Origin of the sequence: Rhizobium alarense (assembly GCF_021555155.1) — a bacterium.
Taxonomy (GTDB): Bacteria; Pseudomonadota; Alphaproteobacteria; order Rhizobiales; family Rhizobiaceae; genus Rhizobium_D; species Rhizobium_D alarense.
This window is the reverse complement of the sequence record NZ_JAKGBU010000002.1, coordinates 1-51,964: the sequence shown is the minus strand read 5'-3', so window position 1 is coordinate 51,964 and position 51,964 is coordinate 1. Positions and strand designations below refer to the sequence as shown.

The following is a 51,964-nucleotide window of genomic DNA, read 5'->3' as shown; positions in this document are numbered from 1 at the left end:
CTGCCTGAGCCGCGCAATGCGGGGAAAGCGCATGGCGATGCCGGACTTGTGGCGCGTCGAGCGGTTGATGCCCTCGAAGGCGACCTCCAGTACGAAACCGAAGCCGGGCTCCGCCCGGACCGCCCGCACCGGGCCGAAGCGGTCGACCGTGTTGTTGCGCACGAAGCGGTCGAGCACCTCGAGTTCGGCATCGGTGAAGCCGAAATAGGCCTTGCCGACCGGCACCAGCATCTCCTCGCCCGGCGCCCCGGCCCAGACGCCGAAGGTGAAGTCGGAATAGTAGCTCGACCGCTTGCCGTGGCCGCGTTGCGCATACATCATCACGGTATCGACCGTGTAGGGGTCACGTTTCCACTTGAACCACGGGCCCTTGAGGCGACCGGCCTGGTAGGGGCTGTCGAGGCGCTTGATCATCACGCCCTCGATCACCGGATCGGGCGGTGCCGCGCGCAGCCGGTCGAGTTCGTCCCAGGAGCCGAAGGGCACGAGCGGCGAGAGGTCGAAGCGGTCGTGCGGCGCCCGCTCGACAAGGGCGGCGAGCCGTTCGCGGCGGAGGGAAAACCCTTCCGGACGCACATCCGTGTCGCGGTCGAACAGCACGTCGTAGGCACGCACGAAGACGGGATAGTCCTGAAGCATCTTCGCGGTCACCGTCTTGCGGTTGAGGCGCTGCTGGAGGTCCGAAAAGGTGCGCGTCGCGCTGTTCGACCGCGCCGTGCCGCCGACGAGCAGCTCGCCGTCGACGACGCCCTCGAAGCTCATCGCCCCGACGATGTCCGGGAAGGCGGCGGAGATGTCGTCGCCGGAGCGGGAATACATCCGCCGCGTCGCCCCCGCGGCGGAAAGCTGCACGCGGATGCCGTCCCATTTCCACTCGGCGGCAAAGTTCTCCGGGTCGAGCGCCTCGAGGTCGCCCTCGCCGACCGGATTGGCGAGCATGACAGAGTGGAAGATCGCCGGGGTCGCGAGCACCGGCCGCTCGGCGCTGCCCTCCAGCCAGGCGAAGAGCGGTTCGTAGGGCGGCGCGAGGCCGTGCCACAGCGTCTCGATCTCGGTTACCGCCATGCCGGAGAATTCGGCGAGCGCCTGCTTCGCAAGGCGTGCCGAAACGCCGATGCGCAGGCCGCCCGTCACGAGCTTGAGGAAGGCGAAGCGCGACGAGGGGTCGAGCCGGTCCAAGAGCTCGCGGACCGCCGCGCGCACCTCCAACCGGCCGAGCCCGTTCATGCGCTCGACCACGGTGCCGAGGCGCGGCTGGGCGCCGTCCGGCGTCTCGTCCTTCCGCTCCCGGTCCCAGACGAGCGCGATCGTCTCGGCGAGATCGCCGACATAGTCGTAGGAATAGCGGAAGAGCACCTCGTCCAGACGCTCCAGAACGAGTTCGCGCAGCATGGCGGGCTTGACGCTCTTCAGGTCGAGCGTGCCGGCAATGGCGGCAAGCCCGTAGCCGCGGTCGGGATCGGGCGTGTCGCGGAAATAGTCGGCGAGCAGCTTCAGCTTGCCGTTGCGGGACGGCGTCAGCACGAGGCGGTCGAGAAGGGTGGCGAAGGCCTTCATGGCAGGTCAGTCCCCCTCGTCCTCGTAGCCGACGAGGTGGAGCGGGCGGGCGGCGATACCGGCAAGCTCGCACCAGCGCACCAGCGCCTCCTCGCGGCCGTGCGTCACCCAGACCTCCTGCGGCGCCAGCTCGCGGATCGTCTCGGTCAGCTCCGGCCAGTCGCAATGATCGGAAATGACGAGCGGCAGCTCGACGCCGCCCTGCCTGGCGCACTGGCGCACCATCATCCAGCCGGAGGCAAAGGCGACGAGCGGCTCGCTGAACCGCCGCGCCCAGCGCTCGCCGAAGGCCGACGGCGGACCGACGATCACGGCACCGCGGAAATCCGTAGCATCGCCCTTTTCCAGCGTCGCGGGCCGGAGTTCGCCGAGATCGATGCCGCGGCTGACGTAGTAGTCGCAGAGCCTTGCGAGCGAGCCGTGGATATGGACCGGTTCCCGGTAGCCGCAGTCCCGCAGCAGCCGGATGACGCGCTGCGCCTTGCCGAGCGAATAGGCGCCGAGCATGTGGCTGCGCTCCGGGAACTGGCGGAGCGAGGTCAAGAGCTTCATCATCTCGGCCTTCGGGGCGGGATGGTGGAAGACGGGCAGGCCGAAGGTCGCCTCGGTGATGAAGACGTCGCAGGCGACCGGCTCGTAGGGCGCGCAGGTCGGGTCGGCGCCGCGCTTGTAGTCGCCCGAGACGCAGAAGCGCGTGCCACCCGTCTCGATCGCGATCTGCGCCGAGCCGAGCACGTGCCCGGCCGGGTGGAAGGAGACCTTCGCGCCGCCGATGTCGATCGTCTCGCCGAGGGCGGCGGCCTGCGACGTGCCGCAGAAATCCGGGCCATAGCGGATCGCCATGATGTCGAGCGTCTCGCGCGTCGCCAGCACCCGGCCGTGGCCGGCACGGGCATGGTCGGAATGGCCATGGGTGACGAGCGCGCGGGCGACGGGGCGCACGGGATCGACATAAAAATCACCCGCCGGGCAATAGAGGCCGGCAGGCGCCGGATGGAGGAGCTGGTCTGGCTTCATGAGGAGGAAGATAGCGGCTTTCGCCGGCCCTGCCAGAGGCGGTTGTCGCGACGGCCGCCTTGCCTCAGGAGGCGATCGCCCTGAGCCCGGCGCGCAGGGCATCCATGTCGACCGCGGCAAACTCGGCATCGAGATCGGCATGCACGGCCGTCCAGACCGGCAGCGCATCGGCAAGCAGTGCCCCTCCCGCCTCCGTCAGCCGCAGCAGGCGGCCGCGGCGGTCGCGCGGGTCCGGTTCGACAAGGACCAGGCCGCGCCGTTCGAGCGGCTTCAGCGCCGCCGTCAGCGTCGTGCGGTCCATGGCCAGCAACGCCGCCACCGGTCCCATCGGCGGCGGCTCCGGGCGGTTCAGCGACATGAGCAGCGAGAACTGGCCGTTGGTGAGCCGGAAGGGCCGGAAGGCCTCGTCGAAGCGGCGGGAAAGCGCGCGTGCCGCGCGCTGCGCATGCAGGCACAGGCAGCAGTCCCGTACGGTGAGCGTCGTCTCGAAAGGAATCAGCGGCTGTTTTGACATCGTTAATTAGTGTTGATACCAACGTAATAAAGTCAAGACGGCGGAACGTCCCGGTGCCTCGGCGCGTTGGGCGCAAATCACGACAAGCGCGGGAGGATCGCATGAAGATGGAGGAACCACGGACCGAGCACCATTGGCTGGAGCGCCTGGTCGGCGACTGGGCGGAATCGCCGGCAGCCGTCGAGGCGGCGCCGGAGGCCAGCGTCTGGGCGGAGACGGTGCGCTCGATGGGCGGCTTCTGGGTCGTGCTCGAAGGCAAGGGCCAGATGCCCGGCGGCGCCCCCGGCGAAACCCTCATGACGATCGGCTTCGACTCCGCCAAGGGCAAATATGTCGGCACCTGGCAGGGCTCGATGATGAACCGCCTCTGGGTCTACGAGGGCTTCCTCGACCCGACCGGCAACGTGCTGACGCTCGAATGCGACGGGCCGGATTTCGACGTCGAGGGAAAGACCGCCCGCTACCGCGATGTCATCACCTTCGTCGACGAGAACCACCGCACCTTCACCGGCCTCGTCGAGACGGAAGACGGAAGCTGGAACAAGTTCATGGAGACGCATTTCTGGCGGCGGTGAGCCGCCGCCGCTTCAGCGAACGAGGCCGGCGAGCCTGCGCGCCAATAGCCAGGAGAGCGGCGCGGCAAGAGCCAGGCCCGCTGCGAAGGCAGCCGCCAGATGCCACGGCTCCATCAGGCGCAGCGCCAGCACGGTCGTGACCGCGGCGCCCGAAAGCGCTGTCGCAACGAGAATGTAAAGAACGGCTGCGAGGCGAAACATCGTCGGTCTCCCTGATCGGCTTCTCAGGGACGATAACGCACAGCCGCCGGCCTGCATTGATCCTGCGCAATGCGCCCGGATATCCGGACGGCTCAGATGTTCGGAATCCGGAGCAGGGCCTCCACCGCCCGCGCTTCGATCGGCCGGCTCAGATAGTAGCCCTGGATCTCGTCGCATCCGGCCTCGCGCAGGAAATCGACCTGCTCGCGGGTTTCGACGCCCTCGGCGATCACCTTGAGCTGGAGCGTATGGGCGAGCGACACGATGGCGCGGGCGATCGCCGCGTCGTCCTGGTCGGCAGGCAGGTCCTGCACGAAGGACTGGTCGATCTTGAGCCGCCCGACGGGAAAGCGCTTCAGCGAACTGAGGCTCGAATAGCCGGTGCCGAAGTCGTCGATCGCCAGATGCACGCCGAGCGCCTCCAGCCGGTGCATCGTCTCCACCGCCTGCTGCACGTCCTGCATGATCAGGCTCTCGGTCAGTTCGAGTTCCAGGTAGCGTGCCTCGAGACCGCTGTCCTTCAGCGCCCTGGCGACCCGCTCCACCCAGTCCTTCTGCTGGAACTGGCGCGCCGAGACATTGACGCTGACGACGATGGGCGGCAGGCCGGCGTCCTGCCAGGCCTTGTTCTGCCGGCAGGCGGCGTTCAGCGTCCAGTCGCCGATCGGGCCGATGAGGCCGGTTTCCTCGGCCAGCGGGATGAAGCTGCCCGGCGAGACCATGCCGCGCTCCGGGTGGCGCCAGCGGATCAGCGTCTCGACGGCGAAGATGCGGCCGGTCGCAAGGTCCATCTGCGGCTGGAAGTGCAGCAGGAACTGCTTGCGCAGGATCGCCTCGCGCAGTTCCTCCTGCTGCAGCAGCTTCTCCTTCGCATGCGTCGCCATCTCGGCGGAGAAGAACTGCAGCGCGTCGCGCCCCTTCTCCTTGGCATGATACATGGCGGCGTCCGCATTGGCGAGCAGCTCCGTGGCGTTGCGCCCGTGCTCGGGATAGGTGGCGACGCCCATGCTGCAGGTCACCTGGATCGACCGACCGGCCAGCATGACGGGCTCGGCGATCGCCTGCCGGAGCGTTTCGAGTCGCGCCTCGACCGTCTCGCCGCGCCGCAGCCTGCCGCCGAGCAGCACCACGAACTCGTCACCGCCGAGACGAATGATCGTGTCGCTCGCGCGCACGCATCGCAGCATGCGCTCGGTGACGGCCTTCAGGAGCTCGTCGCCGGCATTGTGACCGAGGCTGTCGTTGACCAGCTTGAAATTGTCGAGGTCGAGGAAGGCGAGCGTCACGCCGCCGGCGCCGTCGTCGGCATTCTCGATGGCGCTTGCGACGCGCTCGGCGAGCATGCCGCGATTCGGCAGGCCGGTCAGCGTGTCGTGATGCGCCATGAACTGGATGCGGTCCTCGGCCTCCTTGCGCTCGATGGCGATACCGGCAATGTGCGTCGCCATGCCGACGAGCTTCTGGCATTCCGGGCTCGGCTTGCCGGGCGTGCACGAATAGAGCGCGAAGGAGCCGAGCACCTTGCCCTGGTAGGAGTGGATCGGCGCGGACCAGCAGGACCGGAAACCGTAGGGTTTCACGAGCTCGGTGAAGCTTTCCCAGAGAGGGTCGGTCAGGATGTCGGTGACGATGACCGGCTCGCCCCGCCACATCGCGGTGCCGCAGGAGCCGACTTTGGGGCCGATTTCAATACCGTCGATCGCCTTGCAATAGAGCGGGTCGAGATTCGGCGCCGCGCCGTGGCGGATGGTCCGGCCGTCGCCACCGAGCATCAGGATGGAGCCGATTACGCCGTGCACCTGTCCTTCGATCAGCAGGATCAGCGAGGAGAAAACGTCGACGAGCGGTGCGCCGAGCGCGATCATCTTCAGGAGATGCGCCTGGCCGACATGCAGGCTTTCCGCCTTCTTGCGCTCCGTGATGTCGCGCGCGATGCCGACGAGACCGACCACTTCGCCGGTATGGTCGCGGATCGGCAGCTTGGAGCTCAGCATCCATTTCGGGGTGCCGCGGGCATCGCGGATGAACTCCTCCATGTCGAGCATCGGATTGCCGTTGCGCATGATCTCCTGCTCGGTCTCGAAGAAGCCGCGCGCCACATGCTCGGGATGAATGTCGAAATCGGAGAGGCCCTCGAGGCTCTCGTACCCGTTCGGAAGGCTGTCGATGGAAATGGCGCGGTTCGCGACGACGAAACAGCCGTTGCGGTCCTTGAAATAGAGGTAGTCCGGCACCTCGTCGATCATCGCCTCCAGCCAGACGTTCCGGTTCGTCTGGTCGAAGGCGACGGGGAACAGGCGATGCGCCTCCTTCATCAGCCGTTCGCCGGCCGAAATCAGCCGCAGCGCCGGATCGAGGTCGTCGTCATTTGCCAGGGGGAGCCGATTTATGGACATGGACCTTCGCGCGCACCTTCCTCTCCGGACCGGCGAGCGACGCGATCCGGACTTCCCAAACACCACGACACTACACTCTAAGTAGTTATGCAAAGTTGAAGGAAACACGCGAAATGCGGTGGATCGAACTGATACACCGGCCGCCGCAAGCAACGAGAGCGGGTATTCGCCCGGCGGGAGGCCGGAATATCATCCGGGCAAGGCCCCAAAGCCCGGACAGACCTTCGCGTGCATGCGGATATGCTCAAGGAAGCTCCTCACGAGCGCCCGATCTGTGCCGATTTGGCACGGAAAATGTTGGCACGGTTCCTGCTGGTAAAGCGGCAAGGAGCTTCGCATGGTTAGCAGGCGGTTATTTCTGGCGTGTATCGGCTCGGGCGCGGCGGCGGCGGCACCCGTGCGGGCGGCCGAGCCGTCCTTCCTGACGGTCGACCTTCGCGGTGCGATCGACGCCGGCGAACACGGCGTGCGGCCGGGCGCCGGCAACCGCAAGAGCCGCGCCTTCCAGAAGCTGGTGCGCGAGGCAGCCGCGAAGAACCTGCCGGTCTTCCTGCCGCCCGGCGACTATGTCGTCTCCAACATCACCCTGCCCGACAATGCGCGCATCACCGGCGTGCCGGGCGCGACGCGCATCGTCTATGGCGGCGAGGGCCATCTCTTCGCCATCGACGCTGCGGCCCGCGTCGAATTCCGCGACATCGTCATCGACGGCCAGAAGCGCTGGCTGGCGGACGGCGTCGAGGGGCTGATCCATGCCACCGGCGTCACGACGCTCATGCTCGACAATTGCGAGATCCTCGGCGCGGCGAAATCGGCACTGCATCTGGAACGCTGCGGCGGGCGGATCGAACGCTGCCGCCTCTCCGGCGCCGGCGACTACGGGCTCTATGCGGTGGAAAGCCGCGACCTTGCCGTCACCGGCAACCAGGTCTTCGACTGCGCCAACGGCGGCATCCTGATCCATCGCTGGACCAAGGGACCGGATGGCACGGTCGTGTCGGGCAACCGCGTCGCCCGCATCGGCGCCGTCAACGGCGGCACCGGCGAATATGGCAACGGCATCAACATCTTCCGCGCCGACGGCGTGATGGTGACGAACAACCACGTCTCCGACTGCGCCTTCTCGGCGATCCGCTCCAATGCCGGCTCCAACGTGCAGATCACCGGCAATACCTGCCTCAATTCCGGCGAGACGGCGATCTATTCCGAGTTCGGCTTCGAAGGCGCGATCGTCAATTCGAACCTGATCGACGGGGCGGCAAACGGCATCCTGATCGTCAATTTCAACGAGGGCGGCAGGCTGGCGAGCGTCACCGGCAACGTCGTGCGGAACCTTCGTCTCGCCGGGCCGTATATCCACGACGGGGCCGGCTTCGGCTTCGGGATCGCCGTGGAAGCGGACACGGTCGTCTCCGGCAACACGATCGAGAATGCGCCGAAATGGGGTATGGTGCTCGGCTGGGGTCCCTACATGCGGGGTCTCGTCGTCTCCGGCAACCTGGTGCGACAGGCGCCGGTCGGTTGCGCGGTCACCGTCGTCGAGGAGGCGGGCTCCGCCCTCATTTCCGGCAACGTCTTCGAAGAGACGCCGGAAGGCGCCGTCGCGGGCTTCCGCTGGAGCGAACGGGTGACGGGCGAGCTTGCGGCCGGCGCGCCGGAATTCGCACATCTGACGATCGAGCGCAACCGCGCGGGCTGAAGGTCCGGGCACAGGAATGCACCTCCTCTTCTTGCCCGAACGGGGAGGTGCGACGTGGATGAGGGGGGACGTGCAACGCGTCACCCCTCATTCGCACGGGCGCGCACCAGATGGCCTGACACGCGACGCGTCAGGACATGTTCGCCTCGAAGCGTTCGAATGCGCGGAAAAGCAGCTTCTGGCTGCTGAGCCCGAGACGTCCAAGGGCCGGCCTCAGCTGCTTGCGGGCCGTTTCCAGCGCGATCCCCTCCCCGCCGGCGAACGTCCGCAGGCTGCGCCCGTCGAGCACCGCCTGAACGACGGCGCGCCGCGACAGCGGCTTCACGCCTCAGTGGTCTTCGTGTGCGCCCTCGCCGGCTTTCGCATCGTCGTGGCGGGCGGACGGCTTGCCGGATTCGATGTTGAATTCCACGTCGACCGTACCGGCCTTTTCGAAGGTCAGCGTCGCGGCGATCTTTTCGCCTTCCTTCAGCGGCTGCTTCAGGCCCATGAACATGATGTGCAGGCCGCCGGGCTTCAGATCCACCGTGCCGCCGGCCGGGATCTCGACGCCGCCGGCAAGCCGGCGCATCGTCATGACGTCGTTCTCGATCGTCATCTCGTGAAGCTGCACGTCATCGGAGACGGCAGGAGCCGTGACCGAAACGAGGCGGTCGGCGGCGTCGCCATGGTTGACGATGGTCAGGAAGCCGCCGCCGACGGGCTGGCCGGGCAGCGTCGCCTTCGAGGCGGGATGATCGATTTCCAGGTCGCCGATCTTGAATTCGTGGGAAAGGGCCGTGCCGGCAAAAAGCAGGGCGGCGGCAACGGCGGTCAGAATGCGTCTCATGAGATCTATCCTTTGGTTTGGCTGTCGGGAGCCCGCGGCGACCGGCGCCACGGGCGGGATTGTCAGGCGATAAGGCGGCGGAGCGGCGGCACGAAGCGCACGACCGTCAGGTCGAAGGCAATCATCGCGAGGATGGCAAGGCCCGTCAGCGGGAAGACGAGGCCGAAGACGACCGCGATCAGCCAGAGGCCGACATAGATGCGCTTTTCCCGCGGCGCCGGCGGCACGCCGATCCGGCCTTCCGGCCGGCGCTTCCACCACATGACGACGCCGGTGACGCTCATCGCGATGATCGCCAGGCAAGTGGCAAGCATCAGGAGTTGGTTGAAGAGCCCCCATTCGCGGCCCATGTGCACGTTGATGCCCCATTCGATCGCCTTGCCGGAGAAGGGATAGTCGGCAAAGGCGATGTCGACGAGGCGCGCGCCGGTATACTGGTCGATATGGAGGATGCGCTCGAATTCGAGGTCGCCGGGATAGATCGCCGCCGTATAGACCCCGGTTTCGCCGGAAGGCGGCGACAGCTCGTAACCCGGCAGCATGCCGGCGGCATTGGCGATCTCGATCGCCCGGTCGAGGCCGATCGGCGGCAGTCGGCGCTCGCCCTCCGCCGGTCCGGACGATTCCGGCACGGGCGCGTTCTCCATCAGCCAGCTCGCCTTCGGCTGGACGTCGGTGGTGACGAGCGCCGACTTCGGCACGTCGTCCCATAGCTGCGCCGGATAGCCCATGCCGTTTGCCGTCAGATAGCCGTTGACGCTCGAGCCCCAGAAGCCCGACCAGAGCAGGCCGGTGAGCGCCAGGAACAGGATGAGCACGCCGGAGACGATGCCCGTGACCGCATGCAGATCGCGCCAGAAGACCCGCCGCGCCGGGGTGCCGCGCACGCTCAGGACGCCGCCGGTCCGGCTGCGCGGCCACCAGAGATAGATGCCGGTGACGACGAGCACGACGGCAAAGCCCGCAACGATCTCGATGATGCGCTCGACGGACTTGCCGAAATAGTCGAGGCTGTGAAGATCCTCGACGACCTGGTTGAATTCCTCCGCGGCCCGAACCGTGTCGAGCACGGTGCCGCGATAGGGATCGACGAAGACGAGCCGGTCGCCACCGTCTGCCGACAGCGTGACGCGCGCCGACCGGTCGGGGCCTGGCGGCGCGCGGTAGGAGGCGAAGGAGGCGCCCGGCACGGCGGCGATCGCCTTTTCGACGATCTCGGAGGGCGCAAGCGTGTCGCCGGCCACCGTCACGTGGTTGCGGTAGCGGAAGAGGCTCGCGTCGATCTCCTCATGGAAGAGATAGAGCGCGCCGGTGACGGCGAGCGAGATCATGAAGGGCGCGACGAGGAGCCCGGCGAAGAAGTGCCACCGCCAGATCGCGCGGTAGAGGCTGATGGAGGCGGCGGACGGCGCGGCGGCGGACGCCGGCGCTTCGGACAGAGCGGACATGGAAAGCTTTCCCTGGACAGGACAAGACGGCCGCGACGCCGGTCGGCGCGCGAAGCGGATGTCAGGCCAGGAAAACGGGAGGCGCGCGCGGCGGCGCGCCGGGCTGGTAGCGGCTGTCGCCGCGGACCGCCTCGACCAGCGGACGATCGGCGACGATGCGATAGGCGAGCACCCTGCCGGTGAAATCCGCCGGCTGGGGCAGAAGCAGCGCGCCTGCGATGCGGCAGGCCTCGCAGCCGTGATTGGCGGCATGCTTCTTGCCGCCGCCGACCGCGTCGCCGACGCAGAGATCGGCGATCGTGCCGTCGGGCAGCACATAGGCGGCGAGTTCGAGCGGCGTGGCCGGCGCGGCGGCGACCGGCCTGTGGGCAAGCCCGACGAAAACGAGGGCGACCGCGCACAGCATGCGCAGGCAGATCGCCCAGGTCGTCGCCGTCAGCTTCATGGCCATCCCCGTCCGCAGGGTGCGGACCGTTTCGGCAATAGCGCCGGACGCGGCCTTCCGTCAATGCGGCAAGGCGCCGCCGGCATCACGAGAATTCATCGACGGATCAGGCGGCGACGCTACATCTTGCCGCACAGGCCGCCTATGGTGCCGGCAAACAGGAGAACCGAGCATCATGCTGACGATCTACGGCGTCTACCGTTCCCGCGCCTCGCGCACCTACTGGATGGCCGGCGAACTGGGCCTGCCCTTCGTTTCCGTGCCGGTGATCCAGGGCCGGCGGCTCGACGACCCGCTTGCACCGGACGCGCCGCTCAACACGCGCTCGCCGGATTTCCTGTCGGTCAATCCCAACGGGCTCATCCCGTGCATCGACGACGGCGGCTTCGTCATGAGCGAATCGCTGGCGATCAACCTCTATCTCGCCCGCAAGCACGGCGGACCGCTTGCGGCGCGGACGCTGACGGAAGAGGCCGAGATGCTGCAATGGACGCTCTGGGCGGCGGGCGAGGTGGAGCCGCATGCGGTCAAGATCATCCTGACCCACGACGACAAGGCGGCAGAGAGCGAACAGGGCCGGCTCGTCATCCGCGCGGCGGCCAAGGCGCTGAAGAAATGTTTTGCGCTGCTCGACGACCGGCTGGCCGCGACCGGCCATGTCGTCGCCAACCGCTTCACCGTCGCCGACCTGAACCTCGCCGAGGTGTTCCGCTACACGATGAGCCAGACCGCGCTTTTCGACGGCGCGCCGAATGTCAGGGCGTGGCTCGAGCGCTGCCAGGCGCGGCCCGCCTTCAAGGCGATGATGGAGACCCGGCTGACGGAGACGGAGTAGACGGGGTTCCCGGTCCGGCATCCGGGGCGACATCCGCGTCGAGCGCCAGTTCCGCGCGCATCCAGCGCTTGAAGACCGCGACCTTGCGCGGCTCGCGGACGACGGGCGGCGTCACGAAATAATAGTTCATGCCGGTGCGCACGCGCATGTCGAACGGCGCGACCAGACGCCCTTCCCGAAGCGCCCAGGAGGCCAGGATCGGCCAGCCGAGCAGGATGCCCTGGCCGGCGATGGCCGCATCGAGGCAGAGCGAGGCGTCGCTGAAGAGATGCCGCGTCTTCGGCGCGGGAACGTCGAGGCCGGCGCGCGCCAGCCAGACGTCCCAGGTGAAGGCCTCGTGGGCGTCGATCACCGCCGGCAGATGCTGCAGGTCCTGCGGTCCGCGCAGGCGGGCGGCAAGCGACGGCGTGCAGATCGGAAACATCTCCTGCGGCATGATGTAGTCCGCCGTCACGCCGTGCCAGGTGCCGGGACCGATGCGGATCGCCAGGTCGACGTCGGAACGGGCGAAGTCGACAAGCACCGTCGTCGCCTCGATCCTGAGCCCGATGTCCGGATGGGCGGCGGCGAAGCGGTCGATGCGGTGGATCAGCCAGCGTGAGGCGAAGATCGGCGCCACCGAGATGGTGAGGATCGCCTCGTCGCGCTCGCGGGCACTCGCGACCGCTTCCGCAAGCTGGCGGAAACCGCTGCCGAGCTTCTCAAGAAAGCCCGCACCGAATGCGGTCGGGCGCAGGCCGCGCGTCGTGCGCTCGAAGACGGCGCGGCCGAGTTGCTCCTCGGCGCGGATCACCTGCTGGCTGACGGCGCCGACGGTGACGCCGAGCTCGTCGGCCGCCTTCTGCAGCGAGCCGAGACGGCCCACCGCTTCCAGCGCGCGCAGGCCGTTCAGATGAATGCGATTCAGCTCATTCATATAGTTTTTCTATATCGTCACGCCGAACTTCTCAATTGAATTCATCGGCGGTTTCCGCAAAATCCAGGACATGATCTTCCTTTTTAACCGAACCCAGAGGCGTGGTGTTTCCTCTTGGAACGGGAGCAGGACAATGCTGCAGAAAATCTTGACCCTTCTGTCAATCCCTTCGGACGATGCCCGCGCAGATGACCGGGCGCCCTGGATCCGCGACGCGCTGATCCACCCCGACATCGCGGCAATGGACGCCCGCGCGCTCGGAGACCTGCCGCTCGGCCTCTTCCCGGCACCGCTGCCGCCCTGCAACGACAGGCCGGCGCCACTTGGCCGGGCCGCCTGACCCCTGCCCTTCCGCCCGTCCGCGGCCGGCGCTATGGTCGGCGCGGAGAGATCGCGGAGGACGGATGGAGGACCTTGTCGCACGCATCGGGCGGCTCGCCGGCGCCCTGCCCGGCGTGGAAACCGGCACGTCCTATGGCGGGCCGGCGCTGAAGGTCGGCGGGCGGGCCTTTGCCGCCGTCAAGCGGGCCGATCTGCTGGTGCTGATGGTGCCGCTCGACGAGAAGGAGCGGCTGATGGAGATGGCGCCGGAGATCTACTTCCAGACGGACCACTACAAGGGCTGGCCGGCCGTGCTCGTCCATGCGGCGAGGATCGACGACGCGGAACTCGCCCTCCGGCTCGAGGAGGCGTGGCACCGCAGGGCGTCGGCGAAACTCCGGAAGCTGCGGGGCTGAGGTTCAGGCAGTCTCCACCGCCATGGCGCGTTCTACCGCGGGACGCTCCAGCATGCGGGCGCGATGGGCGGCCACCACCGGGAAATCCGCGGGATCGACGCCGTCGCCCTTCAGCCAGCCGGCGATCGTTAAGAGGTAGGCGTCCGCGACAGTGTAATGCTCGCCGAATACCCACGGTCCCTCGAACATCTGCGCCTCGATCAGCCGCATGCAGTCCGCCACGTTCTGCGGCACCTTGGCCTTCATCGTTTCCATCGCGGCCGGATCGTCGGACCAGCGGGCGGCGCGGCGGCCATGCGCATGCGCGACATGCACGGTGGAGCAGAGATAGGAATTGAAGGCCTGCACGCGGGCGAGCTCGAACGGGTCGTCGAGCGGCGCCAGGGCGGCAGCCGGCGCGCTCTGGGCGATATAGACCAGAATCGCCGGCGTTTCGGTGAGAATGCCGCGCTCCGTCGCAAGCGCCGGTACGCGACCCTTGGGATTGATCTTGAGATAGGCCTCGGAATGCTGCTCGCCGGCGGCAAGGTTCACCCGCTTCACCTGATGGGCAAGGCCGCTTTCCTCGAGCGCGATCAGCGACGCAAGCGCACAGGTGCCGGGGCAATGGTGCAGGGTCAGCATGGCTTCCTCCCTCGGACTGAATGAGACGGACCGCACCTGACGCGATTCAGCGCCGGTTGACAAGACGCGCAGGCATTCGTTGCATCGATTTTGCGACGTAATAACATTACAAATGAGAACGACATGCCGCGGCGGTATCTCCTCGCTTCGGGCGCGCGCGTTCTTCTTGCCTCGGCCCCGGCCTTCGCACATGGCGCCCGCCAGGATCACGCGGGCGACGGCGGTCCGGCGAGGACGGCCACCCCCTCCTTCGTCGCCGAAAGCCACCCGCACGGCTGATGCGACGGGAGCGGAGGCGGATGACGGCCTCCACGCCTCGATGCATATCAGGCCGCACGTCCGGCACAGCCAGGCACGTCCTCGAGGCGATGCCAGACCGGGATGCCCCGTTCGGTGGCGATGCGCACGTCGTTGTCGGCGCCCTTCGATGCGCCGGGCAGCCGCAGGACGCCGTCGCAGAGCTGAAGCAGCCGGCCGGCGACGGGATGGAAGATTTCCTCGTAGAGATCGTCCCCGACATGCCGGCCGCCCGCCGCATTCCACACCGGCAGCGCCACCCATTCGCCGATCATCGGCACGTGCCCCGCGCGGAACAGGGCATGGGACGGCGCCTCCAGCCGCTTCAGGTTTTCCGCCATCTTTGCCGGATCGTCCCCGGTGCCCGACCGATAGGGGCCTGCAATCAGGATCAGCATGTTTGAACTCCGTTACATGATACTGCATGATATATCCGCTTTAATCTGGATATATCATGATAGTTCGTGCAACTATGTGCAGAGTCAAGACGGAATCGAAAGCCATGCTGACCAGCCAGAGAAAGGCGCTGATCGCCGAGCGCCTCAACCGCAACGGCGAGGTGGTCGCCAAGGCACTTGCTGCCGAGCTCGACCTTTCTGAGGATACGATCCGGCGGGACCTGCGCGAAATGGCCGCCGGGGGCCTGCTGCGCCGGGTGCATGGCGGCGCACTGCCGGTGACGCCGGCGCTGCCGGATTTTGCCGCCAGGCAGTCACGCGCGACGGCGGAGAAGGAGGCGCTCGCCCGGCGGGCGGCAGAGCTTGTCCAGCCCGGCGCCGTCGTCTTCCTCGACGGCGGCACGACGACGGCGGCGCTTGCCCGTGCCCTGCCGCGGCACTTCGCCTTCACCGTCGTCACCCACAGCCCGACCGTCGCCTGCGAGTTCGAGCGGCATCCGACGGCGGACGTCGTGCTGATCGGCGGCCGGCTCTACAAGCACTCGATGGTCGCGGGCGGCGCGATGACGCTCGAGGCGATCCGCAGCGTTCGTGCGGACCTCTATTTCATGGGGGTCACGGCGGCGCATCCGGTCGAGGGGCTGACGACCGGCGACATGGAGGAGGCCCGCACCAAACGCGCAATCGCCGACGGCGCGGCGGCCACCTGGGTGCTGCTGACGCGGGAAAAGCTCGGCGCCGTCTCGCCCTGGAAGGTGATGGACACGAACGCCGCCACCGGCCTCGTGGCGGCGGCGGGGCCGGATCGGGAACAGCTCGACGTCTATCGCGAGATCGGAGTGGAGGTTCTGGAGGCGTAGACGGACTCGGCTTGAGTATTTCCGGTGAAAACGGGATCACCGGAAATACTCTAGAATCTTGTTTTTACCGCATTGTCCGACGCCGAAGCGATTTCGCTTCGACTGGAAATGCTTCAGGCCGCGGTGAGCGGCCGGATGCGGTCCAGCTCGGCGCCAATCTCCCGCCGCTTCGCCATGAGTTCGAAATCCGCCTGAAGCCGCAGAAAGTACGCCTCGGACAGGCCGAAATAGCGAGCCAGCCGCAGATCGGTATCGGCAGTCACCTGTCGCTTTCCCAGAACGACCTCGTTGGTCCTGCGCGACGACACGCGGAGCGACCGGGCCAGTGCATTCTGACTGAGGGCCAGCGGCTTCAGGAATTCTTCCAGGAGGATCTCGCCGGGATGCGGATTCGGCAGCAAGTCTTCACCGATGGTCGTCGAGGATTTTGACATCCGAAGCTCCTCCTTCCGACCATGCAAAACAAATTCGCCGCCGGTCGCTGATGCGAATGGCGTAAAATCCGGCCGGATCGCCCTTCAGCAGGTCCAGCCGGCTTTCGGGCGGCATGCGCAGATCGTCAAGCGCCTTTGCCGCATTGATCATACGCAGGTGTCTACTGCGCCAGCCCCTCCGTCACCCGGATCGCGCCGACTTCCGCGCCGATGCGGCTTTTCACCGGACGGTTGGCCTGGGCCATCAGGGCGGCATGGAGGTCCGGCTCGTCGGCGAAGAAGCGGGCGAGCGTCGCGGCGACCATGGCCTCGGCGGCGCGGGTCGCGCCATCCTCGCATTTGAGCGCGATGGCGATGCCCTTTTCGGGGATCGCCGCGCAGAAGACGCCCTCGGCACCGGTCTTGGCGAAGATGCGGCCGGGCGCGGTCTGCATCAGCCGGGTGCAGGCGCGTTTCGTGCCGGCGACATAGAAGGGCTCGGCCATGCAGGCGCCGATCAGCCGCTTCGAGGCACCGGCACGCAGAGGCGCGAGCCCCGTGCCCGTCGCCATCCTGGCAAAACCGTGCGCGAGCTTTTGCAGCGGCACCGCATAGGTCGGGATCGAGCAGCCGTCGATGCCGCAATTGTCGGTTCCGAGCGCCGCGCCCGTCAGGTCCTGCATGACGTCCCGGATCTCCGCCTGCACCGGATGGTCGTAGCCGACATAGCCCTTCAACCGCGTGCCGGTGTGGCAGGCGGTGCAGACGAAACCGGCATGTTTGCCCGAGCAGTTGTTGTAAAGGGCATCCGGCGCCTCGATCGACCGCGCCTGGGCAATCAGCACCGGCTCCTCGCCCGACCAGTGGCTGCCGCATTCGAGCGCCGAGACATCCTGGCCGGCACGCGCCAGCATCGCGGCGGCGAGCGCCACATGCTCCGGCTCGCCGGAATGGGAGGCGCAGGCGAGCGCCAGCTCCCGGTCGCCGAAACCATAGGCATCCGCCGCGCCGCTTTCGACGAGCGGCAGGCCCTGCATGGCCTTGCAGGCCGAGCGCGGGAAGACCGGCGTGTCGACGGCGCCGGCGGCGAAGACCACCGCGCCGTCGCCGTCGACGGCCACCACCATGCCGCGATGGCGGCTCTCGACAATGTGACCGCGGGTGATCTCGACCAGGACGGGATTTTCCATCTTCATGCCCTCAAATTTCCGATTTCGCCTGCGGTATTAGCCGAAAGCGCGGGGAAAGACAGCCGTCACGGAGCAAGACCCGCATGAAATTCGCCAGGAACCTCGTCGTCCTGTTCCTCGTGATCTATCTCTTCCCGGCGCTCGCCTCCGCCGGCTACTGGTATGTCAGGGAGCGGCCGGGGAACTGGCGGGAGGCGGACTGGTCGTCGGCCGGCATCCTGCCGAGCCCGACCGCGGAACGGCGCGCGACGATCCATGTCTTCTCCGCCGCCACCGGCGGCATGAAGGGCGCGGTCGCGAGCCACGCCTGGATCGTCACCAAGGCGGAAGGCGCCGCACGCTACGAGCGCTACGACAAGGTCGGCTGGGGTTCGCCGATCCGCCGCAACGGCTATGCCCCGGACGCGCGCTGGTACTCGAACACGCCGCAGATCGTCGTCAGCGTCACCGGCGACGCGGCGGCGCGGCTGATCCCGAAGATCGAGGCGGCGATCGAGCGCTACCCCTATGCCAAGCCCGGCGGCTACCGCATCTGGCCGGGGCCGAATTCCAACACCTTCGTCGCGCATGTGCTGCGCGAGGTGCCTGAGCTCGGCGCGGTGCTGCCGCCGCACGCGGTCGGCCGCGACTACCTGCCGGAAGGACGGTTCTTTGCCGTCGACGCGGACGGCATGGACCTGCACGCGACGCTCTACGGCCTTTTCGGGTTCTCCGCCGGGGTCCGCAGCGGCTTCGAGCTGCATGTCATGGGCCTCGTCGCCGGTGTCGATCTCCTAAACCCGGCGATCAAGGTGCCGGCAATCGGGCGCGTCGGCCTATAGATACGCGATCTCGAAACCGGCGATGGCATCAGGGTCGGCGATTGATTCGATGCCGACGATGCGATCGCCGCCCAGTTCCATGCGCACGACGACCCGGAGTTCGCCGCCGAGAATGACGGCGAGACCGAACTCGCCGTCGATGAGGGCGAGCCTCGCCGCCGTGGCGCGTCCCTTGAAGGTTTGCGCGACGGCCGCGGCGCCGTGCATTTCGGCAAGCGAACCGAGCCGCACGGCATCGGCATCGGCGTGGAAGACGACATCCGGATCGAGCACGGCGAGCAGGCCTGCGAAATCCCCGCCGCGCGAGGCGGCGAGAAACGCCGCGACGACGCCCTTCCGACGCTCGTAGTCCGCCGACGGCATGTCCGGCAGGCCCTGCACGCGGCGGCGGGCGCGGCTCGCGAGCTGGCGGGCGGCGGCAGGCGTGCGGTCGACGATGCGGCCGATCTCCTCGAAGGGCACGTCGAACATGTCGTGCAGAACGAAGGCGAGCCGCTCGGCCGGCGTCAGGCGCTCCAGGACGACGAGCAAGGCAAGGCCGACCGAGTCGGCAAGCGCCGCCTGTTCGTCGGCGGCAGCAGCCGGATCGGCATGCGGCACCTCGCCCCCGTCGCCGTCGATCGGCTCCTCGCGGCGCTTCGTGCGGGCGCGCAGCATGTCGAGGCAGATGCGGCCGACGACCGTCGTCAGCCAGCCGCCGAGATTGTCGATCCCGCCGGAATCCGAGCGGCTGAGGCGCAGCCAGGCCTCCTGCACCGCATCCTCGGCCTCGCTCGGCGAGCCGAGCATGCGCAAGGCCACGGCGCGCAGGCGTCCGCGCTCGGCCTCGAAACGGTCGCTCCAGACATTTTTCTCGCGCATCGGTCACACTCCTTCGTTCGGCTGCGTCATGGCCATGACGAACGCAGCCGCACCGGTGTGACAGGGTCGGCCGCCGTCGAAGCCGAAATCATTGCAAGGAGTGTGAAAATGCAATCCCGAATGACCAATATCGTCACCGTCCTGCCCGACGTCCTGACCGCGATGCGCTCGCTGCAGGGGGCCGCGCAGCAGTCCGACCTGCCGGAGAAGGCCGCCCATCTCGTGCATCTGCGCGCAAGCCAGATCAACGGCTGCGGCTTCTGCGTCGACCTGCATCCCCGCATGATGAAGAAGGCCGGCGAGACCGACCGGCGCATCCTCTCCGTCGCCGCGTGGCGGGAAGCCCCCTTCTACACGGACGCCGAGCGCGCCGCGCTGGCGCTGACAGAGGCGCTCACCCGCATCGCCGACCGCGAGGAGGCGGTGCCGGACGCGATCTGGAACGAGGCCGCCCGGCACTACGACGAGCCGGCGCTCGCCGCCCTCGTCGTGGAAATCGCGGCGATCAACGTCTGGAACCGCTTCAACGTCGCGACCCGGCAGGTCGCCGGCGAATGGACCCCGTGACCTGACAGCGGCGCGGTCCCGGTTCGCCGGGGCCGCCTGCCGCCGTGAACGTCGCAGCTTGAACTCGAATCCCGCCCGTGCGACCTCTTGTCCGCACACATTCGCATACCGCAAGGCTTTTCCCATGTCCGACAGCGTCGCCAGCCCGAAGGAGGCCGTACCGCGGCTTTCCAGCCTGTTTTCCCGCACCCATCTCCCAGGCACGGTGATGCTCGGCGGCGGCGTCGCGCTGCATGCGGTCGAGACCTATATCACCGCGACGCTGATGCCGTCGATCGTGCGCGACATCGGCGGCCTGCCGCTCTTCGCCTGGGCGACGACGCTCTATGTCGCCGCCTCGGTGCTCGGCTCGATCTTCATCGCGGTGCGGCCGGCAAGCGTCAGCCTCAACCGCGCCTATGTCTCCGGCGCGCTGCTCTTCGGGGCGGGCAGCCTCGTCTGCGCGCTGGCACCGGCCATGGAGGTGGTGCTCCTCGGCCGCGCCGTGCAGGGCCTCGGCGCCGGACTGCTCGTGACGCTCGGCTACTCCTTCATCCGCTTCGTCTATCCGGAGCGGCTGTGGAACGTCGCGACGACGCTCTATGCGGCGATCTGGGGCGTCGCGACCTTTCTCGGCCCGACGATCGGCGGCGTCTTCGCGGCCGGCAGCGCCTGGCGCGAGGCGTTCCTCGTGCTGATCCCGATCGCCGGCCTCATGGCTGTCGCCGCGCCGCGGCTGCTTCCGAGCGGCGAGGACGACGGCCGGCTGGCGGCCGGCGCGCCCTTCGCGCAGATCCTCCTGCTGCTTGCCGCCGTGCTGCTTGTTTCCTTCGCCGGTTCGGTGGAGACGGTGGCCCTGCGCGGCGGGCTCGCCGGCGCAGCGGCGCTCGCGGTCGCCGCGATGCTCATCGTCGAGCGGCAGGCCCGGGCGCGGCTCCTCCCGAACGGCGCGGCCCGCCTCGCCTCGCCGCTTGCCCGCATCTACCTTGTGATGCTGCTGCTGCTCGTGGCGCTCGCCTCGGACATCTACATCCCCTATTTCCTGCAGGACCTGCATGGCATCAGGCCGCTCGTTTCCGGCTATCTGGTGGCGCTCATCGCGCTCGGCTGGACGGCATCGGCCTTTCTCGTCGCCGGACTGACGGGACGCGCCGCGACGCTGTCGATCGCGGCCGGCGCGCTCGTCGAGGCCGCGGCGACCGGCCTGCTCGTCCTGCTGCTGGCGCGCCACAATCCGGAAGCACGGCTCGCGATCCTCGTCCCCGCCTCGCTCGCCGTCTTCGGCATGGGATTCGGCGTCGGCCTCGGCTGGGCGCATCTGGTGACGCTGGTGCTGCGGCTCGCACCGGAGGGCGAGAAGGACAAGGCCTCGGCGGCCATCACCACCATGCAGTCGCTCGGCAGCGCCTTCGGCGCGGCGCTGAGCGGGGTCGCGGCGAACAGCACCGGCCTCATCGACCCCGGCGGCGTCGCCGGCACCATCTCGGCCGCCACCTGGCTCTACGGGCTCTTCACCCTGCCGGCGCTCGCCGCCTTCGCGCTTTCCGTCTCGCTCGTCGGCAGGCGGCCCTGACGCCGGGACGGAAGCCGCAACCGCATGCACGGCATGTCTCAGTCGAGCGTCAGCATGATCTTTCCGATATGATCGCCGTGTTCCATCATGCGGTGGGCGATGGCGGCCTGGGAAAAGGGCAGCACGGCATGGATGACGGGCGCGATCCGCCCCTCCTCCAGCAGCGGCCAGACCCTCTCGAACAGTTGGTTGCGGATCTCCTGCTTTTCCGCCGAGGTGCGCGGCCGCATGGCCGAGCCCGTGACGCGCAGGCGCCGCTGCAGGATCGGCGCGAGGCTCACCTTCTCGACGAAGGTTCCGCCGAGGAAGGCGATGATCGACAGGCGGCCGTCGCGGGCGAGCGTGCGGAGATTGCGCTCGAAATAGGCCGCGCCGATCATGTCGAGGATGACGTCGACGCCCTTCTTGCCGGTCTCCTCGGCGATCGCCGAGCAGAAATCCTGCTGCCGGTAATTGATGGCGCGGGCGGCGCCGAGCGCGACGCAGGCCTCGCATTTTTCCGCGCTGCCCGCCGTCACATAGACCCTGGCGCCGAACGCCCTGGCGAGCTGGATCGCCGTCGTGCCGATACCGCTCGAGCCGCCGTGCACGAGCACCGTCTCGCCGCGCTTCAACTCCGCCATCATGAAGAGGTTCGCCCAGACGGTGAAGAAGGTCTCGGGCAGCGCCGCGGCCCTGACGGCATCGTAGCCTTTCGGCCAGGGCAGCGCCTGGGTGGCGGGCACGGCGCAATATTCGGCATAACCGCCGCCATTGGCGAGTGCACAGACCTTGTCTCCCGGCCAGAAGCCGGAAACACCCTCGCCGATCGCGACCACCTCGCCGGCGACCTCAAGGCCGAGGATCGGGCTGGCGCCGGGCGGCGGCGGATAGTCGCCCTTGCGCTGCATGACGTCGGGCCGGTTGATGCCGGCGGCCTCGACGCGCACGAGAATCTCGCCGTAGCGCGGCTGCGGCAGCGTGCTGTTGCTGAGCATCAAGGCGTCCGGGCCGCCGAAATCCTTGAGGCCGATATAGGTCATCGAAGTCGGAAGTGACATTGGATTTCTTGCCTCCCCGCCGTGCCCCGGCGCAGCCGAAGCGACCGCCTTGCCATAGTATCCGAAAGCGGCGGCAGTTTGAATCGTTCCGCTCGACGGCGACATTTTTTCGCGTCTTCAGCACCGCCTCCATTTCGACGCAAAGGACTGGAATCGGGGCATTTTTCGGCGCCGCACAATTAACTCTTGTTAATTTGAAGCGGCCGCGGCGCAGGCCTAGTCTCCTCTCGAAGCCGGGAAGCGCCGGCGGCGAGATCGATCACCGCGACGCGACGCTTCCGGACGGCTTCGACAGGCCCCATGTCGGGGCATTCAAAGGATGACGCAGATGCGTGTTCTTCTTTCCAACCTTGCCATCGTGACCGTTCTGACCACTCCGGCTTTCGCGCTTGCCGCGCAGACCGCGACCGGAACGGTGAAGGAATACAGCCCCGCGGCGATGAGCCTGACGCTCGCCGACGGCACGATGTACAGGTTGCCGCCCGGTTTCAACGATCCCAGGCTGAAGGCCGGCGACACGGTGCGGATCTCCTACGATCCCGGAACGAAACACCTGGCCACGGGCGTCACGATCATCAACTAGCGCGGGTCCAGCGCTTCCCCGCGGGGTCGCCGGCCGGAGAATGATCACGTGCCCGTGCGCAACCGGCGCCTCACGGCGCCGGGCTCACCGGGCGGCCGCCTTCACCACCGCCGGTCGCGCAGAGGCGCGATCGGTCACGACCGTCGGACGGGAGACGGTCATGCCGGTCGGGTCTGCCTTGGCCGCCGACTTCATGGCCGCGATGCCTGCGCTGATCAGGCCGGCATCGGCGATCACCTCGCCCTCCTCCACCAGGAAGACCGCCGCCGAGCAGCGCATCAGCGGGAAGCTGCGGGCCTCGCCGTAGCGGTCGATGCCGTCGATATGGCCGTTGCGCTGGTCCTCCTCGGCATAGAGCTGGCGGGCTTCCCGGGCGAAATCGTCGAGAACCGTCATGAGCAGCGCGCGTAGGTCCTCGTCGCTGCGGCCCGAAATGCCGGCAAAAAAATCGTCACCGCCGAGATGGCCGATGAAGACATCCTCGCCCACCAGATGGCGGCGCAGCAGCGAGGCGAAGAGCGAAATCGCCTGGTCGCCCTTCTGGAAGCCGTAGTGGTCGTTGAAGGGCTTGAAGTTGTCGAAGTCGAAGTAGCAGAAGGCACGCAGCTGGTCGCCGTCGAGCGCCTGGTCCTGCAGATAGTCGCGAATCGAGCGGTTGCCGGGAAGGCCGGTCAGCGGATTCTGGTCCTCCGCCGTCTTCAGCCGTTTCTCGTTGATGATCTTGAGCAGCGACGAGGCCGACAGGATGCCGGCGTAGCGCATGTTCTCCGTCAGGATCACGCATTCGCTGCCGCCCATGTCGGCGAAGATGTTGAGCAGTTCCTCGGCCGGCGTGTCGAGGTCGGCGACCGGCGTCATGGAGACGAAATGCGACAGGCTCTTCTGGTAGAGCTTGTTCTTGATCAGATCGCGGCCGAAGGGGTGATAGCTCACCGCCTTGACATGATACTCGTGCACGATGCCGCGCGGCTCGTCATTGGCGTTCAGCACCGGGAAGAAGGTGCGGGTCGGGTTGCGTCGGAAGAGCTCGAAGACGCCTTCCAGCGTGCCGTCCTCGCGCACCGCGGGAAGCTGCTCGATCTGGCGGCGGATCAGGATGCCGTCGAGCGAGGGCGAGCTGCGGCGCGCGCCGCCGGACCGCTCCACTTGGGGGTACGCGGCGCGCAGCGCCGAAAAATCGGTGACCGGGCGCGAAACGAACCAGCCCTGCACGAGGTCGCAGCCGCAATCGCGGCAGGCGAGGAATTCCGCCTCGTTCTCGACACCTTCGGCGATGACGCGCGTGCCGAGCACATGCGCCGCCTTGACCGCATTTTTCACGAGGTGACGCTTGCGGGCATTCGCGTCGATGCCGCAGATGAAATGGCGGTCGATCTTGAGATAGTCGACGGGATGGTCGCAGAGCAGCTTCAGCCCGTTGTGGCCGACGCCGAAATCGTCGATGGCGAGCTTGAAGCCGGCGAGCCTGAGCTTGCGCATGAGATCGGCAAATTCCGGCACACCGTCGTTGTCGAAGCGCTCGGAAATCTCGAAACAGATCGAGGACGGCGGAATGCCGGCACGCTTCAGATGCGTCGTCAGCCGCTCGACGATGTCGGAGCCGATGGAGACGAGGCGCGAATCGAGGTTCACGAAAAGGGTGCGCGAGCGGAAGTCCGGCAGCGCGGCGAAAGCCGCGAAGGCGCGGCTGTTGACCATGTGCTCCAGCGGCAGGAGCTGGCCGACGGCGAAGGCCCGGTCGAGCAGGTCGAGCGGAGAGCGGAAGCCGAGGCGGTCGAAGCCGCGCATCAGCGATTCGTAGCCGAACACCGCCCCCGTCGCCGCCTCGACGATCGGCTGGAAGGCCGTCTCGACGACGAGCTTCGCCAACGTGACGATCTCGTCGTCGGCAAAGCGGTTGAGGGCGATCATCTCGGCAGCGGACATTCCATTCACTCCGGGCGGAAAAGATGCGCGAAGTGTCAACCGGCAGGGCTGAAGAATCCGTTTCCCGAATATGACGGTTTGATGAAAGTTGAATGACTACAAAGGGTTGAAACAGGATCGCATCATATAGGCAGCGTCAGCATCACGGCGCCCGCCGCAATCAGGCCGACCGCCGCCCAATGGGCGACCGAAAGCTGCTCGCCGAGGAAGAGAAAGGCGAAAACGGCGACGAGCACGACGCTCAGCTTGTCCACCGGGGCGACCTGCGATGCGGTCCCCAGTTGCAGCGCGCGGAAGTAGCAGAGCCATGACGCGCCGGTGGCAAGACCGGACAGCACGAGAAAGAGCCAGCTTCGGGCCGAGAGCGCGCCGGGTGCCTGCCAGTTGCCGGCAAGGGTCAGGATCGCCGCAAGCGCCAGCAGGATGACGACCGTGCGCACGAAGGTGGCGAAGTCGGAATTGACACCCGCTATGCCGACCTTTGCGAAGACCGCCGTCAGCGCGGCGAAGAGTGCGGAGCCGAGCGCCCAGATCTGCCAGGCGGACAGAAGTCCCTTCACATCCCGCCTCCCGCGAAAGCGACGCGCGTCAGCGCGAGGCCGGCCGCAACGCCTGCCAGCGACAGAAGCACCGAGATGCCGACATACGTGGCCGCGAGCCCGGCCTCACCACGCTCCCAGAGCAGGGCCGCGTCGAGCGAAAAGGCCGAGAAGGTGGTGAAGCCGCCGAGGATGCCGGTGGTGAGGAACAGCCGCATTTCCTGCGGCAGATGCCCCCTGAACGCGAAGACGCCGGCGATCGCCCCCATCACGAAGCAGCCGATGACATTGACGGCGAGCGTGCCCATGGGAAAACCGGCGCCGAAGAAACGCGCGGCCAGCAGGTTGACGCCATGGCGTCCCGCGCCGCCGACGCCGGCGCCCAGAAAGACGATGAGATAGTTCATGCGCTGCCCTTTCCTGTTTCGTCACGCGCCGGGCAGCAAAAAACCGCCTTCCGGCGGCCGCAACGCATGCTCCCGCCCTCGACGGCCATCGCGGCCGGTCCCGGCAGGAGCTATCAGCCGATGGTCGGCGGTTGTCGGGGAGCTCCATCCCCATCCCACACCGGGATTCCTAGCGCGCGGAAAGGCGGCGTGTCAAATGGCCTTGAGCCCGCTTCAGTTGCGCATCATCAGCCCGAAGGCGACCAGCGACCAGCCCTGCATCACGAGGTCGAAGGCAAGGAAGAGGCCGAGAACCCAGAGGCTGTTGACCGGCCAGCCCGCCATGATGACGAGGCCGGCGAGCGCGCTGACCGCGCCGCCCGCGACGATCCAGCCCCAGCCGCGGTGACCGCGCAGGCGAAGCCCGATCCACAGGCGCATGCCGCCCGAGACGACGAGCGCCGCCGCCATGAAGAGCGTCAGCACGGCGGAGGCCAGCAGCGGATTGGAGAAGGCCAGGAGGCCGGCGAGAAAATAGAGCAGGCCCGAAACGCCCCAGTAAAGCCGCTCGCTCCACCCCTTGACCTGGACGGCATGCACGAGATGCACCGCGGCGCCCGCGACCATCAGCGCGCCGACGAAATAGACCGAGGCGACGGTGGCGAGCAGCAGGTTGCCGAGCGCGATGACGCCGAGCACCAGCATCAGGATGCCGACCGCCACGAACCAGCCCCACCTGGCCTTCAGGTCCGTCAATGCCGAGGAAACCGATCCGTCAACCATTGCATCCTCCGATATCCGCCGGCCGGCTCGCGGTTGCCGCAAGCGCAGCGCGGACAGCCAAATCTATCCAAGACGAACGAGGATGAAAAGGGCCTGCCGCATGCCTGCGCGGCGCGTTTCCGCGACGCAGCACATCCGGCGCCCCTCCTTCCGAGAGGCTGTACGATTTTTATTGATTGATCAGTCAATTAAAAATAAGCTGTCGGAAAACGGGGATCGTCATGCCGAAAGTCGGAATGGAGCCGGTGCGCCGGAAGGCGCTGGTGGACGCGACGCTGAGAGCCGTCGGCGATCGCGGCTCGCTGACCGTCACCATGTCGGAAATCGCCCGCCACGCCGGCGTGTCGGCCGCACTTGCCCACCACTATTTCGGCTCGAAGGAACAGCTCGTCATCGCGACGATCCGCAGCCTGCTGCGCCAGCTCAGGGCCGATGCGGTCGCTGCGCTGTCGGCGGCGGCGACGCCGCGCGAAAGACTGTCGGCCGTCATCCGCGTCAACTTCCAGGCGCATCAGTTCGCGCCGGAGACCGTCGCGGCGTGGCTCGCCTTCTATTCGGAAGCCCAGCGCTCGGACGAGGTGCGCCGCCTGCTCGTCGTCTATGCGCGGCGGCTGAATTCCAGCCTGCTGTCGAGCCTCAAGCAGTTGTGCCCAGCCGATACCGCCGTGGAGATCGCCGGCGGAGCGGCGGCGATGATCGACGGGCTCTACCTGCGGCAGGGCTTGCGGTCCGCGCCGATCAGCATCGAGTCGTCGATCGCGCTGACGGAGGGTTATGTGGATGCGATGCTGGCTGCTGTCGCAGGTGCCGCCTCCCCTGCCGCGAGCCGGCAACCGTCCGCCACCCAGGCACGATAGAATCCCCATACCGAGCTACTCCATCAGGGACGTCCCGTGACAGCCAGCAAGCCGAACATCCTGATCATCATGGTCGACCAGCTCAACGGGAAACTCTTCCCGGATGGCCCGGCGGAATGGCTGCACGCGCCGCATCTGAAGGCGCTGGCCAGACGCTCGGCGCGCTTCCGCAACAACTATACCTCCTCCCCGCTCTGCGCGCCGGCGCGCGCCTCCTTCATGGCCGGGCAGCTGCCGAGCCGCACGCGGGTCTACGACAATGCCGCCGAATACGTCTCCTCGATCCCGACCTATGCGCATCATCTGCGCCGCGCCGGTTATTACACGGCGCTTTCCGGCAAGATGCATTTCGTGGGGCCCGACCAGTTGCACGGCTTCGAGGAGCGGCTGACGACCGACATCTACCCGGCCGATTTCGGCTGGACGCCGGATTACCGCAAGCCCGGCGAGCGCATCGACTGGTGGTATCACAACATGGGCTCGGTGACGGGCGCGGGTGTCGCCGAGATCACCAACCAGATGGAATATGACGACGAGGTCGCCTTCCTCGCCAACCAGAAGCTCTACCAGCTGTCGCGCGAGAACGACGACGAGGGCCGCCGCCCCTGGTGCCTCACCGCCTCCTTCACCCATCCGCATGACCCCTATGTGGCGCGCCGGAAATTCTGGGACCTTTACAACGACTGCGAGCACCTGATGCCCGAGGTCGGCATGCTGGACGAACAGGACCCGCATGCCGAGCGCATCCTGCATTCCTGCGACTATGCGAGCTTCGACATCACGGAAGAGAACGTGCGCCGCTCGCGGCAGGCCTATTTCGCCAATATCTCCTATCTCGACGAGAAGGTCGGCGAACTGGTCGATACGCTGACGCGGACGCGCATGCTGGACGACACGATCATCCTCTTCTGCTCCGACCACGGCGACATGCTCGGCGAGCGCGGCCTGTGGTTCAAGATGAACTTCTTCGAGGGCTCCGCCCGCGTGCCGCTGATGGTCGGCGGCCCCGGCGTGACGCCCGGCCTGCACCTCGCCCCCTCCTCCAACCTCGACGTGCTGCCGACATTGTGCGATCTGGCCGGCATCTCGATGGATGCCGTGATGCCCTGGACCGATGGCGAAAGCCTCGTGCCTGTTATCAATGGCGAGGCGCGCACGGCGCCGGTGCTCATGGAATATGCGGCGGAAGCCTCCTACGCGCCGATCGTCGGCATCCGCGAAGGCAAGTGGAAATATGTGCACTGTGCGATTGACCCGGAGCAGCTCTACGACCTCGACGCAGACCCGCTGGAGCTCACCAACCTGGCCGCCTCCGACAATTCTGTCATCAAGGCGACACTGGACGCCTTCCGCCAGATGCGGGAGACCCGCTGGGACATGGCCGCCTTCGACGCCGCCGTGCGCGAAAGCCAGGCGCGACGCTGGGTGGTCTACGAGGCGCTCCGCAACGGCGCCTATTATCCCTGGGACCACCAGCCGCTGCAAAAGGCCTCGGAGCGCTATATGCGCAATCACATGAACCTCGATAATCTCGAGGAATCCAAACGCTATCCGCGGGGAGAATAAGATGAGAGCCCAACCGAAAGCCTCGCACTTCATCGACGGCGCCTATGTCGAGGACACCGCCGGCACGCCCTTCGAGAGCGTCTATCCCGCCACCGGCGAGGTAATCGCGAAGCTCCACGCCGCCACACCGGCGATCGTCGAAAAGGCGATAGCATCCGCCAAGCGCGCGCAGAAGGAATGGGCGGCGACGAGCCCCACCGCGCGCGGCCGCATCCTGAAGCGTGCCGCCGAGATCATGCGCGAGCGCAACCGCGCGCTTTCCGAACTCGAGACGCTCGATACCGGCAAGCCGATCCAGGAGACGATCGTCGCCGATCCAACGTCCGGCGCGGATGCCTTCGAGTTCTTCGGCGGTGTCGCCGCGGCTGGACTCAACGGAAGTCATATCCCGCTGGGTCAGGACTTCGCCTTCACCAAGCGCGTACCGCTCGGCGTCTGCGTCGGCATCGGCGCGTGGAACTATCCGCAGCAGATTGCCTGCTGGAAGGGCGCGCCGGCGCTTGTCTGCGGCAATGCCATGGTCTTCAAGCCGTCCGAAAACACACCGCTCGGCGCGCTGAAGATCGCCGAGATCCTCGTCGAGGCCGGCCTGCCGAAGGGGCTCTACAACGTCATCCAGGGGGATCGTGCAACCGGGCCGCTGCTCGTCAACCATCCGGACGTCGCCAAGGTGTCGCTGACCGGCTCGGTCCCGACCGGCAAGAAGGTCGCCGGTGCCGCCGCTGCCGAGCTCAAGCACGTCACGATGGAACTCGGCGGCAAGTCGCCGCTCATCGTGTTCGACGACGCCGACCTCGAAAGCGCCATCGGCGGCGCCATGCTCGGCAATTTCTATTCGACCGGCCAGGTCTGCTCGAACGGCACCCGCGTCTTCGTGCAGAAGGGCATCAAGGACCAATTCCTCGCCCGCCTGAAGGCACGCACGGAGAAAATCCTGATCGGCGACCCGATGGAGGAGGCGACGCAGCTCGGGCCGATGGTCTCGAAGGCGCAGCGCGACAAGGTCATGGACTATATCGAAAAGGGCAAGGCGGAAGGCGCGACGCTTCTGACCGGCGGCGGCATCCCGAACGACGTTTCGGGCGACGGCTTCTACATCCAGCCGACCGTCTTTGCCGACGTCACCGACGGGATGACCATCGCGCGGGAAGAGATCTTCGGACCTGTCATGTGCGTGCTCGACTTCGACCACGAGGACGAGGTGATTGCGCGCGGCAATGCCACCGAATTCGGCCTCTCCGGCGGCGTCTTCACCACCGACATCATGCGCGCCCACCGGGTCGTCGATCAGCTCGACGCCGGTACACTCTGGATCAACACCTACAATCTCGCGCCGGTGGAAATCCCCTTCGGCGGCTCGAAACAGTCGGGTTTCGGCCGGGAGAATTCGCTGGCGGCGATCGAGCATTATTCGGAACTGAAGACGGTCTATGTGGCGATGGGTCCGTGCGAGGCGCCGTATTGAGATGGGAGCGTCAGTCCGGCTCGACATCCACAACGAGGTCGTCCAGATCGACCTTGAGGGCATTGGCGATGCGCTTCAGCACATCGACGGAACCGGTCTTCTTGCCGGCCTCGATCTCGGAGAGGTAGGGCTGAGAAATGCCGGCAGCGTCTGCAAGCGCAGAAACAGTCATGCCGCGATAGTTGCGGAAAGAGCGAATGCGGCTGTCGGTTTCCCAAAGCTCGTAGACGAACGCAGCCGGCCAGGTCTCCTCACCGGCGCGGATACGGGCCATGATTTTTTCCGCCCCGATCCCGTCGATGAGGTCCTCGTAGTCCTCTTCCGGAATAAGGACGTAGGATTGCCCGTCGATAACGGTCCTGCGCAACTGTCCCATCTTTCACTCCTTATAGATGCTTCCACGCGGTCCGACCTTGACGACCAGAACCAGTGCAGCCTCCTCGTCGATGAGCACACGGTCGTCGCCGACGCATATCCGCAAAAGCTTGCTTCCGCTCAGCTTTTTGACATCCACCACATCGCCCCGTGCGAAAGCGTCGACTTTGGAACGGATAGCCGCCCGCCGCTTAGGCTGCATTCGGTCCAGTACCGCTCTAGCGATCTTGGAATACTCGACCCGCTTCATGAGCCAACCATAGCATATAGCTATACATCTCACAAATCCTTGGTGATTCAGCCATGACCCCTGCAGCAGACTACATCATCATCGGCTCCGGCTCGGCCGGCTCAGCGCTCGCCTATCGGCTGTCGGAGGACGGCAGACATACGGTCATGGTGCTGGAATATGGCGGGTCGGATATCGGGCCGTTCATCCAGATGCCGGCCGCACTCGCCTGGCCGATGAGCATGAAGCGCTACAACTGGGGTTATCTCTCCGAGCCCGAGCCGAACCTCGACAATCGCCGCATCACCGCGCCGCGCGGCAAGGTTCTGGGCGGGTCGTCGTCGATCAACGGGCTCGTCTACGTGCGCGGCCACGCGGAGGACTTCAACCGCTGGGAAGACCTCGGCGCGCGGGGCTGGGCCTATGCCGACGTGCTGCCCTATTACAAGCGCATGGAGCATTCGCATGGCGGCGAGGAGGGCTGGCGCGGCACGGACGGTCCGCTGCATGTGCGCCGCGGGCCGGTCAAGAACCCGCTGTTCCATGCTTTCGTCGAGGCCGGCAGGCAGGCCGGATTCGAGCTGACGGACGATTACAACGGCTCCAAGCAGGAGGGTTTCGGCCTGATGGAGCAGACGGTGCACAACGGCCGGCGCTGGTCGGCGGCCAATGCCTATCTCAGGCCCGCGATGAAGCGGCAGAACGTCTCGCTGGTGCGCTGCTTCGCGCGGAAAATCGTCATCGAGAACGGCCGGGCGACCGGCGTCGAGATCGAACGCGGCGGCAGGATCGAGGTAGTGAAGGCCAACCGCGAGGTGATCGTCTCGGCCTCGTCGTTCAACTCGCCGAAGCTCCTGATGCTGTCGGGCATCGGCCCGGCGGAGCACCTGAAGGAAATGGGCATCGAGGTGAAGGCCGATCGCCCCGGCGTCGGCGCCAACCTGCAGGACCATATGGAGTTCTATTTCCAGCAGGTCTCGACCAAGCCGGTGTCGCTCTATTCCTGGCTGCCGTGGTTCTGGCAGGGGGTGGCGGGCGCGCAATGGCTCTTCACCAAGACCGGGCTCGGCATTTCCAACCAGTTCGAGGCCTGCGCCTTCCTGCGCTCGGCGCCGGGCGTCAAGCAGCCGGATATCCAGTATCATTTCCTGCCGGTCGCGATCAGCTATGACGGCAAGGCGGCGGCGAAGAGCCACGGCTTCCAGGTGCATGTCGGCTACAACCTGTCGAAGTCGCGCGGCAATGTCACGCTCCGCTCCGCCGACCCGATGGCCGATCCGGTCATCCGCTTCAACTACATGAGCCACCCGGAGGACTGGGAGAAGTTCCGCCACTGCGTGCGCCTCACCCGCGAGATCTTCGGCCAGAAGGCCTTCGACGAATTCCGCGGCCCGGAAATCCAGCCGGGCGAAGGGGTGACGACCGACGACCAGATCGACGCGTTCCTGCGCCAGCATCTCGAAAGCGCCTATCACCCCTGCGGCACCTGCCGGATGGGCGATGCAAGCGACCCGATGGCGGTGGTCGATCCGGAAACGCGCGTCATCGGCGTCGAGGGGCTGCGCGTCGCCGACTCGTCGATCTTCCCGCATGTCACCTACGGCAATCTCAACGCCCCCTCGATCATGACCGGCGAAAAGGCCGCCGACCACATCCTCGGCAAGCAGCCGCTCCCCCGCAGCAATCAGGAGCCGTGGATCAACCCGCGCTGGGAGACGAGCGACCGGTAGCCGCCGGGAACAATTCCACCCGGCGCGGGATTCCCTCCCCGCGAAAGGAGATCCCAGCCATGGAAAATACCCCTTGGCTGCTCGCGGTCGGCGTCGGGCCGTTCCTGCTGCTCGCCGTCATCGCCTATGCGCTGATCCGCCAGCGGCGTCTGACGCCGGTTGAAAAGGACAGGCAGGAACGTCGCATCCAGACGCACTACGAGAAGCCTTCCGCATGAGCTCGGCAAGGCAGCGACGACGAAACGCAGATATGTCAAAGCCTCGCGGGACGCCATCAGCAAGGAAACCGACATCAACGTCGTGGTCGTCGCCGGAGCGAACGAGCCGCTTGCTTTTCTCGGCGATCCCGTCTTCCGGGCGGGCGGGCGCGCCCTCGTCGCGGACGCGATCAAGGTCAGGCGCGGCCGGCCAGCGCAGCGAGGCGGATGGCGCCTGAGCCTCATCATGCGTCAGACGAAGGCGATCCACCGTCCTGCGAGCACCGCCGAGATCCAGATGACGAGCGATACGCCGGCGCGCAGCCTGAGTGAAGGTGCCAGCCGGCCGGCCGTGGCCATTGCGCGCCAGGCCGCGCTCCGGCGCAGGGTCAGCGCGTTGGCGATGCCGAGCGCGAGCAGCGCCATCTTGACGAGGAAGGCGGGATTTGCCGCATAGTGCTGCGGGCGGACGGAGAACAGGCAGAAGCCCGTCACGATCGCGAGGACGACGCCGGCGGCGGCGGCGCGCGCGAGGAACGGTCCCAGCATCGCCGCCGGCAGGTGGCCGAAGAAGCCCATCAGGCGCAAATCCATCGGGACAACGGCGCCCACGACGAGGCCGATCGACAGAATGTGGGCGGCATTGACGAGAAGGTAGAGCGTTGCCGATGCCTTCAGCGCCGCAGCAACCGGCGTCGCGGCGAGAAGGCCGAGCGCGTCCATGCCACGCGCTCCGTCAATTCGTCCCGATGCGCTCGGGATAGATGTCGAACACCTTCCCGGCAACGGTGATCCTGACGGCCTTCATCAGTTTCTCGTTCGGATCGAGCGAGCGGTTGCCGAGCACCACGATCACGTCGCCCACCGTCGCCGAACCCTCCACGAAGCCGGACCGCTCCGTCTGGCGCGGATTGCCGAGATCGACCTGCCAGCGTTCGCCATCCGCCGCCGCCACCTCCAGCGAGGGGTGCGGCGGCGCCATGGAGATGGCGCGGATCGTGCCCCGAAGCTCCGTCTGCTCGCCCTCGGCCCAGGACCAGCCATGATGGGCGAGCGCCGTCGTGGTCAGCGCGCCGGCCAGCATGACGCCGGCCAGCAATGCATGTCGCGTGGGAAAAACCATCGTCATCGTCTCCCTGTCGAAAGCCATGAGGATGAAGATGCGCCACGGACCGCGGTTGGCAAACCGCCTCACCGAGAGTTGATGACCGGCACCGGCCGCCGGTTTACCGGTCCGGCCGGTAGATCGCGTCGAAGACGCCGCCGCCGGCGAAGTGATGCCGCTGCGCCTCTACCCAGCCGCCGAAGAGCGGATCGTCGATCCGGACCATCTCGAGCGGCGGCAGACCGGCAAGCAGGGCGGCGTCCACCGCCTCGGGCCGCGACGGCCGGTAGAAATGCGCGGCCGCGAGCTGCTGGCCGACGTCGGAGTAGAGATAGTCGAGATAGGCCTTAGCGACGGCACGCGTTCCTTTCGCGTCCACCGTCGCATCGACCAGCGCGACGGAGGGTTCGGCGAGGATCGACAGCGAAGGATAGACGATCTCGAACGAGTCCGCGCCGAATTCCCTGCCGGCGAGCTTCGCCTCGTTCTCCCAGGCGAGCAGCACGTCGCCGATCTCGCGCTGGGCGAAGGAGGTGAGCGCGCCCCGCGCGCCGGTGTCGAGAACCGCGACGCGCTTGTAGAGGTCGCCGACATAGGCGCGGATCCTTGCGTCGTCCCCGCCGAACGCCCGGTCGGCCCAGGCCCAGGCGGCCAGATAATTCCAGCGCGCGCCGCCCGACGTCTTCGGATTCGGGGTAACGATCGACACGTCACCCTTGACCAGGTCGCCCCAGTCCTTGATCCCCTTGGGATTTCCCTTCCGCACGAGGAAGACGATCGTCGAGGTGTAGGGTGCCGAGTTGTTCGGCAGGCGGGCACGCCAGTCGGCTGCGATGCGTCCGCTGTTTTCGACGATCGCCGTGATGTCGCTTTCGAGCGCCAGCGTCACCACATCCGCCTCCAGTCCCTCTATGACCGCCCGGGCCTGCTTTCCCGATCCGCCATGCGACTGCTGCACGGTCACGTCGTCGCCCGTCTTCTCCTTCCAGTGGCTGGCGAAGGCGGCGTTATAGGCCTCGTAGAACTCGCGGGTCGGGTCGTAGGACACGTTCAGCAGGGAGATGTCCGCGGCGTGCGCGGCGCCGGAGGGAAGGGAAAGCGCCAGCATGAGCAGGCTCGCGGCGGCGCTGATCCAGGGTCTCGTTGTCGTCGGCATAGGGCTCTCCTCTTATTGACGATTAACCCTACCTAGTTAGTAGTGTTAATCAAGTCGAAAAAAGCGGAGCGCGAATCTGTTTCTCCTCGCGACCGTTCTGCGGCCGTTTTCCGCCCGAAAGAGGCCGCTGCAAGCAATGGGGCTACGGCCAAGCCGCTTTTGCGAGCAAATCTCGCCCGGGCCGGCAGGCCCGTCAGGCCGTCAGGCGGGCGGTGTCCCCGTCGCCGGAAAGGGCGTCGGCGAGCGTCGTGTTGAAGAGGATGTTGCGCGTCGCATCGGCGACGCGGGCGAAGACATGGCGAATCTCGCAGTCGCTTTCGCCGTTGCAGTCCTCGCATTTGCGGTAGGCCGTCTGCGACAGACAGGGAAGCGGTGCGATCGGCCCGTCGATCATGCGCAGGATCTCGCCGAAGGTGATGTCATTCGCCGGCTTCAGCAGCATGTAGCCGCCCTGCTTGCCGCGGCGGCTCGCGACGATGCCGCGATGCTTCATGTCGAGCAGGATCTGCTCCAGAAATTTTTTGGGTATGTTCTGCGAAACGGCGATGTCGGCGATCAGGACAGGCTCGGACGGATTGGCGCGTGCCAGCGCAATCAGGGCACGCATCGCGTATTTTGCCTTTTGAGAGATCATTCGACGCCATCACTTCCGGCCCGATCGGGAGCCAGGTTGCGCTTTACGGCATTCGTCACGGAAATTCAAACCGGAACGGAATGAAAACGGCCGGGCGTCAACCCGGCCGTCCATTGTTTTCAAGCAACGAGGCGGATGCCTCAGGCGAAGAGGAAGTCGCTCTTGTGCAGATCGTCGAGTGCAAAGTCCTTGAGCGTCAGCGAGCCGTTGCCGTAATCGATCACGGTGTCGCCCCCGACTTCCGTTGCCGCCGCCTCGACGTCGGCAAAGCTGTCGAACAGACCCTTGGTGAAGGAGATCACGTCGCCCTTGCCCTGGCCACCGTCGAAGTCGGTGATCGTGTCGTTGCCGTAGCCCTTCTTGAAGACGAAGGTGTCGTCGCCCGAGCCGCCCGTCAGCGTGTCCTTGCCGGCGCCGCCGTCGAGCGTGTCGCCACCGTTGCCGCCAAGCAGCGTGTCCGCGTCGGCGCCGCCGAGCAGCTTGTCCGCGCCCGCCTGGCCATAGAGCGTGTCGCTGCCCTTGCCGCCGTTCACGGTGTCGCCGCCGCCGCCGCCCTTCAGCGTGTCGTTGCCGCCGTTGCCGAGGATCTTGTCCTTGCCGGAATAGCCCTGGAAGACGTCCTTCTTGGCAGCACCCGTGTAGTTCAGGTTGCTTTCCTTGAGGAGCGCGAGGAAGCTCGACGTGTCGCCGTCCGTCAGGCTTTCGCGGAAGCCTTCGGCGGTGTCGCTGTCGTTGATGTTGAGATTGGAAATCTTGAAGGCAACGTCGGAGGTGAAGCTGCCGTCGTCGAGTTCGACGGAATCGCCGAAGGTAACGGCGTCGAGGGAGCCGGAGACCGTGTGCGTGATGAAGTCATACGCCCAGTCGGTTTCGTCGGCGGTGAAGATGACACCGTCGCCGTTGGCGTCGGTCGCCGCATATTCCTTGCCGGACATGCCGTCGTCACCGCTGAACTGACCGTAGCCGGACGCCTCGAATTCCGCATTGAAGCTCTTCAGAAAATTGGCGAAATTGCTGCCCGAGCCGGCCTTGATGTTGATTGCCATTTTAGTGGTTCCTGAACGTTAACTTGAGTTCGCGGCGCAAGTTATTTTTCATGAATGTGATTGTCAAGTTTACCGCGACGATTATGTTGATATTTTTCGTCATATTTTCCGGACTGATGGGGCCGGCTGCCGCGCCGGGAGGCGCGGACGCCATTGCTGCATCCGGAGGTCCGGCGTGAGGATTTCTGTCATCCGACGGAGATAGAGAGATATTTGCTCTGGGCGGCGGGGATTGGAAATCCGTTTTGCTGTCCGCCCCGCGCCCCGGCTGCGATAATCGCCGCACATTGAACAGGACCATCCCATGACTGCAATCACCGAGAACGGGACCGCAAAGGCCCTCAACGATCAACTGGCGGGTCTCGACCTTGCCGGGCGTCTCGCGCTCGTTGCGAGCCTCGGCGGCCGCGCCGTCTTCACCTCCAGCCTCGGCATCGAGGACCAGGTCATCACCGCGGAGATCGGCACGCACCGCCTGCCGATCGAGGTCGCGACGCTGGAGACGGGACGCCTCTTCCGGGAGACCGTCGACCTGATCGGCGAGACGGAGGACCGCTACGGCATCGAGATCGTCCGCTTCCATCCGAAGAAGGACGACATCGACGAGTATGTCGCGAAATACGGCATGAACGGCTTCTACGAAAGCGTCGAAGCGCGGCACGCCTGTTGTGGCGTGCGCAAGCTGAAGCCGCTTGCGCGCGCACTCGAAGGGGCATCCTTCTGGATCACCGGCCTGCGCCGCGGCCAGTCCGGCAACCGGGCGGAGACGCCCTTTGCCGAATATGACGCCGAGCGCAACCTGATCAAGATCAACCCGCTCGCCGACTGGAGCACCGAGACGATGAACGCCTTCGTGGCGGACAATGCGGTGCCCGTGAACCCGCTGCACAAGCGCGGCTATCCCTCCATCGGCTGCGAGCCCTGCACCCGCGCCATCAAGCCGGGCGAGCCCGAACGGGCCGGCCGCTGGTGGTGGGAAAACGACGAGAAGCGCGAATGCGGCCTCCATGTCCCGGACGCCGCCCTGCCCTCGCTGGAATCGAGCGCGCTCTGACGGCGCGCTTTCCGCTTTCGCGGCCAGCCTATCTGGAGACCGATTGAGAATGTCCGAGATCCGTATCGACGCGGAGACCAAGGCGGCGCCCGCAAAGGCGCCGCTCGATCCGCATCTGAAAGCCCTCGAAAACGAGGCGATCCATATCTTCCGCGAGGTGGCGGCCGAATTCGAGCGTCCGGTGATGCTCTATTCGATCGGCAAGGACTCGTCGGTTCTGCTGCACCTTGCCCGCAAGGCCTTCCATCCGGGCCGCGTGCCCTTCCCGCTGCTGCATGTCAACACGGGCTGGAAGTTCGCGGAGATGATCGCCTTCCGCGACGAGATCGTGAAGCGCTACGACCTCGACCTGATCGAGCATATCAACCCGCGCGGTGCTGCGGAGAACGTCACGCCCTTCTCGCACGGCTCGGCCCGCTACACCGACATCATGAAGACCGAGGCGCTGCGCCAGGCGCTCGACGCCGGCAAGTATGACGCGGCCTTCGGCGGCGCGCGGCGCGACGAGGAAGCCTCGCGCGCCAAGGAGCGCATCTACTCCTTCCGCACGCCGGACCACAAATGGGACCCGCGCAACCAGCGCCCGGAACTCTGGAACATCTACAACGGCATGGTCAACCGCGGCGAGAGCGTGCGCGCCTTCCCGCTGTCGAACTGGACCGAGGTCGACATCTGGCGCTACATCCAGGCGGAAAACATCCCGATCGTACCGCTCTATTTTGCCGAGAAGCGCCCCTTCGTCGAACGCGACGGCATGATGATCCTGGCCGAGGACCCGCGCCTCGAACTGCTGCCCGGCGAAGTGAAGCAGGAAGGCGTCATCCGCTTCCGCACGCTCGGCTGTTTCCCGCTGACGGGCGCCATCCGCTCGACCGCCACCACGCTCGACGACATCATCACCGAACTGGAGACCGCCACCGTCTCCGAGCGCCAGGGCCGCGCGATCGACCGCGACCAGTCCGGCTCGATGGAAAAGAAGAAACGCGAAGGGTATTTCTGAGATGACCGTTTCCGCCACCGCAACCGCCGTCGCGCATCCGGCCGTCGAACCCGAACGCGCCACCCGCGACACGCGCCCGCTCCGCCTCATCACCTGCGGCTCGGTCGACGACGGCAAGTCGACGCTGATCGGCCGCCTGCTCTGGGACACCAAGGCCGTCAAGGAAGACCAGGCCGCGACGCTCGCGCGTGACAGTTCCGGCAAGCAGAACGATCTCGGCCTGCCCGATTTCGCACTTTTGCTCGACGGCCTCCAGGCCGAGCGCGAACAGGGCATCACGATCGACGTCGCCTATCGCTACTTCTCGACCGACCGGCGCTCCTTCATCGTCGCCGACACGCCCGGCCACGAGCAGTATACCCGCAACATGGCAACCGGCGCCTCGACGGCGGACCTTGCCGTGCTGCTGGTCGATGCGCGTGCCGGCCTGCTCGAACAGACCCGCCGCCACGCTACCATCGCGACGCTGATGGGCATCCGGCAGTTCGTGCTCGCCGTCAACAAGATCGACCTCATCGGCTACGACCGCGCCCGCTTCGAGGAGATCACCCACGAGTTCAAGGAACTGGCGCTGTCGCTCGGCGTCAAGCAGGTGACGGCCATTCCGCTTTCGGCCCTGAAGGGCGAGAACGTCGTCTATGACGGCCGCGCCGCGATGCCCTGGTACGACGGGCCGACGCTGGTCGAGACGCTGGAGAAGGCGACCACCCGCTCCAACCAGACGGTCGGCTTCCGCCTGCCGGTGCAGCGCGTCTCGCGCCCCGGCGAAAGCTTCCGCGGCTACCAGGGCACCGTTGCCGGCGGCGCCGTGAAGCCCGGCGACAGCGTGACGATCCTGCCCTCCGGCATGGTCGCCAATGTCAAGCAGATCGTCACCTTCGACCTCGTGCGCAACGCGGCGGTTGCCGGCGACGCGATCACGCTGGTGCTCGACCGGCAGGTCGACGTCTCGCGCGGCGACATGATCGTCTCGATCGACAGCCAGCCGATGACCGGCCGCAAGTTCGATGCGCAGATGGTCGCGCTGCAGGCCGAGGGCATCGAGCCGGGCAAGCGCTACTGGCTGAAGAGCGGCTCGCGCCGCCAGCGCGTCAGCGTCCAGCCGGCCAGCCAGCTCGACCTCAAGACCGGCAAGTGGGACAAGGCCGAACGCCTGCCGATGAACGGCATCGGCAAGGTGCATCTCGTCTTCGACGAGCAGGCGATCTTCGACACCTATGGCGAGAACCGCACGACCGGCGCCTTCATCCTGATCGATCCGGACAGCCACAATACGGTCGCCGGCGGCATGATCACCGGCCGCAGCTCCGAGATCGGCGGCATCCACAAGGACGACGAGCGGGTGATCCTGTCGCTGCCGGCCGACCTCGCGGACAAGCTGATGGCGACGGAACTCTTCGCCAACCGCCGCCATGACGTGGATGTCCGGCATACGAGCGCCGGGCGCGCGGCGGAGGTTCTTTCCGACCTCGACCGCTGACGTCCGACGACCAGTCGAAACGGCAAAGGGCGGATACCGTCGGGTATCCGCCCTTCTTTCATTCCCCCGATTGACAGGGCTGTCCTGCGGCAGCAACGTCTCGTCGTTTCAAGTCTTCGGGTGCACCATGCCTCTGACCGTCGACCGTCTTGCCGCCTTCGCCGCCATGCTGCTCGCGGCCGCGCCGGCTTTCGCCGCCGAATTTGATCACAATGGCTCGCGCATGGAGATCGATTACGAAAAGGGCGCGATCGTCTATCGCACCGTCAAGAGTTCGCTTGCCGGCTTCGTTCGTCCCGGCTTTGTCGCCTTCACCGGCAGGATCGAGAAGAAGGGGAGCGTCGAGGGAACGGCCTTCACCTTCCGGCGCAGCTGCGAGCCGGCGCCCTACCCCGTTGCCGGCCACTACGATCCGGCCCTGCCGGGCTACGTGCTGACCGGCGCGTCGCCGGTTCGGGAGAAGAATGGCTGCGGAGTGACCGGCTATACGATCGACAGCCCGAATGCCCGGCTCGAATTCGTCGACCTGGCGCCCGCCGATGCGGAGACGACGGGCACAGGAGATGCCCAACCCAATGCGCAAGGGCCTGGCCCTTAGATCCGCCTCGCCATGAAAAAGGGCTCGCGCGAGCCCTTTTTGATCGCTGTCGAATGAAGGATTCGGTCAGAAGAAGAAATACCAGATGAGGAGCACCACGAAGAGCGGGACACCCATCATCCAGAGTATAAGGGCGCGAACCATCCTGTTTTCCTTTCCGTTGCCCGGTCGACGGAAAAATGTCCGGGCGGCGGAAAGGTTCCATCAGCAAGCGGCCATGAAGAGCCCGGCCGCCGACGGCGTCAGCGCGCCGGGACGGGAAATTGCCCCCCTGCCCTTTTCCGGGACGGAAACTACCGCTCGCGGAACGCCTTCGCGAAATAATCCGAAAGCGGCTTTACCAGATAGGCGAGCGGCGAGCGCTCGGTGGTCTGGATGAAGGTCTCGACCGGCATGCCGGGAATGATGTGGCGATCACCGAGCTTCTGCACCTCGCCGGCATCCGGGCGGATCTCGGCGCGATAATAGGTCGCGCCGGTGCGCTGGTCGGAAAGCACGTCGGCCGCGACCGTCGTCACATGGCCGAAGATCTCCGGCGTCGTGCGGTGGTCGAAGGCGGCAAAGCGGATATGCGCCACCTGCCCGATATGGATCTGGTCGATCTGCGTCGGCGAGATCTGCGTCGAGATGATGAGATCCGTCTCCTGCGGAATGATGTAGAGCAGCGGATCGGCGGGACGGATGACCGAGCGCACGGCATGCACCTGCATGCCGAGCACGACGCCCGGCACCGGCGCGGTGATGTCCATGCGGCTCAGGGTCTCGAGCTTGGCGTTGCGCTGTTCCCTGAGCTCGGCGATCTTCGCCTCGATCTCGCGCAGCGCCGTCGTCGCCTCCTCGCGAATGCCCGCGTCGACATTCAGGATGCCGAGTTCAAGCTCGGCGACCTTGCCGTTGTTCTCCGCGATATTCGCCTTGGCCTGGTTGATCGTGCCGGCGATGTCGGCCTCCTCGCGCTGCAGCGCCAGCACCCGGCTGGCATTGGTCAGCGACTGCGCGAGCAGCTTGTTCTGTGCCTCGAGCTCCTGGCCGATCAGCCGGAGCTGGGTCTGCATGGCGGCGATGCGGCCGTCCAGACCCTCGTTCTGCTTGGCGATCTGCAGCTTGCGCTCCTGAAGCTGGCCGATCTGCTTGTCGCGCGTATCGAGGCGCGCCTTCATCAGCCGCGTCTGGCCGTCGACCACGTCCTTCAGCTCGGTGCTCGTCCTGGCCGCCGCGACGAGCTCGGGATCGAACTCGATCGCCGGAAGCCCGTCCTGCTCGGCCTTCAGCCGGCCCGCCGTGCCGAGCAGGCTGAAGAGCTGGCTTTCGATGACGGCGAGCTCGGAACGGTCGAACGTGTCGTCGAGCCGCATCAGCACCTCGCCGGCCTTGACCGTGGTGCCGTCGCGCACGAAGATCTTGCCGACGACGCCGCCGGTCTGGTGCTGCACGACCTGCCGGTTGCTCGCCACTTCGATGATGCCCGTGGCGACGACCGCACCGTTGATGCGCGTCAGCGCCGCCCAGGCGCCCATGCCGCCGAGCAGGACGAAGACCGTCACATAGCCGACGAGTGCATAGCCGTTGCTGCTCCACGATTTCGCCATCGCCCAGTCCTTTCCCTGTCGCCTACTTGTTGCCGCCGTCCGTGCCGCCGACCACCTGCGCATGGTTGCGCAGATGCGCGCGCAGCACGTCGTCGCGCGGACCGAAGGCGAGCCGCTGGCCGTTTTCCAGGATGAGGATCAGGTCGCACTGCTCGATGGCCGCCGGACGATGCGCCATGATGACGACCGACTTGCCCTCTTCCTTGAGATTGCGGATCGCAAGGTTGAGCGCCAGCGAGCCTTCCGCGTCGAGGTTCGAGTTCGGCTCGTCGAGAACGAGCAGCACCGGGTCGCCATAGAGGGCGCGGGCAAGCCCGACGCGCTGCTTCTGCCCGCCCGAAAGCCGCCCGCCGCTTGCCGGAAGCCGCGTGTCGTAGCCGTCCGGCAGGCGCAGGATCATGTCGTGCGCACCCGCCTTCCTGGCGGCCTCGACCACCAGGCGCGGATCCGGATCGAGCTGCATGCGGGCAATGTTCTCCGCGACGGTGCCTTCGAAGAGCACGACGTCCTGCGGCAGGTAGCCGACATGCTCGGCAAGCCCGTCGGTGCCGTACTGGTCGAGCGAGGCGCCGTCGAGGCGGACGTCGCCGGCAGCCGGCGGCCAGATGCCGGTCAGCACGCGCGCCAGCGTCGACTTGCCCGACGCGCTCTGGCCGATGACGCCGAGCGCCTGGCCGGGCTCGAGCCTGAAATTGAGCATGCGCAGCGTCGCCACCTTCTCGCCCGGCGGCACGACCGTCGTCTGGCTGACTTCGAGCAGCGCCTTCGGCTTCGGCAGCGTCGTGCGGCTGTCCTCCTCCGGCACCCGTTCCAGCAGCAGCGACAGGTCGCGCCAGCCGGAGAACGCCCGCTGCACGAGCGACCATTGGCCGATCGCGCCCTCGATCGGGGCCAGTGCGCGGCCGATGATGATCGAGCTTGCGATCATCGCACCGGCGCTGAGCTCGTTCTGCAGCACGAGCCAGGCGCCGAGCGCCAGGATCGCCGACTGCAGGAAGACGCGGAACGTCTTGGAGGAGATGGCGTAGAAGCCGTTGCTGTCGCTGTAGCGGATATTGGCTTCCAGCGCCTTGTCGCGCAGCATCTGCCAGCGGGCGGCGACGGCGCGGCGCATGCCGAGGGCACGGACCGTGTCGCTCTCCTTCTGCAGCGTCTGCGTGAGCTCGTCGCTCTGGCGGCCGGCGATCATCGCCTTTTCCTGATCGCCCTTCGTGCCGTTCTGGTTGAGCCAGGTGAGCACGACAAGGATCAGCCCGCCGGCGATGCCGAGCACGCCCATCAGGGGATGGAAGGTGAAGATGACGAAGAGGAAGAACGGCGTCCAGGGAATGTCGAAGACCGAGAAGACGGCGGGCGAGGAGAGCGCCTTCTGGATGGAATCGAGGTCGCGCATGCCGGTATGGGTGGCAATGCCGCGGGCGTTGAGCGCAGTGCGGTCGAGCACCGCGTTGAAGACGCGGCTGTCGAAGCGGTTCTGGAAGCGGGCGCCGACACGCGCCGCCACGCGGCTGCGCACATGGTCGAGCACGCCCATGACGAGATAGAGGCCGACGACGAGGCCGGTCAGCGCCACGAGCGTCGCTTCCGACCGGGAGGCAAGCACTCGGTCGTAGATCTGCAGCATGAAGAGCGGGCCTGTCAGCACCAGCAGGTTCACGAAGAAGCTGAAGAAGCCCATCGCCAGAAAGGAACCGGCACTTTCCCGCAGGACGCGTCTCAGTTCCTCGACGCCGGTATTCGCCTTCACTCGTGCCACGACTGTTCCTTTTCGCAAAAGCCGGCGCCGGATACTGATCCGCTGCGCCCGATCGAGGGTCTTTTGCAGCCCCTGCCTGATGCAGTGACGATATAGGGCGCGATTTATTCGCAAAGCAAGGAAATGTCACGCACTTCATGCGCCGGCGCGGGCTGTCCAGGCGGGTGGCCGCGCGCGTGGAACGAGCCGAGGGATACGGGCATGGACGTCAGGCGGCGCGGCCGGCCGGCGAAGGCGGCGCGGACCCGGCACGCTTTCGCCGCTGGCCGGATGCCCTTTCGCCCGGCAACGCCGTGACTTCCAGCCGGCCGAGCAGGCCGAGCACGACAAGGCAGATCACCGCGGCGAAGCCGGCGATGAACCAGCAACCGAGCCCGACCGCCAGTCCGGCGCTGCCGGCGAGCCACATGCCGGCGCCGGTCGTCAGGTTCTTCACCTCGCCGCGCGAAAAGACGATCATGCCGGCGGCCAGAAAGGCGACGCCGGCCGTCACCGCCTCCACGACGCGCAACGGATCGATGCGCACCTGATCCGCCGTAAACGGCGCGAGCCGGATGCTCTCGACCGAAATGATCGCGAAGACCGACGCGGCGAGGCTGACGAGGATATGGGTGCGCAGGCCGGCGGGATGTTGGCGGTATTCCCGCTCGACGCCGACCAGCGCACCGATGACGGCGGCGCCCAGCATCCGTGCCGCGATGACCGGACAGGACAGCTCTGTCGTCGGATAGAAGTCAGCGAGGATCTCCTGCATGGCCTGCGCAACGCGGCGAACAGCGAATTGTTCCCGAGGCCACCGTTTCCCGTCGTCTGCGTATCGTCGGCGAAGCGCACGCCAAGCTCCGTGCCCGTCTCGATTTTTTTGCGACTTAGCGCTTGTGGAACGCCGAGGCCTGTTCTATAGGAGGCGCCGCTGGTCACGGAGTGTAGCGCAGCCTGGTAGCGCACCTCGTTCGGGACGAGGGGGTCGCAAGTTCGAATCTTGCCACTCCGACCAGCCGAAATCCCGACAACCGACTCTTTCGCCGCCGCCGTCCCCCCGGCTCGCGGCAGGCGGGTCATGTCTTCCGGTCATCCACGCGGCACAACCCTCCGCCCTGCCAGGGCCTCACTCGACCACGGCGACCTCGTCGGCCACATCGGACAGGATCCGGGCGTCGAGATAGAACGGCACAACCGCCAGCCCGAACATCAGGCCGACATAGAGGGCGAATACCGAGGCGGCTCCAACGATTCGCAGCATGATGTCTCCTTCCGGCATGCATGCTACACGACGATCGCGCCGCGTCGACCGTTTTCTGCCGCCCGCACGAAATCGTGCGCAGGCCGACCGCCGGCTCGCGGCAGCAAATCGCCGGCGACCGTCACCGGACCTATCTCGACCGGATCGAGGGCGTGAAGGACAGCGGGCTGATATGGCGCAGGATGATGCCGGAGGCTCTCCGCCTGGCAGAGGCGGGCACCCGGCCTGTTCGTTCCATCGGGAGCCCGCGGGCGGAATAGCGGTGCGGCGATCGTGGCCGACGGTCGACCATGCGCCACACGGCGGGAAGACGCTGCCTGCCGTCGCGGCCCGGGCTCGATCGAATTCCGGCCCTTCCTGCGGGCCGGTTGCAACGGGGAGATGCGGCGCCTCGCCGTTGCCGTCGCGAGGGCGTTCCCGCAGTCGCGGGCGCGGCCGACCCAAGCGGGCCGCCGTCAGCCGAAAACGGTGGTCAGGCGTGAAGGATGCGGGGAACGCCCGCCTTCTCTTCGAGCGCCATCATGGCGTGTTCATAACCTTCGGCGCGGGCCTCGGCCATGACGCAGGCGATGGTTTCCGCGATCACGCGATAGGAATCGGTCGACAGCGGTGCCTTGCGGCTCTCACAGGCATTCATTTTCGCGAGGGTGCTACCGAGCAACCGCCCCCACTCTTCCGGTGTTCTCGACATGATATTCCCCACAGATTTTCGGTATTTTTCACAGTAAAGCACCATTTGCCGCAAAACACCACATCTACGTGTGGTTTTGATGACATTCTTTTGGAAATATTCTGATATGCCGGGGTCAGAACCTTGTTCGCGCGGCAGTGTGCCAAAGAAATGCACAATTTCCGGCCCAAACAGCACCGATTCGGCGCAGCTGCCTTGCCGACACACAACTTGTAATCGATTTGCGCGCCGCAAGTCCATGCGGAATGCGGCCGAACCCGCCTCCGCCGTCACGATGCGAGCGGTTTCACCTCGGCCATGCTGCGCTTCAGGCGGCGGGCGGCGATGGCATAGCCGCCGGCGGCGCCGTCGATGAAATGCACGTGGTCGCGGCTGAGCGGCGACGGCACGACACAGGTCATCAGGGCGGTATCCTGCCGGTGCAGGCCGTAGTGGCAGATGCCGGCACGGCGCGCCGTCTCCAGGCGATCCTCGATGCGGGCGAGACGTTCCGGGGCGATGTCCAGCGTCATCTTCAGCCCGTCGTCGAACTTCCGGAAATCGGAATTGGCCGCGACGTCGCTGCGATAGGTGCGCGCATCGAACCGGCCGACCGAGGCGCGCAGCGCGACCAGCGTGACGGTGAGCGCGATTTCGCCGAGGATGCGCAGGCGATGGCGGAACCGCCTGCCGCCCTTCGGCGCGATCGCCCGCGCCTCGACGTCGAAGCCCGCCGCGGAAAAGCCGAGCGTCGGCCCCTCTTCCGCGACCGGATGCCCCTCCCGCTCCTCGCCGGCGGCAAGCGCGACGATGTCGGCGATGAGGGCGCGGAACGGCGTCATGCCGTCGGCGCCGATGACCGGCAATGCGATGATCGAGACGATCTCGCCGTGGCGGGCCCTGATCGGGCTCCAGCGGCAGGAAAGCCCCGTCAGGTCCGGCCGCGCACCCGGGGCGGCCGGCGGAACCAGGAAGTCGCCGGCCTTCATGCACGCCTCGGCCCAGGCCGCGCCGCCGCCGGCGAACATCGCATAGGAGACGAAGTCGTTCACCGCATAGCGCGCGACGAGCACATCGCGTCCGGCCGCCCGTACCGCCTCGATCGGCACCATGGCGGCGCGCAGGTCGAGGCGCATTTCCTCGCTGACCCAGCGCCTCGTCTCGGCAAGGGCGCTGCGTGCCGCGTCGGCCCGGTCGGGCGGCACCGCGACCGTCGCCCCGTCGCCGCCGAAGACATAGGGAAGATCGTGCTGGCCGAGCGTGTTGAGGATGGCGGAAATGACGCTGGCGCCCGCCATGTTCACGGCCTTGTAGCGCCCGGCCTCGACCGCTCCCGTCGAATCGACGATGTCGGCGGTCGCCAGCCACCAGCCGGCGGGCAGCGGGCGATAGTTGCCGAGCTCCGTCACGCCGTCGAAGTTCGAGAAGGCGGGCAGGTCGCGGAAGAAGGGATCGGCGGCGGCTTCGGTCATGGGGCCGCACCCTAGCACAGCGGCAGGCCGGCGGCACCGCCTCCGGCGCACATTCGGGGATCAAAATTCCCGGCGGCGGCCGTGACTGACTGGCCGATGCATGCACCTACTGGCAGACGTCGACCCAGCGCGCGCCGACGAGGTCGGCCATGCGCTCCGGCGCGATGCGCACCGCCGCATTGGTGGCGCCGGCCGCCGGCACGACCTCGGTGAACGCCTTCAGCGACCGGTCGCAATAGACCGGCAGCGGCTGTACCAGGCCGAAGGGGCAGACGCCGCCGACCGGATGGCTCGTCATCTCCGTCACCTGCTCCGCGTCGAGCATGCGCGCCTTGCCGCCGAACGTGTCCTTGAACTTGCGATTGTCGAGGCGCGCCGTGCCGCTCGCGACGACCAGCATCGTCTCCTCGCCGACGCGCAGGCAGATCGTCTTGGCGATCTGTTCCGGCGCGACGCCGTGCGCGGCGGCGGCAAGCGCGACGGTCGCCGAGCTTTCGGCGGTTTCGATGACCGCGATGTCGGGTGCGTGCGCCCGGAAGAAGGCGCGGACGGATTCGAGACTCATGGGCTTAGGCTTAAACAACCGGCCGGCGCCGGGCAAGCCGCCTGCTGCGGCGCGCCCGGCCATTTGCGGGCCATTCGCAAAACTGTTGCAATTCGGCAAATGCGGCGGGCGAGCATCGTGTACCACGCGGAAAACCGGCGCCGGCGAATTCCCCTTTCGCGCGCGCTGCGCTATGCGGGGCATGCTCCCAAGCGCGGCCTGCGCGCCGCCCGCATCCGAGTTCCAAGGACCACCTACTCATGAACGCCCGCACAGCTCTCCTCACCGGTCTCGCCTTCGCCCTGACGGCCTGCACCTCGACGCCCTCCATTCCCACCAATCCGCTCGCCGCGCGCTGGAACGGCAAGCCGGCCGGCACCTTCTTCGCCGCCTACGGCCCGCCGCTCTCCGACACGGCCGCCAGCAGCGGCGCAACGCTCTACACGTGGCGCGGCGGCTATATCCGCGGGCGCTCCTGCCAGGTGGAACTCACCGTCAATGCCGACTATCGCATCCAGAAGATCCGCACCGTCGTCGACCGGCCGGACTCGAAGGGCGGCCCCTCGCATTGCGAGAAGGTGCTCGACGCCGCGAAATGAACCGCAGCCGGAACGGAACGAAGGGAAAGGCCGGCGCACAGGCGCCCGGCCTCTTGACTTGTTCACTATTCGTTCCATTCTGGCGGACATGACCTCGACGATCAAGAGCCTTGCCCAGGCCGCCCGCCACGACATGCTGCTCGCCGTCCGCTGCAGGGGCTGCGGCCATTGCGCCAATTTCCTGGCGGCGGACGTGGCGAAATTCGCCAATTCCTCGCGGCCGCTGGAGGCGATCCGCTTCGTCTGCTCGGAATGCGACGGGCGCGACATTGCCGTGCTGCCGTCGCAGATCGACCGCGACCGGGCGCGCAACATCCTGGTCTGGCGGCCGGTGCGGCTGAAATGAGGGGGACCGATGCCCGCTGACGACCGCCTCTACGACGATCCGGCCCTTGCCGCCTTCTACGACCTGGAGAACGGCTGGGCGGACGACCTCGCCTATGTCGGCGGGCTCGCGAAGGATGCCGCCTCCGTGCTCGACCTCGGCTGCGGCACCGGCGCGCTCGCCGCGGCGCTTGCCGGGGCCGGGCGGCGCGTCGCCGGTGTCGATCCGGCCGCCGCGATGCTCGCCATCGCCCGCGCCAGGCCGGGTGCCGCCGGCGTGCGCTTCGTCGAGGGCGATGCCCGCACCGTCCGGCTCGGCGAGACCTTCGACCTCGTGGCGCTGACCGGCCACGCCTTCCAGGTCTTCCTGAGCGACCGGGACATGGCTGCGGTGCTGGCGACCATCGCCGCACATCTTGTGCCGCACGGCCGCTTCGTCCTCGACATGCGCAACCCGGCGGCGGAGGCATGGCGCGCATGGACGCCCGGCCTTTCGGAGCGGCAGGTCGAGCATCCGGACCTCGGGCCCGTGACGGCATGGAACGACACGGTCTACGATCCGGCGAGCGGCATCGCCACCTACGAGACCCACTATCGCCCGGCGGACGGCCGGACCCTGTCGGCCAGTTCGCGCATCCGCTTCATCGGCCGCGAACGGCTCGCCGCACTGATCGGCGAGGCGGGGCTCGCGGTCGAGACCTGGCTCGGCGACTGGCGCGGCGCGCCCTTCCGGCCGGATGCCAGGGAGATCATCCCGCTCGGGCATCTGGCGACGGCGGCGCGCGGCAGCGACGCCTGATCCCGGCGATCGCCAGGAACAGGCCGGCCGCCGGACCGGCCCGAGGCCGCTGTTCCATTGGCGGGCAGAACGGAACAGAAACATTTCATTAGTATTTTAGGTATTACTTCAATTCATTGTTTCGTATCATCTTTAACCCCTCTGCAACACGAAACCGCAATGATTGCCGTTCGCCGGAGGGAGTATGATGCACCCGAATTTCATCGAGCGACATGAGGCGCCGCGCCGTCACCTGCCGCTGCTGTCCGCAATGACCGTGCTGGTGGTGACCGGGTTCGCCTTCGTCGCCGCCGACCACTGGTCCGGCCTCGGCCTCGTCACGGCCTTCCGCGCAGCGGCGACCGGCTGCCGGATCAAGGGCAATATCGGCTCCGACCCCGCCGACCGCCGGTTCTTCCCGCCCGAGCACCCCCGCTACGCCATGATCCGCATCGACGCCGGGCATGGCGAACGCTGGTTCTGCACGGCGGCGCAGGCGAGAGCCGCGGGATGGCGGCCGGCCGGCTGAGGCGCGCGCAGGGCGGCGCCCGGAACCGTCGGTCGCGCCCAGCGGCCGCCTCGGCATCCGTCATGCCCCTGATCAATGTCCCATGGCGCGGTACATTCACTCCCTGCTGGAGATGGCGGATGATCGCCGGGTTTCGGGACGAATGGCTGCGGGCTTTCTTCGTGGATGATGTCCATGCCCGTGCAATTCCGGCTGGCCTGGAAAACCGGCTGTTCCGTAAACTCCAGATGATCGACGATGCGACGGCCGACCAGGATCTGCGGGTGCCGCCAAGCAACCATTTCGGGAAATTGCGCGGAAATCTCGATGGTTTCCATTCGGTCCGCGTCAACAGGCAGTGGCGGCCCGTCTTTCGATGGAATAGCGGCCGCGGCGAACCATCGGAACTCTATCTCGATGACCACAGCTATCGATGAGGCATAGGATGTTGACGACGACGCGCAAGCCGGCAACAGTCGGCGAAATCCTGACGGAGGAGTTCATGGAGCCGCTCGGCCTGACGCAAGCGGCGCTCGCGGAAGCGATGGGCGTCCAGCGCAAGCACGTCAACGAGCTTTGCAACAACCGTCGCACGGTGACGGCGCCGACGGCACTGATCCTTGCACGCGTCTTCGGCAACAGCCCGGACTTCGGGTTGAACGTCCAGCGCCGCACCGATCTTTGGGACGCCATGCACAATCCGCAGGAACGCGCCCGGATCGACCGCGCCAGACCGCTCGACGCGGCAGCGTAGCGGGAGGAAGCCGTAACCCCTGTGTCCGGAACGGACCCTGCGGGAAATGGCGGGGGTTTCTGGAAGCATTTAAAGCGTGTCGCCTCCGGTAGAAATGAAGGCGCTCATGGAGAATGCGGAGACGCTTGAGCGGGTCTCGGCGTAGGAATGAAAATTGACATATGCAAGGCATATGCTACGATATTTTCCTCACTCTGGAGGCCCGTCGTGACCCGCACCGTGTCCATCTTTCGCAACAACCGCAACCAGGCGATCCGCCTGCCCAAGGATTTTGAGTTTCAAGGGATAAGCGAACTGACCATCGAGCGGCAGGGCGATACGATCCTGCTGCGTCCGGTCCGGCCGGACTGGCTGTCCTTCATGGATGAACCTCGCGCGGATCCGGACTTCCTGTGCGAGCGGCCCGACCTGATCGAAGAAGGGCGATTCTCCCTCGACGAGGACGGGAAGCACTGATGCCGGCCGTCTATATGCTCGACACCAATATCTGCTCGTTTATCATGCGCGAGCGTCCGGCTTCGGTGCTCGAACGGCTGCAAAAGGCGGTGGACGATCAGCACCGGATCGTCATCTCGGTCATCACCTATTACGAAATGCTGCTGGGCACAGTCGGTCGCAATGCCTCGCCCCGTCATGCGCGGCTGGTGGAGGCTTTCGTCTCCCGCCTCTCCGTTATCCTGCCATGGGACGCGGCATCCGCAGAACACGCCATGCGGGTCAGGCGGGACCTGAGCGCCAAGGGAACGCCCATTGGCGGCAATGACTCGATGATCGCCGGTCATGCGTTGGCGGCGGAATGTATATTGGTGACCAACAACACGCGCGAATTCGCGCGCGTGCAGGGGTTGCTGTTCAAGGACTGGACATCAGAAGGCTAGGGGAGAGCGACGGACTCGGATAGTGAAAATAGACAGCGTGAATTTGATAAGGCCTTACGTCTTTACGACGCATGTATGAAAATGGCCGAATTTTCGTCCGGACGGTTCGATGCCAGACGTGGATGACGATTTTTCCGGTTATCGTGTTATACGCCGCCGCCACAAATGAAATCACATTCTTAGGGGCGATAAAATGACATACCGCACCCTAAACTGCGCGTGCCATCGCCCTTCCGCACTCCGGCTTGCCCAACCGAAGCCTGCAGGGGTGTGCCCTTCCCGAGAGATGGGTGACAGTTCATTCCGGATAGATGGGTTACACTTTCGGCCCTTTGCGAGGAGAGCAAG

62 protein-coding genes, 1 tRNA gene and 1 riboswitch are annotated in these 51,964 nt (G+C 66.5%); of the genes, 28 read left to right on the top strand and 35 right to left on the bottom strand.

All coding sequences use genetic code 11. The features are described from left to right. From LXM94_RS00975 to LXM94_RS00965, 3 genes are all read right to left on the bottom strand, one after another. Positions 1–1,557, bottom strand: a 1,557-nt coding sequence (locus LXM94_RS00975) for a cisplatin damage response ATP-dependent DNA ligase (protein WP_235769276.1), incomplete at its 3' end; no start/stop codon positions are given. A 6-nt stretch (positions 1,558–1,563) separates the two neighbouring features. After that, positions 1,564–2,574 carry a ligase-associated DNA damage response exonuclease gene (locus LXM94_RS00970; protein WP_235769275.1) on the bottom strand — a complete coding sequence of 337 codons (1,011 nt, stop codon included), beginning with the start codon at positions 2,572–2,574 and terminating at the stop codon, positions 1,564–1,566. A 64-nt stretch (positions 2,575–2,638) separates the two neighbouring features. Continuing rightward, a complete protein-coding gene (locus LXM94_RS00965) occupies positions 2,639–3,088 on the bottom strand; it encodes a MarR family winged helix-turn-helix transcriptional regulator (RefSeq protein WP_235769274.1) in 450 nt (149 codons plus the stop codon). A 101-nt stretch (positions 3,089–3,189) separates the two neighbouring features. Here LXM94_RS00965 and LXM94_RS00960 point away from each other — a divergent pair, with 101 nt between their 5' ends. Further along, positions 3,190–3,663, top strand: a complete 474-nt coding sequence (locus LXM94_RS00960) for a DUF1579 domain-containing protein (protein ID WP_235769273.1) — start codon at positions 3,190–3,192, stop codon at positions 3,661–3,663. Between the two features lie 12 nt (positions 3,664–3,675). Here the strand turns inward: LXM94_RS00960 and LXM94_RS00955 are convergent, their stop codons facing one another. Together LXM94_RS00955 and LXM94_RS00950 are read right to left on the bottom strand one after the other, a co-directional pair. Then, positions 3,676–3,864: a hypothetical protein gene (locus LXM94_RS00955; protein WP_235769272.1), complete on the bottom strand. Its 189-nt coding sequence runs from the start codon at positions 3,862–3,864 to the stop codon at positions 3,676–3,678. Between the two features lie 92 nt (positions 3,865–3,956). Further along, complete coding sequence (locus tag LXM94_RS00950) at positions 3,957–6,260, bottom strand: putative bifunctional diguanylate cyclase/phosphodiesterase (protein ID WP_235769271.1); 2,304 nt, start codon at positions 6,258–6,260, stop codon at positions 3,957–3,959. A gap of 337 nt (positions 6,261–6,597) precedes the next feature. On the opposite strand from LXM94_RS00950, the gene LXM94_RS00945 reads away from it, so the two are divergent. Next, positions 6,598–7,959 (top strand): TIGR03808 family TAT-translocated repetitive protein, encoded by a 1,362-nt coding sequence (locus LXM94_RS00945; RefSeq protein ID WP_235769270.1) that lies wholly within the window; start codon positions 6,598–6,600, stop codon positions 7,957–7,959. Between the two features lie 130 nt (positions 7,960–8,089). Here the strand turns inward: LXM94_RS00945 and LXM94_RS00940 are convergent, their stop codons facing one another. From LXM94_RS00940 to LXM94_RS00925, 4 genes are all read right to left on the bottom strand, one after another. Beyond that, the gene (locus tag LXM94_RS00940) at positions 8,090–8,284 is read right to left on the bottom strand and encodes a hypothetical protein (protein WP_235769269.1); all 195 of its coding nucleotides are present in this window, start codon (positions 8,282–8,284) and stop codon (positions 8,090–8,092) included. 3 nt (positions 8,285–8,287) lie between these two features. Then, entirely contained in the window at positions 8,288–8,788 is a 501-nt protein-coding gene (locus LXM94_RS00935; protein ID WP_235769268.1) for a copper chaperone PCu(A)C, read from the bottom strand. Positions 8,789–8,850: 62 nt separating this feature from the next. Next, positions 8,851–10,227 carry a PepSY-associated TM helix domain-containing protein gene (locus tag LXM94_RS00930; protein WP_408015571.1) on the bottom strand — a complete coding sequence of 459 codons (1,377 nt, stop codon included), beginning with the start codon at positions 10,225–10,227 and terminating at the stop codon, positions 8,851–8,853. Between the two features lie 70 nt (positions 10,228–10,297). Further along, entirely contained in the window at positions 10,298–10,681 is a 384-nt protein-coding gene (locus tag LXM94_RS00925) for a hypothetical protein (RefSeq protein WP_235769266.1), read from the bottom strand. Between the two features lie 175 nt (positions 10,682–10,856). On the opposite strand from LXM94_RS00925, the gene LXM94_RS00920 reads away from it, so the two are divergent. Beyond that, positions 10,857–11,516 (top strand): glutathione S-transferase family protein, encoded by a 660-nt coding sequence (locus LXM94_RS00920; protein ID WP_235769265.1) that lies wholly within the window; start codon positions 10,857–10,859, stop codon positions 11,514–11,516. Here LXM94_RS00920 and LXM94_RS00915 read toward each other — a convergent pair. Beyond that, positions 11,476–12,432 (bottom strand): LysR substrate-binding domain-containing protein, encoded by a 957-nt coding sequence (locus LXM94_RS00915; RefSeq protein ID WP_235769264.1) that lies wholly within the window; start codon positions 12,430–12,432, stop codon positions 11,476–11,478. The genes LXM94_RS00920 and LXM94_RS00915 overlap by 41 nt on opposite strands. A 133-nt stretch (positions 12,433–12,565) precedes the next feature. On the opposite strand from LXM94_RS00915, the gene LXM94_RS00910 reads away from it, so the two are divergent. Further along, the gene (locus LXM94_RS00910; RefSeq protein ID WP_235769263.1) at positions 12,566–12,772 is read left to right on the top strand and encodes a hypothetical protein; all 207 of its coding nucleotides are present in this window, start codon (positions 12,566–12,568) and stop codon (positions 12,770–12,772) included. Positions 12,773–12,836: 64 nt separating this feature from the next. Continuing rightward, entirely contained in the window at positions 12,837–13,169 is a 333-nt protein-coding gene (locus LXM94_RS00905) for an MmcQ/YjbR family DNA-binding protein (protein ID WP_235769262.1), read from the top strand. A 3-nt stretch (positions 13,170–13,172) separates the two neighbouring features. Here the strand turns inward: LXM94_RS00905 and LXM94_RS00900 are convergent, their stop codons facing one another. Beyond that, positions 13,173–13,793, bottom strand: coding sequence for a glutathione S-transferase family protein (locus LXM94_RS00900; protein ID WP_235769261.1), 621 nt, complete (start codon positions 13,791–13,793; stop codon positions 13,173–13,175). A 326-nt stretch (positions 13,794–14,119) separates the two neighbouring features. Beyond that, positions 14,120–14,488, bottom strand: coding sequence for a DUF4406 domain-containing protein (locus LXM94_RS00895; RefSeq protein WP_235769260.1), 369 nt, complete (start codon positions 14,486–14,488; stop codon positions 14,120–14,122). 104 nt (positions 14,489–14,592) lie between these two features. Between LXM94_RS00895 and LXM94_RS00890 the strand changes: the two genes are divergently transcribed. Beyond that, positions 14,593–15,348 carry a DeoR/GlpR family DNA-binding transcription regulator gene (locus LXM94_RS00890; RefSeq protein WP_235769259.1) on the top strand — a complete coding sequence of 252 codons (756 nt, stop codon included), beginning with the start codon at positions 14,593–14,595 and terminating at the stop codon, positions 15,346–15,348. 113 nt (positions 15,349–15,461) lie between these two features. On the opposite strand, the gene LXM94_RS00885 is transcribed toward LXM94_RS00890, so the two are convergent. The 3 genes from LXM94_RS00885 to LXM94_RS00875 are packed head-to-tail and all read right to left on the bottom strand — an operon-like array spanning position 15,462 to position 16,951. Next, complete coding sequence (locus LXM94_RS00885; RefSeq protein WP_235769258.1) at positions 15,462–15,782, bottom strand: HigA family addiction module antitoxin; 321 nt, start codon at positions 15,780–15,782, stop codon at positions 15,462–15,464. After that, positions 15,754–15,933 carry a type II toxin-antitoxin system RelE/ParE family toxin gene (locus LXM94_RS00880; protein ID WP_235769257.1) on the bottom strand — a complete coding sequence of 60 codons (180 nt, stop codon included), beginning with the start codon at positions 15,931–15,933 and terminating at the stop codon, positions 15,754–15,756. The genes LXM94_RS00885 and LXM94_RS00880 overlap by 29 nt, the downstream gene beginning before the upstream one ends. Positions 15,934–15,943: 10 nt before the next feature. Continuing rightward, complete coding sequence (locus tag LXM94_RS00875) at positions 15,944–16,951, bottom strand: asparaginase (RefSeq protein WP_235769356.1); 1,008 nt, start codon at positions 16,949–16,951, stop codon at positions 15,944–15,946. 83 nt (positions 16,952–17,034) lie between these two features. Here LXM94_RS00875 and LXM94_RS00870 point away from each other — a divergent pair, with 83 nt between their 5' ends. Next, a complete protein-coding gene (locus LXM94_RS00870) occupies positions 17,035–17,772 on the top strand; it encodes a DUF3750 domain-containing protein (protein ID WP_235769256.1) in 738 nt (245 codons plus the stop codon). On the opposite strand, the gene LXM94_RS00865 is transcribed toward LXM94_RS00870, so the two are convergent. Beyond that, positions 17,767–18,633, bottom strand: coding sequence for a sigma-70 family RNA polymerase sigma factor (locus tag LXM94_RS00865; protein ID WP_235769255.1), 867 nt, complete (start codon positions 18,631–18,633; stop codon positions 17,767–17,769). The genes LXM94_RS00870 and LXM94_RS00865 overlap by 6 nt on opposite strands. A 108-nt stretch (positions 18,634–18,741) precedes the next feature. Between LXM94_RS00865 and LXM94_RS00860 the strand changes: the two genes are divergently transcribed. Together LXM94_RS00860 and LXM94_RS00855 are read left to right on the top strand one after the other, a co-directional pair. Further along, the gene (locus LXM94_RS00860) at positions 18,742–19,200 is read left to right on the top strand and encodes a carboxymuconolactone decarboxylase family protein (protein WP_235769254.1); all 459 of its coding nucleotides are present in this window, start codon (positions 18,742–18,744) and stop codon (positions 19,198–19,200) included. A gap of 124 nt (positions 19,201–19,324) precedes the next feature. Then, positions 19,325–20,752 (top strand): MFS transporter, encoded by a 1,428-nt coding sequence (locus LXM94_RS00855; protein ID WP_235769253.1) that lies wholly within the window; start codon positions 19,325–19,327, stop codon positions 20,750–20,752. Between the two features lie 38 nt (positions 20,753–20,790). Here the strand turns inward: LXM94_RS00855 and LXM94_RS00850 are convergent, their stop codons facing one another. Continuing rightward, a complete protein-coding gene (locus tag LXM94_RS00850) occupies positions 20,791–21,792 on the bottom strand; it encodes an NAD(P)H-quinone oxidoreductase (protein WP_235769252.1) in 1,002 nt (333 codons plus the stop codon). 328 nt (positions 21,793–22,120) lie between these two features. Between LXM94_RS00850 and LXM94_RS00845 the strand changes: the two genes are divergently transcribed. Next, positions 22,121–22,375, top strand: a complete 255-nt coding sequence (locus tag LXM94_RS00845) for a DUF1344 domain-containing protein (protein ID WP_235769251.1) — start codon at positions 22,121–22,123, stop codon at positions 22,373–22,375. Positions 22,376–22,459: 84 nt separating this feature from the next. Here the strand turns inward: LXM94_RS00845 and LXM94_RS00840 are convergent, their stop codons facing one another. The 4 genes from LXM94_RS00840 to LXM94_RS00825 all read right to left on the bottom strand — a co-directional run bounded on the left by LXM94_RS00840 (position 22,460) and on the right by LXM94_RS00825 (position 26,009). Continuing rightward, the gene (locus LXM94_RS00840; RefSeq protein ID WP_235769250.1) at positions 22,460–24,301 is read right to left on the bottom strand and encodes a GGDEF domain-containing protein; all 1,842 of its coding nucleotides are present in this window, start codon (positions 24,299–24,301) and stop codon (positions 22,460–22,462) included. 122 nt (positions 24,302–24,423) lie between these two features. After that, positions 24,424–24,861, bottom strand: coding sequence for an EamA family transporter (locus LXM94_RS00835; protein ID WP_235769249.1), 438 nt, complete (start codon positions 24,859–24,861; stop codon positions 24,424–24,426). Beyond that, positions 24,858–25,247 carry a fluoride efflux transporter CrcB gene (crcB, locus tag LXM94_RS00830; RefSeq protein ID WP_235769248.1) on the bottom strand — a complete coding sequence of 130 codons (390 nt, stop codon included), beginning with the start codon at positions 25,245–25,247 and terminating at the stop codon, positions 24,858–24,860. The genes LXM94_RS00835 and crcB overlap by 4 nt, the downstream gene beginning before the upstream one ends. A gap of 97 nt (positions 25,248–25,344) precedes the next feature. Beyond that, positions 25,345–25,408: riboswitch (Fluoride riboswitch) on the bottom strand. A gap of 52 nt (positions 25,409–25,460) precedes the next feature. Next, complete coding sequence (locus tag LXM94_RS00825; protein ID WP_235769247.1) at positions 25,461–26,009, bottom strand: HdeD family acid-resistance protein; 549 nt, start codon at positions 26,007–26,009, stop codon at positions 25,461–25,463. A gap of 221 nt (positions 26,010–26,230) precedes the next feature. On the opposite strand from LXM94_RS00825, the gene betI reads away from it, so the two are divergent. From betI to betB, 3 genes are read left to right on the top strand one after another with little or no spacing between them, the layout of a single operon-like run. Next, positions 26,231–26,866 (top strand): transcriptional regulator BetI, encoded by a 636-nt coding sequence (gene betI / locus LXM94_RS00820; protein WP_235769246.1) that lies wholly within the window; start codon positions 26,231–26,233, stop codon positions 26,864–26,866. A gap of 36 nt (positions 26,867–26,902) precedes the next feature. Continuing rightward, on the top strand, positions 26,903–28,432 hold the full coding sequence (betC, locus tag LXM94_RS00815) for a choline-sulfatase (RefSeq protein WP_235769245.1): 1,530 nt from the start codon (positions 26,903–26,905) through the stop codon (positions 28,430–28,432). A gap of 1 nt (position 28,433) precedes the next feature. Beyond that, positions 28,434–29,897 (top strand): betaine-aldehyde dehydrogenase, encoded by a 1,464-nt coding sequence (betB, locus tag LXM94_RS00810; protein WP_235769244.1) that lies wholly within the window; start codon positions 28,434–28,436, stop codon positions 29,895–29,897. Positions 29,898–29,907: 10 nt separating this feature from the next. Here betB and LXM94_RS00805 read toward each other — a convergent pair whose 3' ends face one another. Both LXM94_RS00805 and LXM94_RS00800 read right to left on the bottom strand, forming a co-directional pair. Then, the gene (locus tag LXM94_RS00805) at positions 29,908–30,273 is read right to left on the bottom strand and encodes a helix-turn-helix domain-containing protein (protein ID WP_235769243.1); all 366 of its coding nucleotides are present in this window, start codon (positions 30,271–30,273) and stop codon (positions 29,908–29,910) included. 3 nt (positions 30,274–30,276) lie between these two features. Next, entirely contained in the window at positions 30,277–30,522 is a 246-nt protein-coding gene (locus LXM94_RS00800; RefSeq protein ID WP_235769242.1) for a type II toxin-antitoxin system RelE family toxin, read from the bottom strand. 53 nt (positions 30,523–30,575) lie between these two features. On the opposite strand from LXM94_RS00800, the gene betA reads away from it, so the two are divergent. Continuing rightward, entirely contained in the window at positions 30,576–32,231 is a 1,656-nt protein-coding gene (betA, locus tag LXM94_RS00795) for a choline dehydrogenase (RefSeq protein ID WP_235769241.1), read from the top strand. A 59-nt stretch (positions 32,232–32,290) separates the two neighbouring features. Then, on the top strand, positions 32,291–32,449 hold the full coding sequence (locus LXM94_RS00790) for a hypothetical protein (protein WP_235769240.1): 159 nt from the start codon (positions 32,291–32,293) through the stop codon (positions 32,447–32,449). 231 nt (positions 32,450–32,680) lie between these two features. Here LXM94_RS00790 and LXM94_RS00785 read toward each other — a convergent pair whose 3' ends face one another. The 5 genes from LXM94_RS00785 to LXM94_RS00765 all read right to left on the bottom strand — a co-directional run bounded on the left by LXM94_RS00785 (position 32,681) and on the right by LXM94_RS00765 (position 36,369). Then, positions 32,681–33,151, bottom strand: a complete 471-nt coding sequence (locus LXM94_RS00785) for a DUF2214 domain-containing protein (RefSeq protein ID WP_235769239.1) — start codon at positions 33,149–33,151, stop codon at positions 32,681–32,683. A 13-nt stretch (positions 33,152–33,164) separates the two neighbouring features. Then, a complete protein-coding gene (locus LXM94_RS00780) occupies positions 33,165–33,557 on the bottom strand; it encodes a DUF6152 family protein (RefSeq protein WP_235769355.1) in 393 nt (130 codons plus the stop codon). 97 nt (positions 33,558–33,654) lie between these two features. Then, positions 33,655–34,689, bottom strand: a complete 1,035-nt coding sequence (locus tag LXM94_RS00775; RefSeq protein ID WP_329605575.1) for a sulfate ABC transporter substrate-binding protein — start codon at positions 34,687–34,689, stop codon at positions 33,655–33,657. Between the two features lie 193 nt (positions 34,690–34,882). After that, complete coding sequence (locus tag LXM94_RS00770; protein WP_235769238.1) at positions 34,883–35,323, bottom strand: RrF2 family transcriptional regulator; 441 nt, start codon at positions 35,321–35,323, stop codon at positions 34,883–34,885. Positions 35,324–35,463: 140 nt separating this feature from the next. Next, positions 35,464–36,369, bottom strand: coding sequence for a calcium-binding protein (locus LXM94_RS00765; RefSeq protein ID WP_235769237.1), 906 nt, complete (start codon positions 36,367–36,369; stop codon positions 35,464–35,466). A 304-nt stretch (positions 36,370–36,673) separates the two neighbouring features. On the opposite strand from LXM94_RS00765, the gene LXM94_RS00760 reads away from it, so the two are divergent. The 4 genes from LXM94_RS00760 to LXM94_RS00745 all read left to right on the top strand — a co-directional run bounded on the left by LXM94_RS00760 (position 36,674) and on the right by LXM94_RS00745 (position 40,501). After that, entirely contained in the window at positions 36,674–37,423 is a 750-nt protein-coding gene (locus LXM94_RS00760; protein ID WP_235769236.1) for a phosphoadenylyl-sulfate reductase, read from the top strand. Positions 37,424–37,472: 49 nt separating this feature from the next. Next, positions 37,473–38,423 (top strand): sulfate adenylyltransferase subunit CysD, encoded by a 951-nt coding sequence (gene cysD, locus LXM94_RS00755; RefSeq protein ID WP_235769235.1) that lies wholly within the window; start codon positions 37,473–37,475, stop codon positions 38,421–38,423. 1 nt (position 38,424) lies between these two features. Next, positions 38,425–39,903 carry a sulfate adenylyltransferase subunit CysN gene (gene cysN, locus LXM94_RS00750; RefSeq protein WP_235769234.1) on the top strand — a complete coding sequence of 493 codons (1,479 nt, stop codon included), beginning with the start codon at positions 38,425–38,427 and terminating at the stop codon, positions 39,901–39,903. Between the two features lie 127 nt (positions 39,904–40,030). Next, positions 40,031–40,501 carry a hypothetical protein gene (locus LXM94_RS00745; RefSeq protein WP_235769233.1) on the top strand — a complete coding sequence of 157 codons (471 nt, stop codon included), beginning with the start codon at positions 40,031–40,033 and terminating at the stop codon, positions 40,499–40,501. Between the two features lie 293 nt (positions 40,502–40,794). Here LXM94_RS00745 and LXM94_RS00740 read toward each other — a convergent pair whose 3' ends face one another. The 3 genes from LXM94_RS00740 to LXM94_RS00730 form a co-directional block, all read right to left on the bottom strand. Continuing rightward, positions 40,795–42,090 (bottom strand): HlyD family type I secretion periplasmic adaptor subunit, encoded by a 1,296-nt coding sequence (locus LXM94_RS00740; protein ID WP_235769232.1) that lies wholly within the window; start codon positions 42,088–42,090, stop codon positions 40,795–40,797. 22 nt (positions 42,091–42,112) lie between these two features. Continuing rightward, complete coding sequence (locus tag LXM94_RS00735; protein ID WP_235769231.1) at positions 42,113–43,846, bottom strand: type I secretion system permease/ATPase; 1,734 nt, start codon at positions 43,844–43,846, stop codon at positions 42,113–42,115. A gap of 208 nt (positions 43,847–44,054) precedes the next feature. Further along, a complete protein-coding gene (locus LXM94_RS00730; protein WP_235769230.1) occupies positions 44,055–44,600 on the bottom strand; it encodes an MgtC/SapB family protein in 546 nt (181 codons plus the stop codon). 166 nt (positions 44,601–44,766) lie between these two features. On the opposite strand from LXM94_RS00730, the gene LXM94_RS00725 reads away from it, so the two are divergent. Then, positions 44,767–44,843: transfer RNA gene (locus LXM94_RS00725), tRNA-Pro, on the top strand. Between the two features lie 111 nt (positions 44,844–44,954). Here LXM94_RS00725 and LXM94_RS26005 read toward each other — a convergent pair. From LXM94_RS26005 to LXM94_RS00710, 4 genes are all read right to left on the bottom strand, one after another. Next, on the bottom strand, positions 44,955–45,089 hold the full coding sequence (locus LXM94_RS26005; RefSeq protein ID WP_268964937.1) for a hypothetical protein: 135 nt from the start codon (positions 45,087–45,089) through the stop codon (positions 44,955–44,957). A 472-nt stretch (positions 45,090–45,561) separates the two neighbouring features. After that, positions 45,562–46,053 carry a hypothetical protein gene (locus tag LXM94_RS00720; protein ID WP_235769229.1) on the bottom strand — a complete coding sequence of 164 codons (492 nt, stop codon included), beginning with the start codon at positions 46,051–46,053 and terminating at the stop codon, positions 45,562–45,564. Then, positions 46,050–47,231, bottom strand: coding sequence for a DUF3095 domain-containing protein (locus LXM94_RS00715; RefSeq protein ID WP_235769228.1), 1,182 nt, complete (start codon positions 47,229–47,231; stop codon positions 46,050–46,052). The genes LXM94_RS00720 and LXM94_RS00715 overlap by 4 nt, the downstream gene beginning before the upstream one ends. A 106-nt stretch (positions 47,232–47,337) precedes the next feature. Further along, positions 47,338–47,796, bottom strand: a complete 459-nt coding sequence (locus LXM94_RS00710; protein ID WP_235769227.1) for a YbaK/EbsC family protein — start codon at positions 47,794–47,796, stop codon at positions 47,338–47,340. A 239-nt stretch (positions 47,797–48,035) separates the two neighbouring features. On the opposite strand from LXM94_RS00710, the gene LXM94_RS00705 reads away from it, so the two are divergent. The 8 genes from LXM94_RS00705 (at position 48,036) to LXM94_RS00670 (ending at position 51,616) form a co-directional block, all read left to right on the top strand. Then, complete coding sequence (locus LXM94_RS00705; protein WP_235769226.1) at positions 48,036–48,374, top strand: hypothetical protein; 339 nt, start codon at positions 48,036–48,038, stop codon at positions 48,372–48,374. 58 nt (positions 48,375–48,432) lie between these two features. After that, a complete protein-coding gene (locus LXM94_RS00700; protein ID WP_235769225.1) occupies positions 48,433–48,720 on the top strand; it encodes a hypothetical protein in 288 nt (95 codons plus the stop codon). Between the two features lie 9 nt (positions 48,721–48,729). Then, on the top strand, positions 48,730–49,497 hold the full coding sequence (locus tag LXM94_RS00695) for a class I SAM-dependent methyltransferase (protein ID WP_235769224.1): 768 nt from the start codon (positions 48,730–48,732) through the stop codon (positions 49,495–49,497). A 184-nt stretch (positions 49,498–49,681) separates the two neighbouring features. Continuing rightward, positions 49,682–50,005, top strand: a complete 324-nt coding sequence (locus LXM94_RS00690; protein ID WP_235769223.1) for a sunset domain-containing protein — start codon at positions 49,682–49,684, stop codon at positions 50,003–50,005. 119 nt (positions 50,006–50,124) lie between these two features. Continuing rightward, positions 50,125–50,421, top strand: coding sequence for a type II toxin-antitoxin system RelE/ParE family toxin (locus LXM94_RS00685; protein WP_235769222.1), 297 nt, complete (start codon positions 50,125–50,127; stop codon positions 50,419–50,421). Positions 50,422–50,429: 8 nt separating this feature from the next. Then, positions 50,430–50,738, top strand: a complete 309-nt coding sequence (locus tag LXM94_RS00680; RefSeq protein WP_235769221.1) for a HigA family addiction module antitoxin — start codon at positions 50,430–50,432, stop codon at positions 50,736–50,738. A gap of 207 nt (positions 50,739–50,945) precedes the next feature. Beyond that, positions 50,946–51,194, top strand: coding sequence for a type II toxin-antitoxin system VapB family antitoxin (gene vapB / locus LXM94_RS00675; RefSeq protein ID WP_235769220.1), 249 nt, complete (start codon positions 50,946–50,948; stop codon positions 51,192–51,194). Next, on the top strand, positions 51,194–51,616 hold the full coding sequence (locus LXM94_RS00670; RefSeq protein WP_235769219.1) for a type II toxin-antitoxin system VapC family toxin: 423 nt from the start codon (positions 51,194–51,196) through the stop codon (positions 51,614–51,616). The genes vapB and LXM94_RS00670 overlap by 1 nt, the downstream gene beginning before the upstream one ends. Positions 51,617–51,964 lie beyond the last annotated feature (348 nt).

Coding starts and splice junctions, on each gene's coding strand:
- LXM94_RS00970 (WP_235769275.1), bottom strand. CDS start 2,574: ATGAAGCCAGACCAGCTCCTCCATCCGGCGCCTGCCGGCCTCTATTGC.
- LXM94_RS00965 (WP_235769274.1), bottom strand. CDS start 3,088: ATGTCAAAACAGCCGCTGATTCCTTTCGAGACGACGCTCACCGTACGG.
- LXM94_RS00960 (WP_235769273.1), top strand. CDS start 3,190: ATGAAGATGGAGGAACCACGGACCGAGCACCATTGGCTGGAGCGCCTG.
- LXM94_RS00955 (WP_235769272.1), bottom strand. CDS start 3,864: ATGTTTCGCCTCGCAGCCGTTCTTTACATTCTCGTTGCGACAGCGCTT.
- LXM94_RS00950 (WP_235769271.1), bottom strand. CDS start 6,260: ATGTCCATAAATCGGCTCCCCCTGGCAAATGACGACGACCTCGATCCG.
- LXM94_RS00945 (WP_235769270.1), top strand. CDS start 6,598: ATGGTTAGCAGGCGGTTATTTCTGGCGTGTATCGGCTCGGGCGCGGCG.
- LXM94_RS00935 (WP_235769268.1), bottom strand. CDS start 8,788: ATGAGACGCATTCTGACCGCCGTTGCCGCCGCCCTGCTTTTTGCCGGC.
- LXM94_RS00925 (WP_235769266.1), bottom strand. CDS start 10,681: ATGAAGCTGACGGCGACGACCTGGGCGATCTGCCTGCGCATGCTGTGC.
- LXM94_RS00920 (WP_235769265.1), top strand. CDS start 10,857: ATGCTGACGATCTACGGCGTCTACCGTTCCCGCGCCTCGCGCACCTAC.
- LXM94_RS00915 (WP_235769264.1), bottom strand. CDS start 12,432: ATGAATGAGCTGAATCGCATTCATCTGAACGGCCTGCGCGCGCTGGAA.
- LXM94_RS00910 (WP_235769263.1), top strand. CDS start 12,566: ATGCTGCAGAAAATCTTGACCCTTCTGTCAATCCCTTCGGACGATGCC.
- LXM94_RS00905 (WP_235769262.1), top strand. CDS start 12,837: ATGGAGGACCTTGTCGCACGCATCGGGCGGCTCGCCGGCGCCCTGCCC.
- LXM94_RS00900 (WP_235769261.1), bottom strand. CDS start 13,793: ATGCTGACCCTGCACCATTGCCCCGGCACCTGTGCGCTTGCGTCGCTG.
- LXM94_RS00895 (WP_235769260.1), bottom strand. CDS start 14,488: ATGCTGATCCTGATTGCAGGCCCCTATCGGTCGGGCACCGGGGACGAT.
- LXM94_RS00890 (WP_235769259.1), top strand. CDS start 14,593: ATGCTGACCAGCCAGAGAAAGGCGCTGATCGCCGAGCGCCTCAACCGC.
- LXM94_RS00885 (WP_235769258.1), bottom strand. CDS start 15,782: ATGTCAAAATCCTCGACGACCATCGGTGAAGACTTGCTGCCGAATCCG.
- LXM94_RS00880 (WP_235769257.1), bottom strand. CDS start 15,933: ATGATCAATGCGGCAAAGGCGCTTGACGATCTGCGCATGCCGCCCGAA.
- LXM94_RS00875 (WP_235769356.1), bottom strand. CDS start 16,951: ATGGAAAATCCCGTCCTGGTCGAGATCACCCGCGGTCACATTGTCGAG.
- LXM94_RS00870 (WP_235769256.1), top strand. CDS start 17,035: ATGAAATTCGCCAGGAACCTCGTCGTCCTGTTCCTCGTGATCTATCTC.
- LXM94_RS00865 (WP_235769255.1), bottom strand. CDS start 18,633: ATGCGCGAGAAAAATGTCTGGAGCGACCGTTTCGAGGCCGAGCGCGGA.
- LXM94_RS00860 (WP_235769254.1), top strand. CDS start 18,742: ATGCAATCCCGAATGACCAATATCGTCACCGTCCTGCCCGACGTCCTG.
- LXM94_RS00855 (WP_235769253.1), top strand. CDS start 19,325: ATGTCCGACAGCGTCGCCAGCCCGAAGGAGGCCGTACCGCGGCTTTCC.
- LXM94_RS00850 (WP_235769252.1), bottom strand. CDS start 21,792: ATGTCACTTCCGACTTCGATGACCTATATCGGCCTCAAGGATTTCGGC.
- LXM94_RS00845 (WP_235769251.1), top strand. CDS start 22,121: ATGCGTGTTCTTCTTTCCAACCTTGCCATCGTGACCGTTCTGACCACT.
- LXM94_RS00840 (WP_235769250.1), bottom strand. CDS start 24,301: ATGTCCGCTGCCGAGATGATCGCCCTCAACCGCTTTGCCGACGACGAG.
- crcB (WP_235769248.1), bottom strand. CDS start 25,247: ATGAACTATCTCATCGTCTTTCTGGGCGCCGGCGTCGGCGGCGCGGGA.
- LXM94_RS00825 (WP_235769247.1), bottom strand. CDS start 26,009: ATGGTTGACGGATCGGTTTCCTCGGCATTGACGGACCTGAAGGCCAGG.
- betI (WP_235769246.1), top strand. CDS start 26,231: ATGCCGAAAGTCGGAATGGAGCCGGTGCGCCGGAAGGCGCTGGTGGAC.
- betB (WP_235769244.1), top strand. CDS start 28,434: ATGAGAGCCCAACCGAAAGCCTCGCACTTCATCGACGGCGCCTATGTC.
- LXM94_RS00805 (WP_235769243.1), bottom strand. CDS start 30,273: ATGGGACAGTTGCGCAGGACCGTTATCGACGGGCAATCCTACGTCCTT.
- LXM94_RS00800 (WP_235769242.1), bottom strand. CDS start 30,522: ATGAAGCGGGTCGAGTATTCCAAGATCGCTAGAGCGGTACTGGACCGA.
- betA (WP_235769241.1), top strand. CDS start 30,576: ATGACCCCTGCAGCAGACTACATCATCATCGGCTCCGGCTCGGCCGGC.
- LXM94_RS00790 (WP_235769240.1), top strand. CDS start 32,291: ATGGAAAATACCCCTTGGCTGCTCGCGGTCGGCGTCGGGCCGTTCCTG.
- LXM94_RS00785 (WP_235769239.1), bottom strand. CDS start 33,151: ATGGACGCGCTCGGCCTTCTCGCCGCGACGCCGGTTGCTGCGGCGCTG.
- LXM94_RS00780 (WP_235769355.1), bottom strand. CDS start 33,557: ATGACGATGGTTTTTCCCACGCGACATGCATTGCTGGCCGGCGTCATG.
- LXM94_RS00775 (WP_329605575.1), bottom strand. CDS start 34,689: ATGCCGACGACAACGAGACCCTGGATCAGCGCCGCCGCGAGCCTGCTC.
- LXM94_RS00770 (WP_235769238.1), bottom strand. CDS start 35,323: ATGATCTCTCAAAAGGCAAAATACGCGATGCGTGCCCTGATTGCGCTG.
- LXM94_RS00765 (WP_235769237.1), bottom strand. CDS start 36,369: ATGGCAATCAACATCAAGGCCGGCTCGGGCAGCAATTTCGCCAATTTT.
- LXM94_RS00760 (WP_235769236.1), top strand. CDS start 36,674: ATGACTGCAATCACCGAGAACGGGACCGCAAAGGCCCTCAACGATCAA.
- cysD (WP_235769235.1), top strand. CDS start 37,473: ATGTCCGAGATCCGTATCGACGCGGAGACCAAGGCGGCGCCCGCAAAG.
- cysN (WP_235769234.1), top strand. CDS start 38,425: ATGACCGTTTCCGCCACCGCAACCGCCGTCGCGCATCCGGCCGTCGAA.
- LXM94_RS00745 (WP_235769233.1), top strand. CDS start 40,031: ATGCCTCTGACCGTCGACCGTCTTGCCGCCTTCGCCGCCATGCTGCTC.
- LXM94_RS00740 (WP_235769232.1), bottom strand. CDS start 42,090: ATGGCGAAATCGTGGAGCAGCAACGGCTATGCACTCGTCGGCTATGTG.
- LXM94_RS00730 (WP_235769230.1), bottom strand. CDS start 44,600: ATGCAGGAGATCCTCGCTGACTTCTATCCGACGACAGAGCTGTCCTGT.
- LXM94_RS26005 (WP_268964937.1), bottom strand. CDS start 45,089: ATGCTGCGAATCGTTGGAGCCGCCTCGGTATTCGCCCTCTATGTCGGC.
- LXM94_RS00715 (WP_235769228.1), bottom strand. CDS start 47,231: ATGACCGAAGCCGCCGCCGATCCCTTCTTCCGCGACCTGCCCGCCTTC.
- LXM94_RS00710 (WP_235769227.1), bottom strand. CDS start 47,796: ATGAGTCTCGAATCCGTCCGCGCCTTCTTCCGGGCGCACGCACCCGAC.
- LXM94_RS00705 (WP_235769226.1), top strand. CDS start 48,036: ATGAACGCCCGCACAGCTCTCCTCACCGGTCTCGCCTTCGCCCTGACG.
- LXM94_RS00695 (WP_235769224.1), top strand. CDS start 48,730: ATGCCCGCTGACGACCGCCTCTACGACGATCCGGCCCTTGCCGCCTTC.
- LXM94_RS00690 (WP_235769223.1), top strand. CDS start 49,682: ATGATGCACCCGAATTTCATCGAGCGACATGAGGCGCCGCGCCGTCAC.
- LXM94_RS00685 (WP_235769222.1), top strand. CDS start 50,125: ATGATCGCCGGGTTTCGGGACGAATGGCTGCGGGCTTTCTTCGTGGAT.
- LXM94_RS00680 (WP_235769221.1), top strand. CDS start 50,430: ATGTTGACGACGACGCGCAAGCCGGCAACAGTCGGCGAAATCCTGACG.
- LXM94_RS00670 (WP_235769219.1), top strand. CDS start 51,194: ATGCCGGCCGTCTATATGCTCGACACCAATATCTGCTCGTTTATCATG.